Origin of the sequence: Thalassospira sp. GB04J01, from assembly GCF_000751115.1 — a bacterium.
GTDB classification, from domain to species: domain Bacteria; phylum Pseudomonadota; class Alphaproteobacteria; order Rhodospirillales; family Thalassospiraceae; genus Thalassospira; species Thalassospira lucentensis.
In genome coordinates this window covers 115,344-173,014 of the sequence record NZ_CCDX020000013.1, presented here as the reverse complement: position 1 = coordinate 173,014, position 57,671 = coordinate 115,344, and the positions used below count along the sequence as shown (strand labels likewise).

Genomic DNA, 57,671 nt, shown 5'->3' with positions numbered 1-57,671 from the left:
GCAGGATCGTCATCAGAATGCTCGGATCAAGCATCTGAACCAGAACCGTGCCCAAGGCCGATCCGGCAAAGGTCAGTACAATCGCCAGCACCATGTCGCGCGGGTCAACATGGCCTTTGCGAATGAAGCTAATCGATGCGGAAAAACTACCAAAGCTTCCTTGTAGTTTGTTCGTCGCAAGCGCCTGTGCGGGCGATATCCCCGCCCAAAGCAGGGCCGGGATGGTAATCAACCCGCCACCACCGGCAATCGAATCGACAAATCCCGCAAGGGCGGCGACGGCAAACAGGATCAAGAGAAGGTCGAAACCAAATTCCATCGTTTGAAATTCCATATGGTGGGGCGGCGGTCAGGAGAGCCTGACGGACATTATGTTAAAGTCAGTGTGAATAATCCGCGCCATCATAAGAGCTTTGGCACCGGCGTCTATTGTAAGAATGACGCGCGTTCTGGTGTGAGGGTCTTGATGTTGCAAAACCACACGCTGACGCAGCTTGCCAATCATTGGACCGGCATCTAGATATGGTATCCGCTTTGTTAAAGATTGAGGACGCAGATGCCCGAATTGCCAGAGGTCGAAACAGTTACCCGTGGCCTGACCCCCGTGATGGAAGGCCACGTGATTGACCATGTGGTGCAACGTCGGCCCAATCTGCGGTTCCCCTTCCCGGAAAACTTCGTTGACCGGATGGCCGGGCGCAAGGTGGATCAGCTGACCCGTCGGGCGAAATATATTCTGGGCTATCTTGATGACGGACAGGTTTTGCTGATCCATCTGGGCATGTCTGGGCGCATGACGATCCATGATGACCGGAATGTTGCAGTGCCAGCACCTGAAAAACACGATCATGTTGATTTTGTTATGCAAGGTGGTGCGGTCGTACGCTTTACCGACCCGCGGCGCTTTGGGGTGATTACCCTGATTGCCGCTGATGAGGTGACCAGTCATAAAATGCTGGCGGGCATTGGGCCTGAACCGCTTGGTAATGCCTTTAATGCCGCAGTGCTGGCGGCCGGGATCGCCAAACGCGCTAGCCCAATCAAAACCGTGTTGCTGGATCAGAAGCTGGTGGCGGGGCTTGGCAATATATATGTCTGCGAAGCCTTGTTCCGTTCGGGCATTGCGCCGAACCGTCTGGCAAAGGACCTCAAACCTGCTGAAATCGACCGTCTGTACCGCGAAATCAGACTTGTGCTTGAGGATGCTATTCTTGCGGGCGGATCAAGCCTGAAAGATCATCGTCAGGCCAATGGCGAGCTTGGCTATTTTCAGCATAATTTCCGGGTTTATGGCCGCGAAGGCGATGGTTGCAACGCGCCGGAATGTGACAGCACCATCGAACGCATGGTGCAGGCCGGGCGTTCAACATTCTTCTGCCCGACCTGTCAGCGATAACATCCTGTCAGACGGCACATCGTTCTCCCTCTTGCGTACCCCGCCCAAATATATCGGATGGGGGGTGCTGGTTTCTTTGCTGGTTCACCTGAAATATACCCATCCACACAGACGTCCGGTTGCGATCTGCCGTTAAAATCGGTAAAACAGTATCAAAATATGGTTTCAAGCGAATCGGCCCCGAAAAATGCGGGCCTTGATTGCGATAAAAGGATCTTAAGGCATGACATACGAAAACATCATCGCGGAGAAAAAGGGCAATGTCGGGCTGATCACCCTCAACCGTCCCAAGGCGCTGAATGCGCTGTGTGCGGCACTGATCGATGATCTTGGGGTTGCACTTGATGATTTCGAATCCGATGACAACATCCGTGCCATTGTCATTACCGGATCGGACCGGGCCTTTGCGGCCGGTGCTGACATCAAGGAAATGGCTGATTACGACTATATGGATGTCTATAAAAACGACTTCATCACCAAAGGCTGGACCCGTGTCGCAAGCTGTCGCAAGCCGACCATTGCGGCCGTTGCCGGATTCGCACTCGGTGGTGGCTGCGAAATGGCCATGATGTGCGACATCATGCTGGCGGCCGATACCGCAAAGTTCGGTCAGCCGGAAATCACCATTGGCACCATTCCCGGTGCAGGTGGAACTCAGCGTCTGACACGGGCGGTTGGCAAAGCCAAGGCCATGGAAATGTGCCTGACCGGGCGGATGATGGATGCCGAGGAAGCCGAGCGTGCCGGATTGGTGGCGCGAATCGTTCCGGCCGACTCGCTGATGGATGAAGCCATGCAACTGGCCGAAAAAATCGCCTCCTTCTCGGGGCCGGTATCGATGAAGGTCAAGGAATCGGTCAACAAGGCCTATGAAATGACCCTTGCCGAAGGCCTGATGTTTGAACGGCGTGAGTTCCATTCGACCTTCGCGCTTGAAGATCGCGCAGAAGGCATGAAAGCCTTTGTGGAAAAGAGAAAAGCTGATTTCAAGCACCGTTGATTGTGCCGGGATCGTTATAAGTTGACCCCTGATTCTACGGCTGCATATCTGTATTGCAGCCCCAAAGACTCCTAAGCCGCAGAAAATGAGGCGCTAGGATGGTATCGGGGGTTGACGAGGGGGGCGCCCGGCGCTATAAGCCGCGCTCCGAATTACGTAACATTTGTTTGAAGAGACAGGTTCGCAATGGCTCACCATAAATCGGCCAAGAAGCGCATTCGCCGCAACGCCGCCCGTGCTATCGTTAACGGTGCACGTATCGGCCGTATTCGTACCTACGTTAAGAAGGTCGAAGCTGCGCTGAACGTTGGCGACAAAGATGCTGCTCTGGCTGCGATGCAAATCGCTGAGCCGGAAATGGCGCGTGGCGCACAGCTTGGCGTTCTGCATAAGAACACCGCTGCTCGCAAGGTTTCGCGTCTGACTGCACGCATTAAAGCGCTTTAATTTATCCCTTACGGGATGGCGAGTCGAAGGCCGCACCTCTGGTGCGGCCTTTTCGCTGCCCGGATTTCGGTGAATCACCTTTTGTTCCATGATTCCGCTTGCGCAAAAAACCGCAGGAATCAAGGACCGTTTTGGTCCCGAAATCCTTTTAACGTTCTGTTAAAGATCGCCTTGCCTGATGTGGGTCGCATCAGTACAGTGTTGCGACTTCGCAGGCCGCGCAAAGCGGTCCGTGACGAAGAACCAAAAAACAAAAGGCGCGAGTACGCTTCCAGGATAGTGCGGAAGACCAGCGTGTTGATCACAAACGTGATGAACGCGGTGCAGTACTGTTTTGTCTTTTGCAGTCTTGTTGGTGTTGAAATTGGGATAGCGGGGAAAGGTTCTAACAGTGCAGCACGCCGCAAGGGGAACGCAATCAGCTCTCGGACAGACCAGTGGGGGGATGTCGGGTGAGCAGCAGGCAGCACCAGACGATCATGCGGTAGCAACATGGCAAGTCATTCGTGAAAAGCTGCGCGCCGAATTTGGCGCAACGGCGTATCGCTATTGGCTTGAGCCTGTTGCCCTGATCGGTGTTGAAGCCGGTGTGGCCCGGTTGGGCGCGCCGACCCGTGCCATGCGTGACTGGGTGACACAGCACTATCTGGACCGTATTCAGGCTTTCTGGCACGCCGAAGACCCCAACGTTCATTTCATCGAAATCAACATCGTCTCGGGTGCTAATGCCGGGGCTGCGGGTGCGCGTCGCACATCTGATGCGACTGAAACCCGTCCCGCACAAAATACGTCTTATCGCGACTCGCAAAATTCCCGGGCCAGCAGTGCGGCCAATACCGCGCAGCAGCCCGCCCATTCGCAAAAGTCAAATGGCCGCACGGCAATTGCCAGCATGTCAGATGATGGCATTTCAGCAGCCCTTGATCCGCGCTACACCTTTGATAATTTCGTCATCGGCAAGCCAAATGAGTTTGCCTACGCCGCGGCGCGCCGCTTGGCCGAGGCCGAGTCTGTGCCGTTCAACCCGCTGTTTTTGTATGGTGGGGTTGGTCTTGGTAAAACCCACCTGATGCATGCGATTGCCTGGCATATCCGCCGGACACAGCCGCACCGCACGGTGATCTACCTGTCGGCTGAAAAGTTCATGTATCGCTTTATCCGCGCGTTGCGTGACAAAAACACCGTTGATTTCAAAGACCAGTTCCGCTCGGTTGATGTTCTGATGGTCGATGACGTTCAGTTCATCTCGGGCAAGGATTCGACCCAGGAGGAATTCTTCCACACCTTCAATGCGCTGGTTGATCAAGGGCGTCAGATCATTGTGTCTGCCGACAAGTCACCATCTGATCTTGAAGATATCGAAGAGCGCCTGCGCTCGCGTCTTGGATCGGGACTTGTGGCCGATATCCATGCCACCACTTATGAGCTGCGTCTGGGCATTCTCGAATCCAAGGCGGAACGTCAGGCGGTTGAGCTGCCCCAGCGCGTCATGGAATTCCTGGCCCATAAAATTACGGCCAACGTCCGTGAGCTTGAAGGCGCACTTAACCGCGTGATTGCCCATTCCCAGCTTGTCGGTCGTGAGATCAGCCTTGAGATGGTTCAGGATATCCTCCATGACGTCCTGCGCGCGTCCGAGCGCCGGGTTTCCATTGAGGAAATCCAGAAGCGCGTCGCCGAACAGTTCAACATCAAGGTGTCGGATATGCATTCGGCCCGCCGTGCCCGTGCGGTTGCACGTCCACGTCAGGTGGCAATGTATCTGTCCAAGCAGCTGACAACCCATTCTCTGCCTGAAATCGGGCGCAAGTTTGGTGGGCGCGATCACACCACCGTCATGCATGCGGTGCGCAAGATCGAAGAACTGCACACCACTGATCCGTCATTGTCAGAAGACATCGATCTTTTGCGGCGGATGCTCGAAGGGTGATCGCTGTTTGATGTTTTTCATCAAGGCCGCCAAAACAGGCGGCCTTTTTGCTGGGTTTTATGCAATGAATCCAATGGGTTTTCCGGCCTGAAATATATGCGAAAAACCGGGAGTCGCACGGTATGCGCTGGTTTGCGCGTTTTGGGTGTTTTTTGGGGTGTCGACTCCTTTTATTTGCTTGGGTTTAGGCCGTAAAAATCCTTCGATTTCCCGACATGCATGTTATAATGCCCCTTCCTCACCCGTAAGGGTGGGGGTCAGGTGAGAAAACCTATTAAAAATCAAGTTGTTAAACCAATACTGACAGACGGATAGGACGGGCATGAAGCTGACCATCGAACGCGCGGCTCTGTTGAAATCGCTGACCCATGTTCAAAGTGTGGTCGAACGCCGCAACACCATTCCGATTCTGTCCAATATTTTGCTGCGGGCAGAGAACGACCAGCTTTCCCTGACCGCCACGGATATGGACCTTGAGGTCGTTGAAACAACGACCGCGGAAGTTGCCGAAGCTGGCGCGACGACCACGCCCGCACATACCCTGTATGAAATCGTCCGCAAGCTGCCGGAAGGCTCGCAAGTGCAAATCTCGCTTGAGCCGGGTGCAGGTCGTTTGACCCTGTCGGCCGGTCGGTCGAAGTTTAATCTCGCCGTGCTGCCGGTTGATGACTTCCCGGTCATGTCGGGCGGCGATCTGCCGGTCAGCTTTGGTCTGGCTGCTGCGGAACTGCGCGGCCTGATTGATCGTGCCGAATTTGCGATCTCGACCGAAGAAACCCGCTATTACCTCAACGGGATTTATTTCCACGCCACCGATGCCGAAGGGACGAAAATCCTGCGCGCGGTTGCGACCGATGGTCACCGTCTGGCGCGTGTCGAGGCACCGCTTCCTGATGGGGCGGAAAACATGCCCGGTGTCATCGTTCCACGCAAAACCATTGGGGAATTACGTAAACTGATTGATGAAACCGGCGAGGCAGTTGATATCGCCATGTCTGATACCAAAATCCGTTTTGGTTTCGGTAAGGCGATTTTGACCTCCAAGCTGATCGATGGGACCTTCCCCGATTACGAGCGCGTCATTCCATCGGGCAATGACAAAACGCTTGATATCGAGTGCAAAGGCTTTGCCGATGCGGTTGACCGTGTTTCGGCGATTTCGATTGAAAAATCGCGCGCGGTTAAAGTTGTCCTTTCGGGCACGACCCTGACCCTTTCGGCGTCTAGCCCGGAACATGGGACTGCGTCCGAGGAACTTGAAATCAATTATGACGCCGAGGACATCGAAATCGGCTTTAACTCGCGCTATTTGCTCGACATCGCAAAACAGGTCAAGGGCGATACGCTCAATCTTTTGATGTCGGACGGATCGTCGCCGACCATCCTTCGCGATACCGATGACCTTTCGGCATTGTATGTTCTTATGCCGATGCGTGTTTGACGGTAAGCGCATAACACAGTGGCTGTTCTTGCCAATAACCTCATGCCAAGAGACGGTGCGTCGATGACAAACCGTCTCGCAGTTTCCCGCATTCAGCTGAGTGAATTTCGCTGTTACGAAAGCTTGCGGCTGTCGTTAAACAGCACACCGGTTGTTTTGACGGGACCAAATGGGGCGGGCAAGACCAACTTGCTTGAGGCGGTATCGCTGTTGTCGCCAGGCGGCGGTTTACGCCGTGCCAAACTGGGTGAAATTGCGCGGAACTTTCCCGCGAACCCGGACGGCGAAACCCGCGCTTGGGCCGTGTCGGCCGATCTGGAAACGCCAGATGGCGCCTTTCAGGTCGGAAGTGGCCTTGACCCGGCAGCCCTTGCACAGGGACGCGAACGTCGGGCGGTCCGCATTGATGGTGAAACAAAACGCGGTCAGGCATCCTTGGGTCGGGTCTGTGCCGCCGTGTGGTTAACGCCGCAAATGGATCGTTTGTTTCTGGACGGACCATCGGCACGGCGGCGGTTTCTGGATCGACTGGTCTATGGCCTTGATCCGGAACATAGCAGCCGGGTTGCCGCCTACGAGCATAGCCTGCGCAGTCGCGCAAAACTGCTTAAGGAAGGCAAGGGCGACGATAAATGGCTGGCCTCGATCGAAGACTCGATGGTGCGCCACGGGATCGCCGTTGCCGTCGCCAGAGCCGACCTTCTGGCGCGCTTAAGCCGGGCGGGGACCATGGCGGTCGGACCGTTTCCTGCGGCGCGCATGGCGCTGGCGGGGGATCTTGAAAACTGGCTGGAAAATCTTCCGGCGGTTGAGGTCGAAGATAAAATGCGGGCGGCATTGCGTGACGGACGGTCACGTGATGGAGCCTATGGCGGGGCGATTGTTGGCCCGCAACGCAGTGATCTTTTGGTGTGGCACGATGCAAAGGGCCAGTCGGCAGATCAATGTTCCACCGGGGAACAAAAAGCGTTGTTGTTGGCAATCATCATGGCCAATACCCGCCTGCAGACAAAAGCACGCGGCGCTGGCCCGCTGCTGTTACTTGACGAGGTGGTTGCGCATCTGGATGCAGAACGCCGCAAACACCTGTTTGATGAAATCGTGGCGCTTGGCGTCCAAGCCTGGATGACAGGTACGGACCGGGCGCTGTTTGAAGGTTTGGACGGTCGTGCGCAATTTTTCCGCGTGGAAGATGCCACACTGACCCTAGAAACCACTCCGTGAATGCCGAGGTTGTTGACGCTATGACCAACGAAACAGAAGCCCCGAATACTGCCGAAGTCGTGCAGGAGTACGGTGCAGAATCGATCAAGGTTCTCAAAGGCCTTGAAGCGGTGCGTAAACGCCCGGGCATGTATATCGGTGACACCGATGACGGAACCGGTTTGCATCACATGATCTATGAAGTCGTCGATAACGCGATTGACGAAGCCTTGGGCGGGTATTGTGATACCGTCTGGGTGCAGCTCAATGGTGACGGTTCGGCGACCATCCGCGATAACGGTCGTGGTATCCCGACCGACATGCATAAAGAAGAAGGCGTGTCTGCGGCCGAGGTCATCATGACCCAGCTTCACGCCGGCGGTAAGTTTGACCAGAATTCCTATAAGGTTTCCGGTGGTTTGCACGGGGTGGGCGTTTCAGTTGTGAACGCGCTCTCGACCCTTTTGAAATTGCGCGTCTGGCGCAATGGCAAAGAACACTACATGGAATTTTCCGGTGGCGATGCGATCAAGCCGCTCGAAATTGTCGGCGACGCGCCGCTGACCGAAGATGGCACACCGCTGACCGGGACCGAGGTGACCTTCTATCCGGACGGTGAAATCTTCACCATGACGGAATTTGATCTGCCGACCCTTGAGCACCGTTTGCGGGAACTGGCCTTCCTGAATTCCGGTGTGATCCTGACGCTTCGTGATGAACGCAGCGGTGAACCGGTTGAGCAAAAACTGCATTACGAAGGTGGTATTCGGGCCTTTGTCGAATATCTTGATCGCAACAAAGCCCGTCAGATCGAAGAAGCCATCGTCATTGTCGGTGAAAAAGACGGCATCACCGTCGAAGTGGCGTTGCAGTGGAACGACAGCTATCACGAAACCACGCTGTGCTTTACCAACAACATTCCGCAGCGTGACGGTGGGGCGCATATGGCCGGTTTCCGCGCTGCATTGACCCGTCAGATCAATTCCTATGCGCAGGAAAGTGGCATTGCCAAAAAGGAAAAGGTCAATCTGTCGGGCGATGATGCGCGTGAAGGCCTGTCCTGCGTGATTTCGGTCAAGGTTCCTGATCCGAAATTCTCTTCCCAGACCAAAGACAAACTGGTGTCATCCGAAGTCCGTCCGGTTGTTGAAAACATCGTCAATGACAAGCTGGCACAGTGGCTTGAAGAACACCCGCAGGATGCGCGCAAGATCGTCGGCAAGGTGGTTGAGGCCGCATCTGCCCGTGAAGCCGCACGTAAGGCGCGTGAGCTGACGCGGCGTAAGGGTGCGCTCGATATTTCGTCACTGCCGGGCAAACTTGCCGATTGTCAGGAACGCGATGCGTCCAAAGCCGAACTGTTCATCGTGGAGGGTGATTCCGCAGGTGGATCGGCCAAACAGGGCCGTGAACGTGGCTTCCAGGCGATCTTGCCGCTGCGTGGTAAAATCCTTAACGTTGAACGTGCGCGTTTCGACAAAATGCTTTCAAGTCAGGAAATCGGCACCCTGATTACCGCGATGGGGACCGGGATCGGGCGCGACGATTTCAACATTGAAAAAGCCCGCTATCACAAAATCATCATCATGACCGATGCTGACGTCGATGGCGCGCACATCAGAACCCTGCTTTTGACCTTCTTCTATCGTCAAATGCCTGAACTGATCGAACGTGGCTATCTCTATATCGCACAGCCACCACTTTATCGCGCCAAGCGCGGTAATTCGGTCCAGTACCTTAAGGGCGACCGGGAAATGGAACAGTACTTGACCGCACAGGGCACCGAAGAAGCAGTTCTGACCCTGACCGGTGGTGTACAGGTAGCTGGTCCTGATCTGGTGCGGGTGGTCGAGCTGGCGCGTAAAGCCAAGTCGCTGCTTGAACCGCTGTCGCTCAAATTGCCGATTTCGGTTCTGGAGCAGGCAACACTTGCAGGCGCACTCAACCCGGCCTTGCTTGATGACGATGCCAAGCGCCTTGAAGCCGCAGAAACGCTGGCCACGCATCTTGATAGCCTCGAAGAAGATTACGACCGTGGCTGGCACGGCGAAGCCCCGCAGGACGAAATCGTTCTGTGGCGGATGCTGCGCGGTGTTGAGCAGCGCCACGTGATTGATGGCAATATTCTACGTTCCGTCGAAGCCCGCGCGCTTGCCGGTATTCTGGGCGAATTGCGCGAACTCTTTGAAAAGGGTGCCGAATTCGTTGCCAAGGACAAAAGCTGGAAAATCAACGGTCCGGTAGATTTGGTCAACGCGGTGATGGAATTTGGCCGTCGCGGCATTTCTGTACAGCGCTATAAAGGTCTGGGGGAAATGAACCCCGATCAGCTTTGGGAAACCACGCTGGACCCGAATGTCCGTTCGCTGCTGCAGGTCAAAGTCAATCACGCCGATGAGGCCGAAGAAGTCTTCTCGACCCTGATGGGTGACGTGGTTGAACCGCGCCGTGACTTCATTCAGTCCAACGCGCTTAAGGTCGCAAACCTCGACGTGTGACGTCACACGAAGAACAAAATCCAAAAAGGCCGAAGACTTTTGTCTTCGGCCTTTTTGGTAGCTAACCCAATTGCTTGGGATAGAGAGCTTAGTAGCATTAGACGATCCCGCCTCCGCTTCCTTTGCTTGCCGGGCGTTGTTTGCCGACAGCATCGCGATAGCCTGCCTTGCGAAAGGCAACAATCGGATCAATTGCGCCACCGGCTTTCTGGCGCGCCATGGCAAGGATCGGCGAGACGTCGGTGTTGTAGGCTGACTTCAATGTTCGATTGGCCATCATGACATCATTCTCGTCCTGATACCCTGCCAATGCAGAATGGTCGACCAGCAATGCCTGTACATAAGCACGCTGAACTTCTATCGCGCTGGAAATCAGACTTTCAATCGGATCGGTCACATTGTGCGATTGATCAAGCATATAGGCCGGATCAAACTTTTCCGGGGCACGGCGTTCAGCATCGACCAGTTCGTTAAAGACGAGGAAAAGCTGATAGGGATTGATGGATCCGCTATCAAGATCATCATCGCCATACTTGCTGTCATTGAAATGGAACCCGCCCAGCTTTCCAAACTGGAACAGGCGCGCGACAATCATTTCAATATTCACATTTGGTGCATGATGGCCGAGATCAACAAGGCAGGATGCTTTGGGACCCAGTTCGGCCGCCGCCAGATAGTTGCTGCCCCAATCCTGAATCACGGTTGAATAGAAGGCTGGCTCAAAGATTTTGTGTTCAATGAACAGTTTCCAGTCATCGGGCACCCCGGCATATACCGATTTCATTGCACTAAGGTATCGTTCAAAACTACGGGTGAAGCTTTGCTGACCGGGGAAGTTCGTGCCATCTCCGATCCAGACCGTAAGCGCCTTTGACCCAAGCTTCTGGCCGATTTTAATGCATTCAAGATTATGGGCAACTGCTTGTTCGCGTACGGCGGCATCACTATGGCTAAGACTGCCGAACTTATAGGATTGGCTCTGGTCGTCCTGATCCTGAAACGTATTGGAATTCATCGCATCAAAACCAAGCCCGTATCCCGATGCCGTTTCACGCAGCTCTGAAAGATCGTCGACCTTGTCCCACGGGATATGGAGTGACACGGTCGGGGTTGCCCGACCCAGTTGCTGAATAACGGCACAGTCGGCCAGCTTTTCATAGATATTGCGCGGTTCACCCATCCCCGGAAAACGCGCAAAACGCGTCCCTCCGGTGCCGACACCCCAAGATGGAATGGCCACCGCGAAATCCATGGCGTCCTTGGTCAACGCATCAATATCGATCCCGCGTCGTGAAAGCTGCGCACCAAGCGCGTTATAATCGCTTTTGAGTGCAGAAATTTCGGCATCATTTTGATCGGCAATCAGGTCGGCCGATATCGGTGCTTTTACGGACATTTTACTCCCTCCCGGACTGCTTTATTTTTCAGCCCTGTATTTGTTTAACGCGTGAATGATGGTGCATGACCAGCATCAACGTTAACTACATTGCCCGTCGATTTTGCCGCATTGTCCGATGCAAGGAAATAGATCGCCTCGGCAATGTCTTCGGGCAGAACATTCAGCTTCAGCATACTGCGCTGACGGTAATGTTCTTCAAGCTGATCGGGCGCCATGTCATAGGCTTTCGCCCGCTGTTCACGCCATTCACCCGTCCAGATTTTCGACCCGCGAAGAACCGCATCCGGATTAACCACATTCACGCGAATCCCAAACGGCGCACCTTCCAGAGCAATACAGCGCGCCAACTGGATTTCTGATGCCTTTGCCGTGCAGTAGGCCGATGCACCGGGCGAAGCCACAAGGCCGTTCTTTGATGCGACAAACACCATGCTGGCCGGACGTTTTTGCAATTTCATGATCTTGAAGGCTTCGCGCGCCACAAGGAAATATCCGGTCGACAAAATGTCCATATTGCGCTGCCAGACTTCAAGACTGGTTTCGTCAATCGGGGCAGCCGACGAAATACCCGCGTTGGACACCAGAATATCAATCCCGCCAAACTCGGTGCAGCTGTCATGCATCAGTTTGATGACCGATTCTTCGCTGGTGACATTGACCGGAAGACCCCGCACCTGATCCTTGCCAAACACCGACTGCAGATCACCAATTGCCGCGTCCAACCCGTCTGCATCAATATCACAGGCAACGACACAGGCACCTTCTTGCAACAAACGACCACAAGTCGCCTTACCAATGCCACCGGCACCACCGGTGACAACCGCCACACGGCCTGCAAGGCTTTTGGGTTTGGGCATGCGTTGCAATTTGGCTTCTTCAAGCCGCCAGTATTCGATATCAAACGCTTCCTGCTCATCAAGCCCCATATAGGTGCTGACTGTATCGGAACCGCGCATCACATTGATCGCATTGACGTAAAATTCACCGGCGATCCGTGCGGTGGCCTTATCCTTGGCAAAGGACAGCATGCCAACGCCCGGGATCAGGTAAATCACCGGGTTCGGGTCACGCATCGCCGGGCTATTATCGTGCTTGCAGCGGTCATAATAGGATTTGTAATCTTCGCGATAGGCACTAAACGCATCCCCCAATCCTTCGATCACAGCATCAAGATCTGGCTTTGTAGGATCAAGACCAATGATGATCGGGCGGATTTTCGTGCGCAGGAAATGATCCGGGCAGGATGTCCCAAGACTTGCGAGTGCTTCGAGTTTATTGGAATTAACAAATTCCAATACTGCGTCGCTGTCGTTAAAATGCCCGATTTTACGTTCGCCCGCATCAATGAAACTGCGAATACGCGGCATCAGGGTTGATGCAATCGAACGGCGCGTTTGCGTATCAAGGCTTTGATGGCGGACCCCGCCAAAGATTTCCGCACCACGTGTTTTCGTATCGAACCAGGCAATCGCCTTGTTAATGATTTCAACCGTCGTGTTGTAGCTTTCTTTGGCACTGTCGCCCCAGGTAAACAGACCGTGGCTTTCAAGAACGACCCCTTTGCTATTGGGGTTGTCGTTGAAATATTGCTCTAACATAAGACCAAGCTCATAGCCCGGTCGTTTCCATGGCAACCAGCCAATGTCATCGCCAAAGATTTCCTGCGTCAACGCGCGACTATCCTTGGAGGCGGCAATGGCAATCACGGCATCAGGGTGCATATGATCAACATGCGGTTTGTTGATATAGGCATGAAGCGGGGTATCAATGCTGGCCGCACGCGGATTAAGATTAAACGTACAATGGGGCAGATAAGCCACCATTTCGTCTTCGAACTCTTCACCGCGATAGAGGCCTTTGAGCGCGCGCAGCTTATCCATATAAAGGGTCGAAAACCCGTCGAGCTTCATGCTGCCGACGTCACCACCTGATCCCTTGACCCAAAGAACTTCTACTTCTTCGCCGCCCAGTGGGTCTTTTTGCCAGACCTTGGCTGACGTGTTCCCGCCACCAAAATTCGTGATACGCAGATCCGAACCCAGCAGGTTAGAACGATAAAGCAGTTTTTCCGGCTCGCTTAGACCCGCCGCGTGTTTCGCGTCCCATTTGTTCGGAAGAAGAGTATCAGAAGGAACAGATGACATGATCCTATAACCTATCACTTGGACGTTACACATGGCGGTCTGCTAGAAATGCGATTGCCGCCTCCCATTTTTTCCAAGCAAGTAAACCGGTTTTCAATCACAGTCAATCATAAACAATCATTTTCTTTCAATACTGCAGCGCAATATGATCAATTATGACATTTTATGTTTGACAATGATCGAAATTGAGCGAATATCAGGCAAACGGAGAGCACACATGCACGAACGTGAACGACATAGATTGATTTTGCGCGCAGTCGGGGAACGCCCGGTTGTCACGGTCGCCCAGCTTGTCGATATGCTGGACGTTTCCGAAGCGACCATTCGCCGCGACATTGGCGCCCTTGATGATGACGGCAAACTGCGCCGCATCCGAGGCGGGGCCGAGGCGATCAATCCTGTCAAAAGCCAACATCTGCTTGGGCGTCCGTTCTTTGTCACCAAGACACTGAATGTTGCGCAAAAATCGGCCATTGCCGCAAAGGCGGTTGAGCTGTGCGAAGAAGGTGACTCCATCATCATTCACGGTGGGTCAACCACCTATCAGATGGCGCCGATGCTGAAATCCACAAAGATGCAGGTTCTGACCAACTCGTTTCCGCTGGCCGACTTTTTAATGAAGCACAGCGAAAACAGCGTGGTCGTGCCGGGCGGGACGATTTACCGCGAACAGAACATTATCCTCAGCCCATTTGAAAGCGATGTGATCCACAATTTTTATGCCTCTAAGGCATTTGTCGGCGCACAGGGCATCAATGCGATGGGGCTGATGGAAAGCGACCCCATGATCATCCAGTCCGAGCAGCGCCTGATTGCGCAGGCCGAAAAACTGGTGGTCATGATCGACAGTTCGAAATTTACCCAGCGCAGCAACATGTTCCTGTGCCGCCTGGATAACATCGATACCTTGATCACCGATGACGGCATTCGTGACGAGGACCGCGCCATGATCGAACGCGCGGGCATCAATCTTGTCGTCGTCGAACCAAGGCAGGAAGAGGACCACAACACGGCAAGCGCATAACAGAGGGGACACAAAGAGCCCCCGCACCTGCCAAAAATAAAACCAAAATCAATCATGGAGGAAACGTTATGAAGTTCAAAAAGTCTCTGATGGCTGCGGCCATTTTTGCCATGGGAATGGCATCTGTATCTGCACAGGCCGCCGACCCGGTTCGGGTTGGTCTTGTCGTCAAATCACTTGGCAATGGTTTCTTTGAAGCGGCCCGTGATGGCGCAATGGAAGCCGCCAAAGAAATCGGCAATGCCGAGGTCATCTATACCGGCCCGACATCCACGACTGCCGAAGGCCAGATTGAAAGCATCAACTCACTGATGGCCCAGCGCGTCGATGCGATTGCCGTTTCGGCAAACGACCCGGACGCACTGGCACCGATCCTTAAACGTGCAATGGATCGCGGCATCAAGGTAATTTCATGGGACAGTGGCGTTGCCGATGATGCACGCATTGTTCACCTGAACCCGTCAAGCAACCCGCTGATTGGTGCGATGTGTATTAAACTTGCTGCTGATGTTGCCGGGGACGCTGGGGGCGAAATGGCAATCCTGTCTGCGACGCCAACCTCGACCAACCAGAACATCTGGATCGACGAGATGAAGAAAGTGCTGCCGGATTACAGCCAGCTTAAACTCGTTGACACCGTCTATGGTGATGACCTTGCCGATAAATCCTATCGCGAAACCGTCGCGTTGCTGAAGAAATACCCGGATCTCAAAGTCATTGTTGCACCAACCTCTGTTGGCATTGTTGCCGCCGCACAGGCAGTTGAAGATCAGGGTAAAGTCGGTGACGTCTTTGTCACCGGTCTTGGTCTTCCGTCCGAACTTGCCGGTCATGTTGATGCCGGTTCGGTCAAAAGCTTTGCCATCTGGAACCCGATTGATCTGGGATATTCGGCAATGATGATTGCCTATCAATTGACCCAGAATGACGAACACATGTCGATCAAAGCTGGTCGCATGGGGGCCATCTCATTCGACAAGGATGGCAATGGTGCGATGTCCGATCCGTTCGTTTACGACGCATCGAACGTGCACAAGTTCGCCGACATTTTCTAGGACGAACCACGGAACTGGCGGAAATACTTTTCTCCCTGAAGATGTTTCCGCCGCCCTTTTTTCCTTTATCGCATTTTTCAGGCACACAGGGTTTCTGCCCTGCACCTGAAACAGAATTTCCTGTCTCTGAGTTAAAGGCTTGAGAAGCATGAACAGGCCTGTTCTTGAACTGCGCAATATTTCCAAGACATTTCCCGGTGTAAAAGCGCTCGACAGTGTTGAACTGCAACTTTATCCCGGTCAGGTCACCGCCCTGATTGGCGAGAATGGCGCGGGAAAATCAACATTGGTCAAAGTGCTGACCGGCATTTATGCGCCCGATGGTGGCGAAATTCTGATTGATGATGCGCCTGTGACAATGCAGGCCGCGACCGATGCCAAACGCCACGGCATCTCGGCCATTCATCAGGAAGCCGTCATGTTTGATGAACTGACGGTGACCGAAAACATCTTCATCAACAATCAGAACCGCAACATTTTCGGTCTTCTTGACTGGAAGCTGATGCGTAAACGCGCCAAAACGCTTCTGGAATATCTTGATGTCAATGTAGACCCGAACATCCCGTTGCGCGAACTGAGCGTTGCGCACAAGCATCTGGTGTCTTTTGCCGCGGCCCTTTCGGTCAGTTCCAGCATCGTCATCATGGATGAGCCAACCGCATCCCTGTCCCATCATGAAATTCAGGAACTTTATCGTCTGGTGCGCCGCCTGCGCGACGAAGGCAAGGCCATCCTGTTCATCAGCCACAAGTTCGACGAGATTTTCGAAATTTGTGATCGCTATACCGTTTTCCGCGACGGCCAGTTTGTCGGATCGGGTGGCATCGCCGATGTCACACAGGACGATCTGGTCGCCATGATGGTCGGCCGCACCGTCAGTCAGATCTACCCGAAAGAGCAGACCACGATTGGCGACACTGTCATGTCCGTCAAAGGCCTGTCGCACCCGACCGAGTTTGCCGATATTGATTTCGACCTGCGCAAGGGCGAAATCCTTGGCTTTTATGGTCTTGTCGGTGCCGGACGCAGCGAAGTCATGCAGGCCTTGTTTGGCCTGACTCCGACATCCTCGGGCAGCATGGAGCTTAATGGCAAACCATTCAAACCACGGACACCGGGCGATGCTGTTGATCAGGGACTTGTCTATGTCCCTGAAGATCGCCAGCATCAAGGGGCCATTCTGACCCTTCCGATTTTTCAGAACATCACCCTGCCCCAGCTTGGCGGCTTGTCCCGGTCAGGATTTATTGACATGGCCCGGGAATATGACGTTGCCCGTGAATATGCCACACGTCTGCAACTCAAAGCATCGAGCCTCAGCGAGAATGTCGAAAACCTGTCGGGCGGCAATCAGCAAAAAGTCGTCATCGGCAAGTGGCTCGCGACCAATCCAAATGTGATAATTGTCGATGAACCGACAAAGGGGATCGATATCGGCTCCAAGGCGGCCGTTCACAAATTCATGGGCGAACTGGTCGCGCAGGGGTTGTCGGTCATCATGGTGTCATCCGAATTGCCCGAAGTGATGGGCATGGCGGATCGGGTCATCGTTATGCACGAAGGCCGCATTGCTGCACGCTTTGAACGTGATGACATGACCGCCGAGGCCATCGTTACCGCCGCGACAGGAGCCTGAATATGAAAAACACGTCTCTTCTCGGCAAAATGATTTCGCATCGCGAATGGCTGCTTGGCGCCATCATCGTCTTGATGCTGATGGGTGTCGGCTATACCGCGCCGTTCTTTGTTACCCCAAGCAATCTGGCCGAAGCATTTGATGACACATCAATCCTGATCATGCTGGCCTGCGCGCAGATGCTGGTGATCCTGACGCGCTGCATTGATTTGTCGGTTGCCTCCAATATTGCCCTTACCGGCATGTGCGTCGCGCTTTTTAACGTCGCTTATCCCGACAGTCCCGCACTCGTCACCCTGATCCTGTCGATTGGTATCGGGGTTGTGCTGGGTGCCTTTAACGGGATTCTGGTCTGGCTGGTGGGTATTCCATCAATTGTCGTGACTTTGGGCACCATGAGTGTTTATCGCGGATTTGTCTTTTTGATCAGCGGCGGCGAATGGGTCAATGCCCATGAAATGACGCCACAATTTCTGGCCCTGCCACGCGCGACATTTCTTGATCTGACGGTGCTGTCATGGATTGCGATTGCCGTCACCTTGGCGCTGTTTGTCTTTACCCGTTTTACCAAGACCGGCTTGTCGATCTTTGCCGTTGGCGGCAATCCAAAGGCCGCTGTCTATAGCGGGATTAATGTTGGCAAATACCAGTTCATCACATTCTGTATTTCCGGTGCCGTAGCTGGCATGTGCGGCTATCTTTGGGTATCGCGCTATGCCGTTGCCTATGTCGAAGTCGCCGTTGCCTTTGAACTTCAGGTGGTCGCGGCTTGTGTCATTGGCGGCATCAGCATCGCCGGGGGCATTGGTACGATCTGGGGCGCAGCCCTTGGGGCGATCTTCCTTGGCCTGATTAAGAATGCGCTGCCGGTGATTGGCATTTCACCGTTTTGGCAGTTGGCGATTTCCGGTCTTGTTATCGTTCTGGCCGTGATCATTAATTCGCGCAGTGAAAAACGTGGTGGGCGCCGAATCTTGCGGGAGGCCCACCAATGATGAACGAAAAAGCATTGAAACATCCCATGACCAAGGACATCAAGGATCTCCCCGACAATCTGGATGGTGACTGGCGCAATAAACTGATGCGTTGGGAAACCCTGTTGATGGTGTTTGTCGCGATTGCGTTTTTCACCAATACGCAAATCTCGCCCTATTTCCTTGATCCATGGAGCCTGTCGGACGCGACGTTCAACTTCACCGAAAAGGCGATCATTGCCCTGCCGATGGCATTGTTGATCATTGCGCGCGACATTGATCTTTCGGTGGCATCGACCATCGCACTGGCATCGGTTGCCATGGGGTTTGCCAATACAATGGGGGCAGGTCCGATTGAGCTTGCCCTGATCGGCATGGCGGTTGGAACCGTAGCCGGTTTTATCAATGGCTGGATCATTACCAGGTTCGATATTCCGGCAATCGTGGTGACCATCGGCACTATGAGCCTCTATCGCGGTATTGCCTATATCGTGCTTGGCGATGATGTCTATCGCAGCTACCCGTCTGACTTTGCCTTTTTTGGGCAGGGCTATGTCTGGGGTGTGCTGTCATTTGAATTTCTGTTGTTCCTCTGTCTGGCGGTTGTGTTTGGCATTTTGCTGCACAAAACCACCTTTGGCCGGCGCGTCTATGCGATTGGCAACAATCCGACCGCGGCGCTGTTTTCGGGCATAAATGTCAAACGCCATCGATTGTTTCTGTTTACGCTTGTCGGGCTTTTTGCCGGTATTGCCGCAGTGCTTTTGACATCGCGCATCGGCTCAACCCGCCCGTCGATTGCAATGGGCTGGGAACTTGAAGTCATCACCATGGTTGTTCTGGGCGGGGTGAATATCCTTGGCGGTGCAGGCAGCATTGTGGGCGTGTTTATCGCGGTCTTCCTGATGGGGCTTGTCACCTTTGGCATGGGCTTGATGAATGTACCGGGCATCGTCATGTCGATCTTTACCGGTTGCCTTCTGATCCTTGTGATCGGCACACCGATCATCTGGCGACGCTTTTTGAATGCGCGCAAAATGCGATCAAATTCCGGGGAATAGTGTCATGGAGAAAATCGCCTTCAAGATGATGCTCAATCCCGGTGAGGCCAGCGAATATAAAAAGCGCCACGATGAAATCTGGCCCGCATTATCGGTTCTTCTGAAAGATGCCGGAATATCGGATTACAGCATCTTTCTTGATGAAGAAACCAACATCCTGTTTGCCGTCTTGCGTCGGACAGCAGACCATAAGATGGACGCACTGCCCAACCATGAAATCATGCAACGCTGGTGGGATTTCATGGGCGATATCATGGCGACAAACGACGATGGCAGCCCGGTCGTTGTTCGCTTGAACGAAATGTTCCATCTGCCATGACCGATACCCGCGCCATTGCCGTCATAGATATCGGCAAAACCAACGCAAAACTTGTGGTGTGGGATGCTCGGACCAGTGCCATCCTGTTTGAGGCCAGTCGCGCCAATCACTCAATTGATGGCCCGCCTTATTGCCATCTTGATGTCGATGGTCTTTGGGATTTCTATATCTCAGCGCTGAAAGATGCGGCACGTGAGGCCCTGATCGGGCGGATCGTTGTGACCACCCATGGTGCAACGGTTGCGGTCCTTGCCGGGGACGAGCTTGCCCTGCCGGTGGTGGACTATGAAAATACCTATGCCCCGGAAATCGATCACGCCTATGGCGCCGAGCGGGATGACTTCGCGGACAGCCAAAGTCCCTGTCTGCCTGCCGGTTTGAATTTCGGGCGACAGATCTTTGCGCTTGAACAAGCCTTCCCCGAAGAAATGGCGCGCGCAACCGACTTTCTGCCCTATCCGCAATATTGGGCTTGGCGGCTGTCGGGGATGAAGGCCTCTGAGGTCACATCGCTTGGCTGTCATTCAGACCTGTGGCGCCCGCATCAAGCGGATTGGAGCGACCTTGCCAAGACCTGTGGCTGGGCAGGAAAGTTTGCGCCGATGCGCAAGGCGCGTGATGTTTTGGGTGAAATCTTGCCGGAAATCGCTGCCAAGACCGGTCTTCCAACCGACTGCAAAATCCATTGCGGTATCCATGATAGTAATGCGTCGCTGGTGCCCTTGATTGCCAAGGTCGAACAACCGTTTTCGCTTGTATCATCGGGTACCTGGACAATCTGTTTTTCCGTCGGTGCGCACGCGCGACCGGACCTTGATGAACATCGCGATACCTTGTGCAATGTCGATCTCAACGGCAATGCCGTACCCAGTGCACGGTTCATGGGCGGACGGGAATATGCGTTTCTCGCGGATGGTCATACAGATAATCCGGATTTCACCGACATCAAACGTTTGATGGCATCAGACTGTCTGGCTGTGCCGTCATTTGCCGAAGCAGGCGGACCTTTTGGCCATCTTGTCGGTCATGTGATCAACAAGGCCGAACTGCGAACCGCGCGCGACAAGGCTGCTCTCGCGACAATGTACTGCGCGTTGATGGTGGATTACGACCTTGAAATGATTGGCAGTGACGGGCCGGTGATTGTCGAGGGGCCATTCGCGACCAACACGACCTTCTGTCAATTGCTCGCCAGCCTCCGCCCGGACCAGCAGGTTTTTGCCTCAACTGACAGCTCCGGAACCAGCTATGGTGCAGCACTTTTGACAGGTCGGATGCAAATGCATCAATCACGCGGTTCGACGCGAATAGATCGGATCGAGGATAGTGGAATTTTGGCTTACAAGAATTTGTGGCGAAACAAGCTGACAATGAGCACTGAAAGTTGAGATGTTTCGTTGTGGACGTTTAACCGCTCTGCAACAAGTCAAGCGCTTGAAACATGACACATAAATCTGGAAATTTTCCTATCCCGGCATAAAGGAACTTGGAAGTAACCATTTGATTTTTCGATATAATTGTTGGAACTATTTATTTTCCAGATAATTGTGTCAAATCAGTCGAACTATATATGTCACAGACTTCGAAAAAGGCTGTTTTTTGCAAACGGTGTTTCCAGATTTATGCGTCAATTCACACCGACTGTGAATTGACGCATAAAATTAAAAAGCCGGAGATGATCGTTCATCCTCTCCGGCTTTTTTTTTGGTATCTCACGATCAATAGTGTCACTCCGTCTGAGGGACCAGGTAACGAGACCCCGTGTACTAAGGTCGCGGTTTTATCGCCTTGAAACCTCTGCGAATCATGCTCCGACCAGCCTCCAGCGTGCGCTGTTATAATTATGTGACAACAGGTTCTCCCCTTTTTCGCACGGCTTGGGAATGATATTCGTTATTGCTGCCCTATCGACTGGAGAAATGCGGCAATGAAGGAAAACCTGACGCCGACGATCCGTAACTGCGCACGCGCGGTGATCGTTCGCGATGGCGCCATTCTTCTGCTGTGCAAACAAAGCCCGTTTTACGGCACGCGCTATGCGTTGCCCGGTGGTGCACAGGAAGAGTATGAAACACTGCAATCAGCCCTGATCCGCGAATGTCAGGAAGAAATCGGTACCACGGTTACGGTTGGCGATCTGATACATGTCGCGGATTTCTTCAAGCCGCGCAGCACGGACCCGGAAACAAAACGACATACGGTTGAGTTTCTGTTCACGTGCGTGGTGCCCGACGATTACGCGCCAACCAATGGGCCGGCACCGGATAAAAACCAAAAGGACGTCTTCTGGCTGCCGCTGGATGAATTGGAAACGGCACCTCTTTCTCCTGAGGGGCTGCGCGGGGTGCTAAGTGCATCGGTGCGACAACACCCGTTTTATCTCGGACTGATCACATGACGTCTGCCTTATCCGCGCCGGTACGCGACAACTTTCGTTTTCTATGGATTGAGGCCAGCGCGCAAGTTGCGGAACTCCGCGATGCATTGGAGCAGGGATCGCTGGACTTGGCGCGCAAGGTCGTCGACCGCAGCGGCTATGTCGACAATCTGAAGATGCGTGTTCGCGACGGCTGTATCTCGGCCATCATGCAGACGCCAAAATCAAGCCCGGATGCGTTGATGCTGCGTGCCGTAGAGTCCATCGCGATTGATTTGGGGCGGCTGACACGGCTGTGTCGCGATTGTGTCGCGCAATACGAAACGCTCGAACATGTTCAGCGTCGAAAGCGCCGCCACCACGCAGCTCTTCTGGCATATGTCGAACAGGGCCTTCAACTGATCGAACAGGCAACGGACGACGCTGACACCTCAACAGCGGTCAAGGCCATCAAGGTCAAGAACAAGATCGATGAAGAGTACAAACAGCTTATTCGCGCCTGTAATGCGGATCTGACAAAACGCAAAGACCCGACGGTGGTGATTGCATCGATCTTCATGGCGCAGCGCATCGAAGAGATGGGCACGATTATTCAGGATATGGGTGATGCGATCATATCGGCCAACATGGGTCAGCAATTAACCGCAGATCGCTATCGGTCCCTTTCGGCGACGGTCAAGCGCCTGCGCGGTAACAGAAAGGCCGGCGACATCACAATCGAACCCCTTGCCCAGACACGCTCGGGGAGTGCTATTTCCGGCGTCGCCGATGTGGGGGCGGACGATGACAGCTATATCGCCGTGTTCAAGGATGGCAAACGCCGAAAGCTTAAGGAAGAACGTCAAAAGGTTGATCGGTGGAATGCGATATATCCCGGTCTGGCGCCAAAGATTTTGTCCTTTCACAAAAAACAGGATCAAGCTGCCCTGCTGATCGAACATTTGCCGGGACTGACATTCGAAAAAATCTTGTTGCAGGAAGACCCGGCACTGCTGGACGAGGCCCTTAAGGAATTAAAAAAAACGCTTCGTGCGGTTTGGCGTAAAACCCACGCCAAAAAACCGGTGACCGCTCAGTATATGACCCAACTGACAAAGCGGATGGAGGCGGTTTGCGACATTCATGCCGAGTTCAAAGACGATGGGTGTACGATCGCGGGTCACTCCGTTCTGTCGTTTGACACCCTGATCAAGGCGTGCGCAGCACGTGAAGCCAAACTTAAAAATCCTTACACGGTGCATATCCACGGCGATTTTAACTTCGACAACATCATTTACGATGCCCAAACCCGTTCCATACGGTTTATCGATCTGCACCGTTCGACGGATATGGATTTTTTGCAGGATGTTTCCGTTTTCATGGTATCGGGTTATCGGCTTCAGGCACTTGATGCTGAACGCCGCCGAAGAGTTCATTACGTTATTGCCGACTTCTATGAATTCGCCTGTCGTTTCGCGCTCAAGGCCGGCGATGATACGTTTCAGCTTCGTCTCGCACTTGGGCTGGCGCGTTCTTTTGCCACATCGACACGGTTCATTCTCGATCAAACATTGGCCCGCAGCATGATGGCCCGCGCCCGGTTCCTGCTAGAGCGTGTGGCAGCATCCGACCCAGACAAACCCCAAGATTTCACCGCTCCGATCAAGGACCTGTTCATTGACTTATAAGAAAATCGCCGTTGTCGGCATTCCTGGAAAATGGTCGACCGAGGCCCTCGCCGATGCGCTGGAAGAAAAAACCGATTTTCGTCTTGTCGTCGATATGGCCGATGTGACCGCCGATCTTGCGACCGGGACATTGACGGCAAAAGGCGTTGATCTGACCAATCTTGATGGTTTGGTGGTCAAAAAAATCACGGAAGTCTACAGCCCGAACTCGCTTGACCGTCTTGAGCTGTTGCGTCTCGCCGAAGCGGCCGGCGTGCGTGTGTTCAGCCCGGCGGTCAACATGTTACGTTTGATAGATCGGCTGGCCTGTACGGTTACCTTGCGTAACGGCGGCATTCCGATGCCCGAAACCCAAGTGACCGAAAACGTCGATGTTGCCGTTAAGGCTGTAAAAACATTCGGTGCGGCCGTGTTTAAGCCGCTGTATTCGACCAAGGCACGCGGGATGACGGTCATAGACTCCACGCAACCCGACGCAGAAATATTGGATGCGATCACCGCGTTCAAGGCGGAAAACCCGATGATGTACATCCAGCGGAAATTGTCGCTGCCCGGGCAGGATCTTGGTCTGGTCTTCCTTGGTGGCACCTATTACGGTGCCTATGCACGGGTCGCAAAAAACGATGCCTGGAATACGACAATCAACAGTGGTGGAAACTATGCGCCGTTTGAATGCGATCCGGACGTGGTCGAAATGGCCCGCCGCGCACAGGCCCTGTTTAACATGGACTTTACAACGGTTGATGTGGCGCTGACGGATCAAGGCCCGATTGTTTTCGAGGTTTCCGCCTTCGGTGGTTTTCGTGGCGCAAAAGAAGGCATCGGGATCGATGCGGCAGCCCTTTACGCCGACTACATTCTGGATGCTTTGTCATGATCAATCCGGGTACGCCAATGATGTCCAAAGATATCGCAGCACAGATGGCGGGTGGCTTGACCCTTCAGCCGGGCGGGCTCGTGCTTGGGCTTCCGGACATGACGATCCGGGTCCGATCAAACTCCACAGCCCTTCTCGAAAAACTGCGGGCTTATTTTAAACATATCGTGATCGAAGACGGTGACGCGACCGTGGAAATTCAAGCGTTCGAATGCGCCCCCCCGGACCTCGCGCTCGACTATGTTGATTGGCCGCGCGAGGTCGGCAAGATGGGGCGTAAAGACGCGCTGATCGACCTTTCCGATGGCCGTATCGTCAAAAAGGTGCGCACCGGCATGATGTTCCTGCAAAGCGTTGATCACAGGATCGCTGCCGGGCCTTGTCTGGAAAACGACAATCAGGTGATCAATTTTATCAACGCGCAATACATGAACATGCTGCAACAAAACGGATGGGCTATTTGTCATGCCGCCGGTTTGGTTCGCAACGGTTTGGCACTTGGGCTGGCGGGATTTTCCGGTGGTGGCAAGTCGACGTTGATGTTGCATATGCTTAACGAAGACGGCACGGCGTTTCTGAGCAATGACCGTCTGTTTGCCCGGCGCACCGATAAAGGTGTCTTTGCTGCGGGCATTCCAAAATTACCACGCATAAATCCCGGAACGGCCCTGAACAACCCGTGTCTGGGTAGCATTGTCACGCCTGAGCGCCGCGATGAACTGGCGTCATTGCCCGCATCGGAACTTTGGGACATCGAAGAAAAGTACGACGTCGATATTGATCAAATCTATGGCCCCGATCGCATTGTCGCGCGTGCGCCGTTATGTGGGTTTCTTGTTCTCAATTGGTCGCACACCGCCGATGCCCTGACCCAGATAAACGAAGTCAATCTGGGTCAGCGACGCGATCTTCTTGCCGCAGTCATGAAATCATCCGGCCCGTTTTACCAACTGGCCGATGGTTCCATGTATGCCAAGAGTTCAGTCTTGGATGAAGAATCCTACCTGTCGACCTTCCAGGGCGTACCTTTTTATGAAGTTACAGGCCGCGTCGACTTTGATCAGATCGCCCGACACTGTCTGAACAGGTTTTTTGACAAAGGCGCGCAAACATGACCCGTGAATTGCTGATATTGCGCCACGGCAAGGCAAAAACCCCGATCGGCATTGCGGACCGTGACCGCCCGCTTAAAACCACGGGAAAACGCCAGGCGCAACGCGTGGGCGCGTGGCTGCAGGACCATGCATTGCGACCCGATGTAACGGTTTCCTCGTCGGCGGAACGTGCCTATGTTACGGCGCAAAAAATGCTTAAGGCCGGTGGTACGCACGCCCATGATATCGCGGTGGATGACCGGATTTATAATGCCTCTGTGGCCGCCCTTCTTAATGTACTCGGCACTTTTCCAAGCGCCCCGAACCGCGTAATGATCGTTGGGCATAATCCGGGGTTAGAAGGACTTGTGCATCATCTCGCTTCATTGTCCTTGCCCGGCACAGATGATGGACGACTGCTCAAAACCGGTACCCTCATTCATCTCTCCATGCCCGACGACTGGCGGCAATTGGACCGTGATTGCGCGAAAATCGTTGATTACGTTCGGCCCGATAGCTTGCCGGTGGGGTTTCCTTACCAAACCCCAAACGGTCGGGAATGGCGCGACCGCCCGGCCTATTATTATACCCAGTCTGCGGTGATCCCGTATCGCAAAACGGGGCGGGGGATCGAAATTCTTGTGATCACAGCCAGCAGTAAAAACCATTGGGTCGTGCCCAAGGGAATACATGAACCGGGACTAAGCGCGCAAGATTCTGCCGCCCAAGAAGCGCAAGAGGAAGCTGGCGTGCAAGGGCGTGTGCACGCGACCGCAATCGGCAGCTATGCCTACGAAAAATGGGGCGCGACATGTAACGTCAGCGTCTATCCGATGGAAGTAACCGACGAACTCGACCCCGACATATGGGAAGAAAATCACCGGCAGCGCCGCTGGGTTGCGCCCGATGTGGCCGCGCAGCAGATAAAGGAAGATGCGCTAAAAACGATCATTCTCGACTTTGCGGCGTCACTTGCCAAGGAGACCCCATAGTCATGGCCCGACGTTTTGCCGCACTCATTCGCCACGGCGATTATCATCAACGAACGGGTGCACCCAGCGCACATCAGCCGTTTGCCTTAACAGAACGCGGTGCAGGCCAAGCACGCGCGGCTGCTAAAACCCTGACCGACATGGCAACGGCACTTGGTGCTGATATTCACCCAGAGATCGACAGTTCACAGATGCTGCGCGCATGGGCTACCGCCGACATTATGGGTGCGACCCTGCAGGGTGATTTTTCAGTAAGCTGTCATGATGCGCTGGCGGAACGCAGCGTCGGTGCGGCGGCAAACCTGCGCATTGAGGAAATCGACGAGATTATCGCGGCGGATCCAAGGTGTGATCCACTGCCCAAAAACTGGAAATCTGACAGCCATTTTTGCCTTCCTTTTCAAGGGGCCGAATCGTTGATGCAATCTGGGCAACGGGTGGCTGCCCATCTTACCGAACGCCTGGACAGTCTTCCCATGCGCGACACCACCATCAAGGCATTCGTCGGCCATGGGGCCGCATTTCGCCACGCCGCATATCATTTGGGTGTGCTGGCCTTTGACGATATCGCGCGTCTGAGTATGTATCACGCGCGCCCGGTGGTACTCGAATGTGCGGCCGACGACACATGGCACCATGTTGTGGGCGACTGGAAAGTCCGCGGCAATGCGGAACCGGTATTGGATTGAACCGATGACAGAACCGACCAAACCCCAAAATCCGCAGATCGACGTCGCGCTGCCGCAATACAAAGGCCCGTGGCCGTCGTGGTTGTACCCTGAACTTCCCCGTGAAGCCCGCGACTGGACCTTTGGCGGTGATAAATCGTTCGGCGAAGAAAATGGTGATCGCAAGTTGCTGCTGGGTGAGCTTGACCGGCTGACGAAGCGCAAGTTGTGGGTCTGGCCAAAGCGCCCGGTTCTGTTTTTCTCTGATTTACATGCGGATCGAAAGGCGTTTGTCGCGTCATTGGTCGCATCGGGCGGGGTGCGTCGTACCGGGCCAGGCGTGATGAATTTCCGCCTGACCAAACTTGGTCGACAGGCCACATTCATCATCGGGGGGGACTGTTTCGACAAGGGCCCGCACAACCTGAAACTTCTGCGTGCGGTACGGCGTTTGATTGAGCTTGATGCGCGGGTGCGTATTCTGGCCGGAAACCACGATGTGCGGAATCTCCTTGGCATGCGGGCCGTTGGGGCGGACATCGATCATCGCAACGATCACTTTTTCCTGCGTCTTGGTCCCAAGGTGGTGCCGTTGCTGACCGAGATCCGGGATAGTTACATGACCGGCCGAAATGCGCTTGCCGGTATCCCCAACGAGGCGGAGTGCCGCCGCTGTCTTCTGCCCGCCCCGGACTGGTTTGACGCCTTCCCCAAAATTGCCGCCGATCACCTTCCGGCCAAGCAGATCGAGGTGGAACTCAAAAGGATCCGCAACAAGCTCAGCAGCTTTGAACCGGCGTGCCGTGCGGCTGGACTTTCCATGCGCCACGTTTATGGGGCAGTGATGAAGTGGCGTGAATTGTTTCTGGAGCCTGACGGTGAATTCAACTGGTTTTTCAAGCGGATGCGGCTTGGGTATCACGTCGGCTCCTTCATGTTCATCCATGCCGGTTTCGACGACGAGATGGCAGACCTTCTGCGTGCGGACGGGGTAAAGGCGCTTAACCGGCACTTTCGCGATGCGATGTTCGGGGAACCGTTCGATCTGTATTACGGGTCAATCGCCAATACCATCCGGACAAAATACCGTTCAATCGATAACCGACTAAGCCCAAAAGGTGTGGAGAAACTGCACGATAGCGGCATTCACGCCATCATACATGGCCATCGCAATTTGCTTGATGGGCAACGCATCATGCTGCGTCGCGGCCTGATCAACTTTGAATGCGATTCGACCATCGACCAGCACTCGCGGCATAAAGAGGGGCTGACCGGTTCCGGGGCCGCCGTTACGGTGGTGCATCCGGACGGCTATATTCTGGGGATTAGCACGGATTTTCCGTATGCCAAGGCCTTCGAGCCGAAACGCACCCTTACCGCACTTAGCTCTGCGCTCACGTCCGAAGACAAAAGCGGGAAACCGAACCGATGAAAAAGATAAAGAAACAGTTCAGCCACGATTCTCTGCAGGATGCAAATTCGATCAAGGCGATACTGAAAGCCATCACGACCGGACTGGGCAAAGGAAAAGTCGTGCTGAGCGACGACAGGGACGAGATCATCCTCGAACCCGAAGGGCTATTGAACTTAAGAGTATCTGCGTCGCAGGATGAGGATCGAAGCAGTCTGACGCTGCGCGTCAGCTGGCATGCCGATCGGGACGCATCGAAAGACCGGAAACTGGTTGTCGGTGAAAAAAATAATTGAACAGCCTTGTTGCGCTGCTGCTGGAAAATCTGCAACAGCGTAACAAGTTCATTCTGTTTGAATGCCGGGCCGGATTATTGTGCCGATGAGCGGGAGGCGTTGGCTGATCAAAGCCGTGCTTCGAAGATCATGTTAAACGGCGTTTCCGCGACGCGGCGGAAGTGTGTGAAACCTGCCTTGCGAAACACATCGGCCAATCTTGCTTCTCCGGCCTGTGCGCCAAGCACCATCTGCCCGCCTTCCGAGATTGCATGCGCACAGCAAATCAATGTCGATGCCGAGTAATATAGTTGCCCGACTGGCGACAGATTATCTGCGATATGGTCGTTCGCAAAAGGCTCGACCAACATTACCGTTCCACCCGGAGCAAGTACCGCCGCCGCATGTTGAGCAGCGGCAACCGGATCACCAAAATCGTGCAAGACATCGAAAAAGCAGATCAGACCGTACTGCCGATCCGGATAATCGATGGACCGGGTGATCGAAAAGTCAGCGCGATCCGATACGTCTTGTTTCGCAGCATTTTGGCGGGCCGCATTGATCGAGCTTGCGTGGGTGTCATAGCCGTGAAAACGTGAATTTGGATAGGCTTCAGCCATTAACAGTGTTGAATGGCCATGACCGCACCCGATATCGGCAACTTCTATGCCCTCTTCAAGCCGTGTAACAACGCCATCAAGTGCCGGTAGCCAGTCGGGGACAAGACTGGCGCGGTAGCCGTTGCGGTAAAACGCGGCAATGCCACAGGACATGCGCAGGTCATGTTCTCCCCATGCAACGCCCTTGCCTGTGCGGAAGGCATTCAACGTCAATTCTTCATCGAACCACATCGAAGCCGGCACATTCCAAGCATGAGGCATATAAACCGGGCTTTCTTCATCCGCAAGGACCATGGCCTGTTCAGGCGAGAGCTCGTATGTGTCACTTTTATCGTGATAGATAATGTAACCGCTTGCGGCTTGTGCATTTAGCCATTCCCGAACGTATCGTTCGGCGCAATTTGATCGTTTTGCCGTTTCACGGGCGCTGAGCGGTCCTGCGCCGGAAAGCGCCTGATAAATGCCAAGTTTTGCGCCAAGGCTGACCATAACCCCGGTATATCCCGCAGCAAGGTCGCCGATCACCCGTGAAATGAATGCGTCAAGCTTGGGCGGATCAATCGCTTGCCGTGCCGAATTTTCCATGTCTTTAATTCTCCAGGTTTTTGATGCCGGGACGGTCCCGGCGCTGGATGAGACTTCGCATGATCGTAATCTTAACAGCAGAGCCGATCTGTCCAGATTCGGGCCATTCATGACAAGTTGTGTTCATTGAGCGAACTTTGACGTGGCAATGCGTGACATTGCAGGAGCAAGCCAGTGCCATTACCAGTGCAGGATGAGAAACGCCCACCCGGTGGCTGGCAATTGCATGTCAGCATCGTTGCATTGCCAGAATGCGTTATATCGACCCTAAGTGGCGTCTTTGACGTGATGAATGCGTTCACGATGATTGCATGGGCGGACAATCAAACAGCACCATTTCAAGTCGAGATCGTTGGCCTTCGCGAAGGGCCGCTTGAGCTTGCCAGCGGCCTGCCGATTAGCGTTCAGCGTGGAATCGACACGCTCGAGATGACGGATATTGTGATTGTTCCGTCCGTTCTTATCGGTGCCGGTGGCTGGCAAAAAGGATGTCATCGGGAACTTGTCGCGTGGATATCGCAGATGCATCGTCGCGGTGCCGTTTTATGTTCGGCCTGTTCGGGCTTGTTTTTGCTTGCGGAAACAGGGGCATTCGACGGCAAGGATGCGACAGTGCATTATCTTTATGCGCGCGCGTTCGAAAATGCCTTTCCCAAGGTGTCCGTTGATCCTGCGCGTGTGCTCGTCGTATCGGGGCGCTATGAGGATTTGATCAGTTCTGGCGCGTCCATGACTTGGCATGATCTGGTTTTGTATCTGATCAGCAGATTTGTCGGTGCAACGGCGGCACAATCAATCGCACGTATGTTTGCACTCCAATGGCATCAGGACGGACTTGCACCCTATATCGTGTTCGAAGGCCGGAAAGATCACAGTGATTTTGCGATACGCAAAGCACAGGAGTGGGTGGAAACCCATTTTCAGGTTGCCAACCCTGTCGAGGAGATGGTTCGGCATTCTTCGCTGACAGAGCGGACTTTTAAACGGCGCTTTGTCGCGGCGACCAATGTAACACCCCTTGCATATGTCCAACGGTTGCGGGTTGAGGACGCCAAAAGACGTCTTGAACGGACAACCGCATCAATAGACGAAATCAGCTGGCAAGTTGGATATGAGGAACCTGCTTTTTTCCGAAGGCTTTTCAAGCGGACGACCGGAATATCGCCCGGGGCCTACCGGCGCCGTTTCAGCATTCCTGACTTTGCCCGGGATAGACGAAAAGTGACGAAGTAGCCTGTCTTGAGATAAAGTCCCGTGCGGCTCAAACAGACCAACATTATCAAGCCTGATAATCGTTGCTGTATTCGTGGTCTGTCATCTTTGGGTCAGCCAAGTGCGCAGTTCTTTTTCCGCCGCAGCCAAGCCTTCGCGGTTGATGATTTTTCTGGCAATCGCGCTGGAGACGGCACGCGCGCGTTTGTTGAGCACAATGTCCTGATGGTTTTGATCAAGGGCCTCGACATCAAGTTTGCTGTAAAGCGACAGCAACCGGTTCTGAACGGTGCGTAGCGACAATTTTCGCCGTGTCGCAATGGCCTTGTCGGGAAGGCCGAGTGCGATATCAAGCAGGATGATATATTCAAACTCGGTCAGGGTATTGCGTGACCGCATCTGTTGGTTCTGTATCTGGTGCACTTCGCGGTCAACAACGATTTGTCCCTCAATCAGGACGGAGCGCAAGGCGAGATGCATTCTTTCCTGTGACGCCGTTTTCAGCACATACCCATAAGCGGCTTGATTGGGAACAATCTGGGCAATGCCGCGTAAATAGGCCTCGTCCGAGTAGTTCGACCAAAAAAGAATACGGGTGTCCGGCCGTCGGGCCCAGATGGTTCTGGCGGCATCAATGCCGTTATGTTCCTTCATGCGCAAATCCATCACGATGGCCGTCGTTCCGGACTGCTGTGCAAGGACTTCGGCTTCTTTACCATCCCGCGCAATCAGGATTTCGTTGAGTTCCGGCAGGGCATTTTCGACAATTTCCTTTAGGAAATCGGCATGCATCTTGTCGTCTTCAACCAGCAAAATCTTCATGTTCGGCCCTTTCGGCTTCTTGTGCTGTTTGAGGCAGCTTTACGGTTATTCGCGTCCCATCTTCGGTACTGTGTTCAAACTTTGCACCTATAAGGTGCGCGCGGGTTTTCATATGGGCGAAACCACTGCCGGGTTTTCCCGTACGGGTCTGGAATTGGCCATTGTCGCAAATCTCGATTTTCAAATCTCCGCGCGGATCCTGACACGATGCAACAACCGAAATATGCGTTGCTCCTGAATGGAGTACGGCATTATTGATGGCTTCCTGACATATCCGGAAAATGGCAATTCGGGTGGTTTCGGGTAATGCGTCGACCTTTCCGCCTGTCTGGTCTTCGACGTCAAACTGTGGCGTGCAGTCGCGGCTGACGGCCCGCTCCATATGGGTCAGTACCGCATGCTGAAAGCCAAAAAGTTCAAGGATTGTCGGGATCGATGTGTCGATGATGTCGCGCAAGTCCTGGATCATGTTCTGTATCTGCTGCTGCAGGCGATGATGCTGCACAGTTGTCAGACCCGGGCGGATATCGCGTGCTATGCGCGTCAAATCGGCCAGTGTCTGATCATGCAGATCCATCCCGATCCGTTGACGTTCAGCTTCGAGCGCATCGGTTAAGCTCAGCGCCCCAAGCCTTAACCCTTCCTCGCGCGCCAAAATTCGGGCCCGAAATACCGCTTCTGTGTTGGCTTTTTCATTGGCCCGCAACGCATAAAAATAAGGTGCCAGCATATCGGCCAGAATGCGGACCTGCTCGACATGACGTTCGTCATAGAAGTTTTCTTTTTTCGACGAACAATTAAGCGATCCGACAACTTCGCCCAGAACCTTCATCGCGACATTGACCCGGCTGCGAAATTCGTGATGCAGGATGGGGGCACTTTCCGCACCGGGGAAAACATACCGCGGATCATTAAGAGCATTGCCCGTCAAAAGGTGATCGGTTTTTCCCAAAAGAATATCACGCACCGGCGACTGCCTTACCAACGTTCTGGAGGTGCTCCAGGTTGTTTGAAGGCCGACTTCATAGGACGTGTTCCACGTCTTGTCGGTATCCGTTAAGCAGATATCCAGATGATCAAATTCAATAATCTTGTCGATTTCGGCTTTCACGGACCCTAACGCGGTGTGGATATTTAGATTGCCTGCAAGAAGATTGGAAATGCGCAGATAATGGGCAAGATCCGACATGAATATTTCCTCCGTCAATCATCATATTGCGATAGGGCAGGACTGTCTTGCGGGAACCCGCAATATAGGGGGGTGGTCCCGCAGCATTGGTGCGGTGAGTGCTCTTTACGGTTTAAATGCAATAACCCAAAATCGCCTTTCTAATGATAAAACAAATCAAATGTCGTTCAAAACGGCTCGTTCAAGTCACGACGTGGCGCAGTCACGTCAGGGAGGAAAAATGAAACTCAAGTCAATGCTTCTCGGCGCAGTTGCCGGGACCTTTGTGTTGGTGTCTGGTCAAGCAATGGCCGACACTTCTGAAAAAAAGATAGCTCTTTCAAATAACTACGCCGGTAACTCTTGGCGTCAAGCCATGCTGGAAAGCTGGGGAAAGGTTGCCTACATGGCAATCGAAGAGGGCCACGTTGCCGCGGCTGATGCCTTCACCACATCGGAAAATCAGGCGACTGAACAGGCAGCCCAGATTCAGAACATGATTTTGCAGGGGTATGACGCAATTGTTGTAAACGCTGCATCGCCAACCGCAATCAATGGTGCGGTCAAAGAGGCCTGTGATGCGGGTATTACGGTTGTGTCCTTTGACGGCATCGTGACCGAACCATGTGCATGGCGTATTGCGGTCGACTTCAAACAAATGGGTCGCGATCAGGTCAAGTATCTCGCAGAACGCTACCCGGAAGGCGGCAATCTTCTTGAAATCCGTGGGCTTGCCGGGGTGTTTGTTGATGATGAAATCAGTGCTGGTATTCACGAAGAAGTTGCCAACACCGACTTCAAGATTGTTGGGTCCGTGCATGGTGACTGGGCACAGGATGTCGCGCAGAAGGCCGTTGCCGGTATTCTTCCCAGCCTTCCGGAAATCAAGGCTGTCGTAACGCAGGGTGGCGACGGATACGGTGCGGCTCAGGCGTTTGCCGCAGCAGACCGTCCGACCCCGACCATCGTTATGGGCAACCGTCGCGATGAACTGGACTGGTGGAAAGAACAGAAAGATGAAAATGGGTATGAAACCACATCTCTTTCCATTGCGCCGGGTGTCAGTACGCTGGCGTTCTGGGTTGCTCAGCAGGTTCTTGATGGCAACGAAGTCCCCAAAGACCTGACCGTGCCATTCCTGCGCGTCGATCAGGACACGCTCGAAGAGATTCTTGCTGAAACGCCGGTTGGCTCGGTTGCCAATGTGGAATACTCGCTCGATGACGCGAAAAGCCTGATTGAATCGGCGAAGTAAGGCGATAGGATTATGGTGGAAAACCAGAAAATGATCGGCACCCAAAAGGTGCCGATCATTACTCTTGCCGATGTCGGGGTATCCTTTGGCGCAGTCAAGGCCCTCAACGATGTTGAATTGACCATCCTGCCGGGCGAATGCGTTGGGGTGGTCGGCCATAACGGTGCGGGTAAATCGACACTGGTAAACGTCATTAATGGCCGTTTATCGTCAACGCGCGGCGACGTCAGTTATGACGGCGAGCAAAGTGCGGCAGATTTTCGCAATGCCCTGCTGGCCAGAAATGCCGGAATACGCAGTGTGTTTCAGGAACTCTCGCTCTGTCCAAACCTCACCGTTCTGGAGAACTATCGCATTCCCTACCGCAACATGCCGAGGCGAGCTTGGCGGCGAAATGCTGCGTCTGCCGTACGGGCATCGCTGGATGCGGTTTTTCCGGGAAACGCGATTGATCCGTATAGCGTGGTTGACGACTTGCCGATTGCCGACCGCCAGATGGTGGAAATTGCCATTGCATTTTCGAGGCGCGATATCGACGCGCGGCTGGTGATCCTTGATGAGCCGACATCGTCCCTTGATGGCGCGATTGCCGATCAGTTACTTGCCTATATCAAGAAGTTCTGTGCTGACGGCGGTGCCATCATTTTTATCTCCCACATGATGGGTGAAATCTTTGATGTCGCCAGCCGCATTGTTGTGATGAAAGACGGTTTCATCATCCAAGACAACGCAGCGCGGCATTTTACCCGCGATGGCCTTGTCGATGCGATGGGCCATGTCGTGCCAGACACAGCAGAAGTTACCGGAGCCAAAAAACGACAGGAATTCGGACCGGAAGTTTTGCGCATGGAAAACGGTCTGAATGCACGTCAGGGCGAAGTTGTTGGACTGGCCGGACTGGCCGGTCATGGACAGGCAGAAGCTTTGGCGCAGTGTTTCTTGGCCCGCACATCGGACTGGTCTGCGTCACGTGATCCCGCCGTCGTCTTTGTTGCTGGCGACAGAAGCCGCGACGGTGTCATGCCCTTGTGGTCCATCATGCGAAACCTGAGTTTGCAAACGTTGGTTGAGTTCAGTCGAACGTTCCTTGTCGACCGCAAAGCGGAACGGAAAGTTGCCGACGAATGGCACCGTAAGATCGGCATAAAAACAGATGATCTTGAAAATCCGATTTTGTCCCTGTCTGGCGGTAATCAGCAAAAAGTACTGTTTTCCAGGGCGTTGGCTTCATCGGCCCCGATTGTCGTCATGGATGACCCAATGCGTGGTGTTGATGTTGGTACCAAGAAGGAAGTTTACCGCATGATTCGTGCCGAAGCTGAAAAGGGACGGACCTTCCTGTGGTATTCGACCGAGACCGACGAAATTCTCGAATGTGATCGCGTTTTTGTTTTTCGTGACAGCGAAATTGCCGCCGAACTGCAAGGCGATCAAATCACAGAAGAAAACATGCTGCGCGCATCGTTTGAAATGCAGGAGGCTGGTCAATGAGCCGCGATCATTTGCGCATCCTATTACCGGTCTTGTCGCTGGCAATTCTGTTGGCAGCCGTTTTCTATATGCAGCCACGCGCCATGAGCTATTTCGGGCTTAATCTTCTGTTTAATCTCGCTGTTCCGGTTGTTTTGGCAACGATTGCCCAAATGATGATCCTGATGGTCAATGACATTGATTTGTCCATCGGCACGTTTGTCAGTTTCTGCGCCTGTATCACGGCGACCTTCGTACAAACCGACCCCGTGGTCGGCTACGCGATCCTGTTTGGCGCGATCCTTGTCTATGCCGCGATGGGCGCCATCATCTATGCGCGCGGCTTGCCCGCAATCGTTGTGACACTTGGCATGTCGTTTTTCTGGTCGGGCATGGCCGTCCTTGTTCTGCCGTCCCCGGGGGGATCGGCACCTGATTGGTTGCGCGCACTCATGACGGCAAAGACGCCATTCCTGCCTGTGGCAATCATTGCGCCGATCGTGATTGCGGCGATCATGCATTACTTCGTCAAACGTTCAGCACTGGGTGTTTTATTGCGCGGCGTTGGCGGAAATGAACAGGCGATTGAACGGTCCGGCTGGTCGGTTATGGGGCTTAAGGCATTTGCTTACGGCGTGGCGGCACTTTTCTGTGTGTTGTCGGGCATGGCGCTTGTCGGCCTTGCGACATCGGCGGACGCCAATATTGCATTGCGTTACACGCTGCTATCGATTGCCGGTGTGATTTTGGGCGGTGGTGAATTCACCGGCGGGCGGGTATCGCCTGTTGGGGCGGTTATCGGTGCCCTTACCCTTACATTGGCGGCCAGTTTCCTGTCGTTCTTGCATCTTTCGCCCGATTGGCAAATCGGTGCGCAGGGGGCAATCCTGATCATCGTTTTGGCTGTGCGTCTTGTCTTTACCCGACGGGAGGCACTGATATGAGCATGTTGAACAAAACCGGCGAGACACAGCATCAAAAGCGCGGTGCGCGTTACCTGCTGGGTATGGTGTCGCGAAAGGCCTGGATCTGGGCCTATATCGCGGCAGGGGCGACCTATATTGCAACGCTGATGGTTGTTTCAAGCAGCGGCGGGGCGGGCGCCTTGCTTTATGCCGCATTCACCTTTGCTTCCTTTGCCGTCATTGTTGGCATTGGGCAAATGTTTGTTGTGACACTTGGGCCGGGCAATGTGGATCTTTCGATCCCGGCAAGCATGACCCTTGCTGCGACATTATCGTTGAAATTCATGGCGACAGATGGGGCGCTTGTTGTTCCGGGCCTTGCGATTGCAATCGGGGTTGGTCTGGGATGCGGGCTGTTTAACTTTTCCCTGATCATGTTGCTGCGTATTCCGCCGATCATTGCAACATTGTCGTCGTCCTTCCTGTTCCAGTCACTGGCGATCTGGTCAAACCGCGGTTTGCGGATCAAACCGCCAGAAGTTCTTGCCGATTTTTCAACCGGTGGGACGTTTGGCATTCCCAATGCTGCATGGGTTGCGTTGCTGGTGTCTGTTCTGGCCTGGTGCGTTCTGGAAAAGGCGATTGCAGGGCGGTGGATATTGGCAACCGGACAAAACAAACGTGCAGCACGCCTTGGCGGTGTGCCGGTTAATGCCGTGCGTTTCGGGGTCTATGTGAGTTGTGCCGTTCTGGCGGGTGTGGCCGGGTTCATGCTGGCCAGTTTCTCTGGCGGGGCGAACCTGAACATGGGAACGGAATATATGCTGATGTCGATTGCCGTGGTTGTCATTGGCGGGTCGTCGATTGCCGGGGGGAATTCAAATGTTCCGGGCATCTGGGCGGCAGCATTGTTCATGTTTTTGATTGTGTCGATGCTCAATTCCTATGGGCTTGGTGCCGGGGTCCGCTTGATGCTGACCGGGTTGATTATTGTGTCTGTGGTCGTACTGGCCAGTAAGCGGGGGCGTCGGGTATGAATGGGCCATATGAAATTATCGATCGGCGTTTTTGTGATCTTATTCTGGCAAATGTCGCGTTGCGCCGGATTTCGACCGGGCACCTCTGGACCGAAGGACCTGTGTGGTTCGCAGCACATCAGTGCCTGTTGTTTTCCGACATTCCCAATCAGAAAATTTATCGCTGGATGTGTGACGGTAGCGTCAATGTTTTCCGCGACAATTCAAACTTTGCCAACGGCAATACCCAGGATCGGCAAGGGCGTCTGATCACCTGCCAGCATGGGACGCGATCCGTCACCCGGACCGAACATAATGGTAAAATCACCACGCTGGTAGATCAGTTTGACGGTAAGCCGCTCAACGCACCAAATGACGTGGTGGTCAAATCTGATGGATCGATTTGGTTTACTGATCCGACATACGGCATTCTCTCTGATTACGAGGGCCATAAATCCACGCCCGAACAAAGCCATCGCAACGTTTTCCGTCTTGACCCTGAAACGGGCGAACTATGGCAGGCCACAACGGAGTTTACCCAGCCAAACGGCCTGGCGTTTTCGCAAGATGAGAAGCTGCTTTACGTTGCGGAATCAGGATCAAGTCACGATGACAGCGTGCCGTCGGTCATCCGTGTTTACGATGTCGATGCCAATAACATGCTTGAAAATGGTCGTGTTTTTACAACGATTGATAAGGGTATACCGGACGGGTTTCGGGTCGATTGTCATGGAAATGTTTGGTCCTCCGCAGCAGATGGCGTGCACTGCTTTGATGCGGGCGGTGAACTGCTTGGTAAGATTTTGGTTCCTGAAACCGTATCCAATCTGAGCTTTGGTGGCCCACGTGGCAACGAGTTGCTGATTACCGCAACAACAAGTGTTTATGCCATTCACGTCAACAGTGCGGCCGCGACCCCATGAGATGTTTGTTTCTTGCGCAAAAACCCGGCGATCCAAATTCCCGAACCGGGTTGAAGTCGCGCAGGAATGAAATACGAACATCTTAGAGAAGAGTGCCTGACCTCCCTCGGGCACTCTTCGCTTTCTCCAGATGTAAATGCATCCATATTTATCATTTATTTCAAATGATTAACGGAACGTAGCGTGAAAATCAGTGGAACGCGGAATTGCCATTCGTGAACGGGCATACTGATACGATCCGGGCGGGGTTACGGGTTGCCGTCGCGTAAAGTTCCATAAGAAATAAAGGAGAGATCATATGCGTAATAAACCGGTTATCGGCTTTATCGGCCTTGGTCTTATGGGGCATGGCATGGCCAAAAACATCCTCGAGGGCGGCTATGAATTGTGGGTGCGCGGGCGTTCCAACCGCGCCCCCATCGAACACCTTGTGTCGATGGGCGCGAAAGAGGCAATCAACCCGAAACAGTTGGCCGAAGTGTGTGACATCATCCATATCTGCCTTTCAAACGCGCCCCAGATTGAAGTGATCATGCGGTCACAATACGGTATTCTGGCGGGTGCGAAACCGGGCCTGATCGTTGTCGATACCTCGACCTCGGATCCTGATATGACCAAACGGCTCGCCGCCCAATTGCGTGCAAAGGGCGGCCATTTTGTCGATGCCCCGATGGCGGGCACACCCGCTAAGGCCGAAGCCGGTCAATTGAGCACGATGCTTGGCTGTGACAGGGATGTTCTGCCACATATCCGGCCTGTCATCGCATGCTGGGCAGAAACCATCACGCGCATCGGCGAGACTGGCGAAGGTCACAAGATGAAACTTTTGATGAATTTCATCAACCTGTCCTATGCCGACCTCTTTTCCGAAGCGACCTCCCTTGGTGCCAAGGTCGGAATCGCACCGGAAAAACTGCGAGAAGCCATTTCATCAAGCCACATCGGGCAACAGGTTCTTTGACACTTTCCGGCTGGCGCGGAATAGCACGCAAACTGCATTGATCTGATCAAGCGCGTGCAGCAAAGACCACCACTTTGTGAGTGGCTTCAAGGTTCAATTCATTCTCTCGTCAGCAATGCGCCATGTGTCTGAATTACTCTTGCCGACAAGGCTTGCCCATGTCGGATGGCATCTGCGGTCTCTTTGCCGTCAAACCGTGCGGCCAAGAATGCGGCGTTGAACGAATCACCCGCCCCGGTGGCATCAACGACGTTTGAAACCGGCGGGGTCTCAAGACATGCCGTATGGCCATCCTTTAGAAAAGTGCACGGCTCCTTACCATTCTTGACCACGACCTCGGCGACGCCAAGATCACGGTAGCGCATGACTGTTTCTTCCGGGTTACGATCTTCAAACAGTGCCGCCTCGTCATCGAAGCTGGGAAGGATCACGTCTGTGATCGCCGCAACTTCAGACAGTGCCTTTTTACATGCTTGCTGATCTTCCCAAAGTGCCGATCGGATATTGGGATCAAATGCAATCTGGGTTTGTGTCGGCTGTTGTCGGAGGACATCAATCAATGCCGCGCGCCGGTCCTCGCTTAGAATTGCAAGCGTAATGCCTGACAAATAGATGACATCAGCATCGCGAAATGCTGCCGTGAGCATCGAGATATCGTCAACCATCTTTCGCGCCGCAGAATTCTCGCGCCAATAGGTAAAAACCCGGTCGCCGTTTTCCTGATCAATCAGATACAGACCCGGACGTTCCCTCGGCAGGCGCTGGATGGCACTAACGTCAATCCGCGCATCGGAAATGAACTTTGAAATCTGGTCTGAATATCGATCCACGCCAAGGGCGGTGGCATAACGGACCTGCCAGTCGCGATCATTCGTCGCGTTACGGAAATGCCAAGCTGTATTAAGTGTATCGCCCGCGATGCCCATTTTCCAATGACCATCGGTACCGCCCGACATCTCAATCATGCACTCGCCAACGGCGACAAATCGCTTCAGTGTCATATGGCAAGCTCACGCTTGATTGCCACATCCGCACCATCTGACATCAATAGGGACAGTCGCGCGATCACAGCACTGCGCCATACCCCATCGTCTTGCAACTGTTGGGGCATCCATCCCGGCAAATGCGCCAGTTTTTCATAAATGACTGCCGGGTCCTGATGATCGCCCAAGGCACTGATAATTTCATCGGCACGCGGATCATTGAGCTGTTGGGCAATCTCGTTGATTTTGTCCGCGTTAATGCGGTGGTGCATGACGGCCAACCACGCGGCAAAACAAAGCGCGAATGTGCCCAGCCGGGTGCTTCCCGGTGGCAGATCACAGGCGGGCGCAAAAATCCGCTGCGGAAGTTTTTCTGTACCGTCCATCGCGATCTGGTTGGTTTCATGGGCAATTTCGCGATTGGCGAACCGTGCCACCAGATCCGCACCGTAATCGGAAAAATCAATCCCGGCCAAGGGTGGCATCGTCGCCGCCGCATTTTCCATATGCAGCGTCACAAGACGCGAAAAGGCATCGCTTGCCATCGCGTCGCGCACATATCGGTATCCACCCAGTTGCCCCATATAGGCGATGAGCGAATGACTGCCATTAAGCATGCGAAGCTTCATGCGCTCATAGGGCTCAACATCGGCAACAAGGATCGCACCGCCTTCTTCCCATGCCGGTCTGCCATCGGAAAAGGCGTCTTCAATCACCCATTGAGAGAACGGCTCGGTTTCAATTGCCGCAGGATCATCAAGGCCCGTCAAATGCTTGGCATCAGAACGGGTCGCCGCTGTTGCCGCCGGGGTAATCCGGTCGACCATGGTCTCGGGAAAAGAAACATTGTCCGTGATCCAGATCGCGAGATCGGGATCAAGATGCTTGGCAAAATCAATCACACCCGCACGCAGCAAACGACCGTTTGATGGAAGGTTATCGCATGACACAACTGTATAGGCCCGCACACCAGCGTCCTTGCGACGCTTTAGTCCGGCAACAAGCAAGCCAAGAAGTCCGCAAGGCGTGTCAGGGTTGGCAAGATCATGTTTCACCGCAGGATGTTCGGTCTGAACCGTCCCCGATACGCGATCAATGCCATAAGCCTTCTCGGTTACCGTGATGGTCACGATCCGAATTGCCGGGTCGGCAAGCGCACCTAAAACCGGTGCGATATCCCGTGCGGCGGCAATTGCATGCGATATGCTGGTAATTTTACGGGCTTTGGGGCCGTCCGGGTGGCGTTCGATCAATGTAAAGGTACCGTTCTGCGCATTTAAGGCATCAACAATATCCGTACTGCGCAAACTGACACCGATAATGCCCCAGTTGCCCCCTTTGGCGGCCATTGCTGCATCGGTGTAAACCGCCTGATGGGCGCGATGAAATGCGCCAATACCGATATGCACGATACCGGCCTTGGTGGCATCGGCGGCATCGGCGGCATCGGCGGGATTGGGGTGTAAAGTCACATCAGAAGGATCAGAGGTGTTCATTTTTTAACCCCCAAGCCGATCAAATCGTGCCGACAATGCCGTCATGACACCACGCAGTTCGGCCAACCCCTTAAGGCGTCCAATCGCCGGATATCCCGGTTGCCCCTTGCGATTCAGATCATCAAGGATGTCCTGACCATGATCTGGGCGTATGGGAATGTTCCAGTCGGGTCGTCCGGCGGATTTGCGCAACGCTTCCTCGCGCAGGATCTGCTCAATCAGCGAAACCATATCGGTATCGCCATCCAGATGTTCGGCTTCATAGAAGCTGCACGGCAGATTCTGGCCTTCGCGTTTGGTGTTCCGCAAATGAATGAAATGTACGCGCGACCCCCAGCGTTTCATCATACCGGGCAAATCATTGCCCGGATGCACACCAAGTGATCCCGAACAAAGCGTGATGCCATTTTCGGGAATATCCACGGCCTGCATGACAAAGGCATAATCGGCCTCGGTTGACATGACCCGGGGCAGCCCTAAAAGCCCAAAGGGCGGGTCATCAGGATGGCAGCACATGCGAATGCCGACCTCACGTGCAACAGGAACAACTTCTTCAAGAAATGCGACCAGATTTGCACGAAGCGTATCGGCATCGATATCGGCATAGGTCTGAAGCAACGCGCGCAGATCATCAAGCGTCAGGTTTTCCACGGACCCCGGCAGGCCAAAGGCAACAGTGCGTTCCAGTTCAGCGCGCCGGTCTTCGGACATTGCATTAAACCGGGTTTTTGCCTCGGCAATGATTTCGGCAGGATAGTCATTTTCCGCACCCGCACGGCCAAGAATGCACAGGTCAAATGCGACAAAATCAACCAGATCGAATCGCATGCAGGTCGCCCCGTTTGACAGGCGCCAGTTCAGATGAGTACGTGTCCAGTCAAGGATGGGCATAAAGTTATAACAAACAATACTGATCCCGGAATCCGCCAGATTACGCAAACTTTGCTTATAGGCGTCAATATGGTCTCGCCATGGGCCGACCTGACGTTTGATCGATTCTGATACCGGAAGACTTTCAACAACATCCCAGGTTAGGCCAGACGCAGAACCGTCTTTCATGGTCGCAATTTCTGAATGACGCTTGGCAATTTCGTCCGGAGTCCAGACCACGTCACTGGGGATGTGATGAAGGGCGGATACCACGCCGTGCGCCCCCGCCTGACAAATATCGTCAATGCTGACCAAATCGTGCGGGCCGAACCATCTCCAGGTTTGTTTCATGTGCTTCTCTCTGTGTTGGCGTGGTGTCTGCAATAGCTACTATAACTGCTTGGATGATATCACGGCATAATTTTGTTGACTAGTATGGTAGTATGCATCATGAATCAGAAAGGCAAGGAGAGTTTGATGGGCGACCCCAAAGAAAACGACTGGGAAGTAACGAACGATCAGGCCGTCGGGCCGCAGATCCACCGCATTATCCGTGAACGGATTGTTTGTGCGGATTTGTTGCCCGGTGTGCGCCTGTCCGAAGCCGAACTGGCAAAACATTACAATGTTAGCCGCCAGCCCATCCGCGAAGCGTTCATCAAACTTTCTGACGAAGGTCTTTTAGAGGTTCGCCCGCAACGCGGCACGTATGTCAGAAAAATCTCTGTCGCAGCTGTTCTTGACGCCCGCTTTGTCCGTGAGGCGGTCGAAGCCGATATCGCGCGCTTCGTCGCCCAAGAGCCGAACGACGTATTTTTGGGGCATCTTGAAAATCTGATCCGCGATCAGCGCAAAGCGATGAAAGGCGATGCGCGTGCTTTCTTGAAACTTGATCACGACTTCCATCGCAGCCTCGCAGAAGCAGCGGGAAAAACCTACGCTTGGAAGGTTGTTGAGGATGTCCGTGCCCAACTCGACCGCGTGCGTTACCTGAGCTACTTCCAGTTTCCGATGGAAGAAATCATTGATCAGCACGTCCAAATTGTTTCGGCCATCACATCGCGTGATCCCGAACAAGCCAGTGCAGCCATGCGTGAACACCTTCGTGAAATCTTGCATACGCTGCCTGATATTGCGCGCTCCAGAACGGAGCTCTTCGACGACGCCGACACGATTGCGTCGTCACCCTAAGGCATCACCAAACAGGGAGGAACAGATGCTTACAATACAAACAACCAAAAAACTGATACTCGCCGGCGCCGCTGCCATCATTATGAGCAACTCTGCAATCGCAGCAGAGATGACGCTCAAGCTTGGCCACTTGGCCAACGAACAGAACGCCTGGCACAAGGCCGCGGTAAAATTTGGCGAGGATCTCTCAACCCTCACCGATGGCCGTATTGAAGTTCAGGTCTTCCCGAATGAAACGCTTGGCAAGGAAATTGACCTGATCAACGGCATGCAGCTTGGTGCCGTCGACATGACAATTACCGGTGAAAGCCTTCAGAACTGGGCGCCAAAGGCAGCACTTCTTGCTGTGCCTTACGCTTATAAAACGCTTGAAGACATGGATGCTGTTGCCAGCGGTGAAATCGGTGATCAAATTGAACAGCAGATCATCGAAAAGGCCCGCATCCGTCCAATCGCCTATTTTGCCCGTGGTCCTCGTAACCTGACATCCAACCGCGCGATCAAGTCTCCTGATGATTTGGATGGCCTGAAAATGCGCGTTCCAAACGTTCCGCTGTTCGTTGATGTTTGGAAGTCGCTGGGGGCACAGCCAACACCAATGGCGTTCTCCGAGGTCTTCACCTCCTTGCAGGCTGGTACCATCGACGCACAGGAAAACCCATTGGCGCTGATTGAATCGGCAAGCTTCGATGAAGTCCAGAAATTCGTGAACAAGACCGAGCATGTCCGTTCGTGGATTTACCTGACCATCTCGGAAATCACCTGGGGTAAATTGTCGGATGCCGACAAGGACGCCGTCATGGAAGCCGCAAAACGCGCACAAGCCTACGAGCGTGATCTGTTTGCTGCCGACGAGGAACGTCTGACAGAAGAACTGCAGTCCAAGGGCATGACCTTTGTCGAAATTGACAAAGAAGCCTTTGCTTCGAAGGCCAAAGACGCTGTTTTGGCAAATGTCTCCGACGAAATCCGTCCGATTGTCGAAGATCTTTTCGCAAACTGAGTATTGCCGGTTCGGCCGCGTGATTGCGGCCGAACCTTTTCCGACGGGGAAGTAACGTGCTTTCAGCCAGATTATACGCGTTCATCATTGCACTTTGCCGGGTTGGAACAGGGGCCGCTTTCGGCCTTCTGATCTTTACTGTTCTGACACAGGTATTCTCGCGAACCTTTTTGCCCAGCTCTCCTGTCTGGACAGAAGAACTCACCCGTTATGCGCTTCTGTTTCTTGCCGCCTTCGGGGTTGGGCTGTCGTTTCGTAATGGTGATCTGGTAAACGTCGACATCGTTTGCGATTTGCTGCCGTTGCCGATCCAGCGTTGGTTGATGTTTGTTTCCGCAGCACTCACCGCGGGATTCTGTTTGGTCTTGCTGTTTCCGGCATGGATGTTCGTTTCGATTGGTGTCCTCCAGACCTCGCCGGCACTTGGGATTCGGATGGATTTCATTCACGCCGTTGTGTTCATTTTACTTGCCGTTCTCGGACTTTTCGCGGTTCTGCGCATGATCCGGATCATCGCCGGCGTTTCTGATGGAAAAGCCGAAGATACGACAAAGGACTTCCCATGAGCCTTGCAATTCTATTTGGCGTTTTTGCCCTCGGCCTTGTCATTGGCCTTCCCGTTGCCGTGACACTGGGTCTGTCTTCGTTGTGCTATCTTCTGCTTGAAGGCATCCCGCTTGTCGTCATCCCGCAAAAGCTGTTTGCCGGCATGGACGTGTTTGTCCTGCTGTGTATTCCGGGCTTTATCCTTGCCGGAAATCTGATGAATGGCGGGGGTATCACACCGCGCATTGTGCGTTTCGCCAATGCCATGGTCGGCTGGATGCGTGGCGGCCTTGGCCTGACCAACGTAACCGGGTCGATGCTGTTTGGCGGCATTTCCGGAACGGCGGTTGCGGATGCGGCATCGATTGGCGGCATGATGATCCCGGGTATGATCCGTGCGGGATACACCCCGGCATTTTCCGCGGCAGTGACTGCGGCCTCGTCAACAGTCGGGCCGATCATTCCGCCCAGCATGCCGATGATCATTGTCGGGGCCTTGTCGGGCATTTCTGTTGGCAAGATGTTTATTGCCGGTGCCATTCCGGGCATTCTGATGGGGCTTGCAATGATGGTGACCTGCTACATCATTGCCGTAAGACGCAATTTCCCCCACCAACCCTGGCAGGGCTTTGGCGAGCTTGCCCGTTCCTTTACCGGTGCCTTCTGGGCGCTTGCGATGACGGGCCTGATCATTGGCGGGTTGCTGAGCGGTATTGTCACCCCGACCGAAACGGCTGTGATTGCCAGCCTCTATGCCCTGATCGTTGGCTGTTTTGTGTATCGTGAACTGCCTTTGCGTAAAGTACCGAAAATTGTCATCGACAGTGCGGTGACTGCGGCGGCCATTCTCGCACTTGTCGGGCTGGCAAATGTCTTTGGCTGGATATTGGTGTCGGAACGCATTCCGCAGATGATTTCAGATGCGGTCTTGTCTGTGACCGATAACAAATATGCCGTGATCCTGCTGATCAATCTGGTTTTGCTGATTGTTGGCATGTTCATGGAAACGATTGCCGCCTTGATCATCCTGTTCGTGCCGCTTCTGACCCTTGCGACCAATGTTGGCGTCGATCCGATTCACTTCGCGGTGTTTGCTGTTCTGAACCTGATGATTGGTCTGACAACGCCGCCGGTGGGCATTTGCATGTTCATCTGCGCGAACATCGCCAAGGCGCCGGTCACCACCGTGATCCGGGCACTTGCACCGTTCCTGTTAACCAATATCACGATCCTGTTTCTTGTTTCCTATATTCCGGCGCTGTCAACCTGGCTGCCGTCCTTGATGGAGTAACCAATGCAAACACGTGTTTGCCGTTTGTATGGCCAAGATGATCTTCGTATCGATACCGAAGCCACCCTTGATCCGATCAAGGATGAAGTGCTTGTCCGTGTTGGGGCTGGTGGCGTGTGCGGCTCGGACATGCATTACTACTTCGAAGGCGGGATCGGCCAGATCCGGGTGCGCGAACCGATCATCCTTGGCCATGAAGCCGCCGGAACAATTGTCGCACTTGGTCCGGATGTCAGCGGACTGTCTGTTGGGCAAAAGGTTGCCATCAATCCAAGTCACCCGTGCGGCACATGCCGTTATTGCCAGCAGAACTTGCAACAGCATTGCCTGAACATGAAGTTCTTCGGGTCCGCCATGCCCATGCCCCATATTCAGGGGGCGTTTCGCGATTTGGTCAATGTGGGCCAAGGCCAATGTTTTGCCATTGGCGATCAAACCGATATCGGCCGGGCTGCCTGTGCGGAACCCCTTGCGGTCTGTCTGCATGCGGTCGCCCGTGCCGGTGATCTTTCGGGTAAAAAGGTCCTGATTACCGGGGCGGGACCGATTGGCAGTCTTTGTGCCGCGGCGGCTAAGCTTGCCGGGGCAGCTGAAATTGTCGTGACCGACTTGCAAGACTTTGCCTTGGATGTGGCGCGGAAAATGGGGGCAACCCGGACAATCAATATTGCCAAGGCCGCTGACGAACTCACACCCTACGAAGCCGAAAAGGGGCAGTTTGACGTGTGTCTGGAATGTTCTGCTGCGCCTGCAGCATTGCGCACAGCCATCAGCACCCTGCGCCCGCAGGGTATTCTTGTCCAGGTCGGTGTTGCCGGTGAAATGCCCGTACCGTTCAATCCCCTGGTTGCCAAGGAAATCACGATTACCGGGACCTTCCGTTTCAGCACCGAATTCGCCGAGGCTGTTGGCATGATTGATCGTGGTGAAATCGATGTCGCGCCGATCATCACCCAGACCTTCCCGCTTGAAACCGCCAAAGAGGCCTTTGAAGTTGCGCGGGATCGCAGCAAATCGGTAAAGGTTCAATTGGCATTTGCCAGCTGATGCGGCGGTGTTGTCGGCAACAATATCTCTGCCCGCGCGTGGCTTGAATTTTCCAGCGCTGCGTTGAAAATGAACTGCATAAAATCAAAACGGGCCTGCATGTGCGGGCCCGTTTTTTTATGCATGATCAACGTTGATGGCTTAACCGACCACGTTGAAATCCGGACCATAGGGGTACCCGGTGATATTGTCGTTTCCATCCTCGGTGATGACAAGAATGTCATGCTCGCGGTAGCCACCGGCACCGGGTTGCCCGTCAGCAATGGTCAGCATCGGTTCCATGCTGATCACCATGCCGGGTTCGAGCACCGTGTCGATATCCTCGCGCAGCTCAAGCCCGGCTTCGCGGCCATAATAATGCGACAGAACGCCAAAGCTGTGCCCATAGCCAAAGGTGCGGTATTGCAAAAGGTCGCGTTCCGCGAAAAAGGCGTTGATCTTTTCCGTCACCGCCGCACAGGACGCACCGGGTTTAAGCAACGACATGCCATATTCATGCGCCCCGACATTGGCCTGCCAGATTTTCAGGCTGGCTTCATCGACCTCACCGACGAACAGGGTTCGCTCAAGGGCGGTGTAATAACCCGAAATCATCGGAAATGTATTCAGCGACAGGATATCGCCACGCTGTAATTTGCGCGCCGTGACGGGATTGTGCGCGCCATCGGTATTGATGCCCGACTGGAACCACACCCACGTATCGCGATATTCCGCATCGGGGAACCGTTTGGCGATTTCACGTTCCATTGCATCGCGCCCGGCCATGGCCACATCAATCTCGCGCGCACCTTCCTTGATGGTATCGCGAATGGCATAACCCCCCACATCGGCAACCTGTGCCCCGCTTCGGATCAGGGCGATTTCGGCGGGTGATTTATGCATGCGCTGACGCATGGTATCGGCGGTGATGTCCCGGCTGCTGGCGGGGTTAAGGAACTCATCAAGCAACGCCTTTTGCACAAGGCTAAGATGATCGCCTTCAAAGCCAATGACCTTGCCAACCCCGGTAACAGACCGAACCGCGCGCCAGTAATTATGTCGCTGCCAGTCGGTATAGGTAATGTTATCCCCATGGCACCGGCGCCACGGTTGGGCTGCATCAATGCCCGCACTGATCGTGACAGTGTCGGTTGGTGTGACGACCAACGCATAAGGCCGTCCAAAGGCGCAATACAAAAAGCCCGAATAATAGGCGATGTTATGCATCGAGGTGAAAACGCAGGCGTCAACACCGCACGCGGCCATGATGGTGCGCAATTTGGACAGACGCGCCTCATATTCCGACGCCGCAAACGGCAGAATGCGGTCACCTTGATGGAAACGGTAAAATTCTGGACGATCCATTCGCAAAATCTCCTTATCGGCGCTGCCTCAAAGGGGATGAGACCTCCCCCTGTCTTGACAACGACAAAGCAAGATCCCGGCGTTCAGGATGTGTGTGTGTGATGTCGGGCGCGCATTTTGCACTGGCGACGCCATCGCCTGCCCTGCTGATCTTATCGGGGATTGGATGTCAATGTGGCAAGAGAAATCCGCAAGATCACAACGCAACAGCAGTCCTTCGGGGGGCGGGTGGCAGGAATCCATACGTTTGTATGGTTAATTGTCACCGTTAAAGTATTTTCTTAACAGCTTGTCGCTTTACTGTTGGGGAACAATATAAAATACGGGCAATTTACGGAATTTTGGCGTGGCCGAGGAAGACGAAGACCATACAGGCGGTGGGCAATCAGCAGCCAATTCCGCAATGCAGAAAATAGCCGAGCGCGAAATGCGGATTATACGGCGGCGCATGCGGCGTCGGCGGATGATCACAATCGGCTTTTGCCTGACGCTGGTCGTGGGATCGCTGTTTGGCATTATGTATTCCATTCAGTCCAACCTCGATCTCAGCCGCAACATGATCCGCAGCCCGCAAGTCCGTATTCTGGGCTATGACGGGGCGTTGCTGGAAACCGTCGAAGGGCGGTATAGTCAGGATGTCTCGCTGACAACCATCCCCGAACGGGTGCAAAACGTCTTTGTCGCGGCAACCGATCCGAACTTCTTTAATCATATGGGCGTTTCGGGCCGTGATTTCGCCCGGATCTTTAGCGGTGATCCAGGATCGGGGTCGACCATCACGATGAAGGTTGCGCGAACCTTCTTTAAGACCAAAGCCAACAATGCGGGACGCCATTTTCAGGAATTCCTCGTCGCACTTTGGCTGGAAATGAAATTCAGCAAAAAGACCATCCTGCGCAGCTACCTTGAACGCAGTTATATCGGACGGGGCATTTTTGGCATTACCGCGGCATCACGCCTTTGGTACGGCGGCCCGGCGGAGCGCATAACCCTGCATCAGGCCGCGGTTCTGGCCGCCGCCATGAGCGATCCTGTTAAATTCGATCCGCTTTTGCATTCCAGTGAAACCGCCGCGGAAGCCAACGATATTCTGGCAAAACTGGGTCAGTACAAATTTATCGAGAAGGATCGGGTTTCCGCCCTGACATTGCTTGAGCCAAAGCTCGATGTTCAATACGAAGAACATGTTGTCTCGGGCTATCTGGTCGACATGGTTCTCGAAGAAGTCGCCGATATTGTCGGCTACAGCAGCCGCGATATCGATGTTGTCACCAGCATTGACCTTAAGGTGCAAAAGCTTGCCCAGGATGTCGTGCGCGAGGTTTCCGAGATTCGCATCAAACCCAAGGGTGCCAATCAAACCGCCCTTATTTCCATCAGCCCGGATGGGCGTATTCGCGCGATCATCGGTGGGGCGAATTACAGCCCGTTTCAGCGCAACCGGGCAACCGACGTGCGGCATTTGCCCGGCCGGATGATTAAAATCGCCACCTATTACTATGCGCTAAACCAAAACAGCGATCCGGCCCAATGGGTCCGGGACAATCGCATGGCGGTTGCCGGATGGCGGCCGATCAATCCGGATCACGAATATATGGGGCAGATTTCACTGCGCGAAGCCTTCGTCCGGGATGTCAATACCGTGCCAACAACCCTTGCCGATCATTACGGCTTGCTTGATGTGCGCGATTACATCCATGCGATTGGTGTCAAAAGTCCGCTTTCAACAGATATTCGAACCGTGGTCGGTCTTGATCCGGTAACGATGGGCGAAATTGCCGCCATTCACACATTGCCGCAAAATTCCGGCAAACCGGCACAAATGACGGTGATCAACCGCGTGTCTTATGGCGGGACTGACGAAGCCGTGTTGTATCAGCGCGAAGATCTGGTTCAGGAAAAAAGACTAACCGATGAGGCCATTCAGGGCTCATATGTGCTTTACGCCAGTGTGACCGATCCGCAAGTACGGCTGGACCGGCCGTTTGCCGGGTATGGCACGGTCGCGGGTGGGGGGTCGGATGCGTGGTATGTCGGGTTTACATCTGATCTGACCACGGTGGTCTGGGCCGGCAATGACGATAACAGTAGAATGGCCGTGCGCGGGGATGTAGAGCTTGCGTCTTTGTGGCGGTTATTTATGCTTGATGCGCATGATGGACTGGCCATCCGTTCAATGATCCGTGCATCATCGCAGCGACGTCGGGAAAACGACGGGGTGAACGATCTGTGGAAGCGCGACCTGAACGGCAATAATTGATAAAACCGTCGCAAAGCGGGGAGACGGGGGACTCCCTCCTCGGTTGGGGCATAACACTATAAAAAACGCCGGTTAACGCGGCGACTTCGTCTGTCTGGCCGTTGGGACATATGTCTCGATGATGTCCACGAGACAGGTCGAGTTGCCGTGCGCCCGTATCTGACCAAAAGGTGCATTTGTGGCCCAAAGAGAATTTAAAAGACGGCAAAGCGTCCGCAAGGGCGCGGCCGCCAAAGGATCCAAAACGAAAAAACGCGTCAGCAGTGCTGGAAAGCGCAAAGGCAGTTTATTTTCGCGCATGGGCGATTTGATCCCCGGGCCAGAGGCCATTGCACGTTTCATCGTCCTTGGCAGCATCTGGGTCATGGTGCTTGGCGGTGGTGTCGTGGCCTATTACGGATACGGGCTGCCCGACAAAGTCAGTTTTGATGTCGCCAGCGAACGCAAACCATCGATCCGGATCATCAGTATCGATGGTGCAACACTTGCCACCTATGGCAACCGGTATGGCAATCCGGTCGAAGTACGTGATTTGCCCGATTATGTCGGTCAGGCGTTCGTTTCCATCGAAGACCGCCGGTTTTATGATCATTTTGGCATCGACATCATCGGTATTTTGCGCGCAACCTGGGCCAACCTGACAGCAGGCCGGATTACCGAAGGCGGCAGCACAATTACCCAGCAGCTTGCCAAAAACCTGTTTCTGTCCCCCGAACGCAGTTTTGGCCGCAAGATCGAAGAAGTCCTTCTGGCGCTCTGGCTTGAATTCAAATTCGACAAACAGCAAATCCTGTCGTTGTATCTTAACCGGATCTATTTCGGATCAGGCGTGTACGGGATTGATGCGGCCGCGCGCCACTACTTTGGCACCGATCCACGGCGTTTGAACCTCTATGAAGCTGCTGTTCTGGCCGGATTGCCAAAGGCACCAAGTCGCTATAATCCGATGGTTGATCCGGTTCAGGCGGCGGAGCGCGCCAATCTTGTTCTTGATGCCTTGGTGTCGACCGGGGCGCTGAACAAGGCGCGTGCAGACCGGGCCAAACAAACCCGTGTGCGCACCGCGCGTAAGGCGAATACAGGACCGGGTGTGCGCTATTTCTCCGACTGGGTTCTTGATCGTGTGCGCGATTATGTCGGCTATGTCGATCAGGATCTTCAGGTCCACACCACGCTTGATTCCCGTCTTCAGGAAGTTGCCGAATTCAACCTTGAACGTGCGCTTACAAGTCCCGGTGCGGTGCAAAAACACGTCGGTCAGGCCGCCCTTCTGGCAATGACCCCTGATGGGGCGGTGCGTGCGCTTGTTGGCGGACGGGACTATTTCGAAAGTCAGTATAACCGTGTGACGCAAGCCCGCCGTCAACCCGGATCGGTGTTCAAGCTGTTTACCTATCTGGCTGGGCTCGACAACGGTTTGGGCTCGAACGACTGGATGCGCGATATCGAAATTTCGATCAATGGCTGGGAACCGCGGAACTTTGATCGCAAACACCACGGCACCATGTCCATTCGCGATGCGCTTGCGACCTCAAACAACTCGATTGCCGTGCAGCTTGCCATGGAAGTCGGCTTGGACAAGGTCATCCAGAAGGCACGCGATATGGGCGTGTCCTCAACCTTAAACAGAGAACCGAGCCTTGCCCTTGGCACCAGCGAAGTTTCGATGCTGGAACTTACCGGGGCCTATGCCATCGTCGCCAATGGCGGTTTTTCGGTGTTCCCGCACGCCGTCAGCAAGATCACCGGACGCAGCGGCGAGGTCTTATATCAACGCACCGATGATTTCCCGTCGCGCCTGATGAACCCGCTGCATGCCGGTGAAATGAACAACATGCTGGCTTCTGTCATTGCCAAGGGCACGGGCCGCAACGCAATTATTGACCGGCCCGCTGCCGGGAAAACCGGCACGACATCGGATTATCGCGATGCGTGGTTCATCGGATATACCGCGGAATTGGTGGCCGGGGTCTGGATGGGCAATGATGATGGCAGTCCGATGGATGAAGTCACCGGCGGTGATCTCCCGGCCAAGCTCTGGCACGATTTCATGCTGCATGCCCATCAGAATTTGCCGGTCCGATCGCTTGGCAAGGCCGCCTTGGCCCGGTCGAAAAAAATGGGCGAAGATGACAGCTGGCGCGATTTCACCGCCGGCTACAGCTCGGGCAATGAAAAGCAGTAACTGCTTATTTTGGGATGTAAAAAAGGGGGCAGCCCCCTTTTTTGCTTTGATCAGAACGCCCTGACCAAATCCGTGCTACCAATGAGCGATCATCAAAGATGTATTGATCAAGTGGCCAAGATGATCCGCTGGCACTTGGCGCAACCATGACGGGTGCTAACGCCCAAAAGCATAGGAATTTTTCGGTTTAAAAATAAGTCTTCCTCCTTTTGTCGGCATTAAATTTAACGTCTTGGACAAAGGCTGCACAACGATGACTGTAACCGTACCTAAGCCCCGACCGACAAAGCTAAAGCGACGTCTTTCCTTGATATTGGTCGTGCTCTACGGCTTGGGTGTCACCATTGGCGCCGGTATCTATGTCTTGATTGGCGAGACCGCCTCTCAGGCAGGCATTTATGCACCAATGGCCTTTGGCTTGTCCGCCATCGTAATGGCCTTTTCTGCGGCGACGTTCTCTGAATTTGTTGGTCGTTTGCCACTGAGTGCCGGTGAATCCGCCTACATCCAGTTTGGCTTTGGTTCGCGCATAATGGCGCTCATTGTTGGCTGCATCGTCATGTTGGCAGGGATCGTTTCATCGGCGACGATCAGTTTGGGCAGTGCGGGCTATCTTGGGGCATTGCTGAGCCCTGTTTTGGAAGTCGATCGCGGCTGGCTGGTCCTTTTGATTTTGCTGTTTGTTGCCCTGATCGCCTGTATTGGCATCCTCGAATCTGTGGTGTTCGCCGCGGTCTTTACCGTGATCGAGATCGGCGGCCTGATTGCGATTATCGCAGGCGGGTTTTTAACCCAGCCCGACCTGATCAGCCAATTGCCAAGCGTCGTGCCAGATACTCTGGATGGCGAGGTTTGGGCAACCGTCCTAAGTGCCAGTCTTCTTGCCTTCTTCGCATTCATTGGCTTTGAAGACATGGTTAATATCGCAGAAGAAGTGCGTGAACCCGAACGCACGATGCCGCGTGCCATTTTCATAACGCTGGTGATTGCGACATCACTGTACTTTCTGGTCGCCGCAATCGCGGTCCTAAGTGTTCCTCTTGACGAATTGGCGACATCGGGTGCCCCGCTTGGCGTGGTGTTTGGCGCCGTAACCAATTTACCGCCAGCGGTGGTCAGCGCCATCGCGATCATCGCAACCTTCAACGGCATCGTTATTCAGGTGATCATGGCAAGCCGTGTTCTCTACGGCATGGGCGACCAGGGAACCATTCCCGGTCGGATCGGGCGGATTTTGGCCTATGTGCCAGAACGAACAGGAACCCCCATTATCGCCACTGCCCTGGTCGCGGTGATCATCGCGATCCTGGCGCTGAACTTCGATATCTCCGGGCTGGCAACCCTGACCTCGCAATTGATTTTGGCCGTATTCGTGATCGTTAATCTGGCATTGGTGCGCGTCAAATGGCGCGAACGCAAAGGAAGCATCGAACCCGTTGGCACGCATATCTTTCAGGTGCCAATCATGGTTCCAATGCTTGGCGCTGTATTAAGCCTCTGCCTGCTGATTTTTGGTCAGTAGGCTCTCGAGACGACCGCTCAAAAGCATTGAAGATTTTGACGTCCAAAAATAGATCTGTCCCCTTTTCCGATCAGGTGACCGGCGGCGGTCTTCCGGCAGCCCTCCATGAGAAAAAAGGGGACAGTTTTATTTTTCTTCTTTGCGCGCGGGCACAAAAAAAGACCGGCATCGTTTTCACGAGCCGGTCCAAGTTTGGTTTGCTTGCGGCTGCATCCTGTGGGGGGAGTGGATGCAGCCAGGGAGTTCTCACCTGTCGGGCGCTTGAGGTTCAGGGGGTTTTCGGTGTGAAAAGCTCCCTTATGTTTCGCGGCCAGATGGCGCTGAGGGTGACGCAGCGCCGCGGTGAGATATCAGGCCGCGACGGCCTGATCTGTGAGCGCTTCGAGGAAATCCAGACATTCCTCGATTTGCGAAATCTCGATAAATTCATTGGGTTTATGGGCCTGCTTGATGCTGCCCGGACCGCAAATGATCGATGGGATGTTGCCCTGCTTTTCAAACACACCGCCTTCTGAGCCGTAAGACACCTTGCCCGAAATATCGGGGATGATGTTGCTGACCAGCTCAAAGCCCGGTGCATCGGTGCAATCACCCATCCCCGGGTAGGAAAAGATCTTTTCCCACGCAAATCCGGTTTCCGGTTCCTTGGCCTTCATTTCGACGTCCAGCGTTTCCATGATGGCTTGCTGGATGTCGGCAATCACCGCTTCGGCGTCATGTTCGGGCAGGTGGCGGATTTCAAAAGTGAATTCGCAATGATCGGGCGTCACATTGGTGGCTGTGCCGCCACCAATTGTGGTGGTCAGCATGGTGCTGTGCGGGACGGTAAAATCATCGTCAAACGGACCGTTTTCTTCAAAATCACGGGCTTTTTCCGCGATCATGCTAATTGCGCGGCTGGCATATTCGATGGCATTGACATGGTTGGGCGCAAACGAGCTGTGTCCGGCTGTCCCGGTCACGGTCACGCGCATGGAATATTTGCCCTTTTGACCATTGATCACCTTCATGTCGGTCGGCTCACCAATCACGGCAATACGCGGCGGGGTCTCCATGGCGGCCAAATGATCGACCATTGATCCAACCCCGATGCAGCCGACTTCCTCGTCATAGGACAGGCAGAGATGGATCGGGATCGCAAGATCGCGTTTGACCAGTTCGGGGATCATCGCCAGCGCACAGGCCGAAAAACCCTTCATGTCGGCCGATCCGCGACCAAACAGTTTGCCGTCACGCTCGGTCAGTTCAAACGCCGGGCTGATCCAGCTGTTTTCCAACGCGGGCACCACATCGGTATGCCCCGAAAGGGCAATGCCCGGAACGCCTTTCGGCCCGATGGTGGCAAGCAGGTTGGCCTTTTCACCGGTTTCATCATGAAACAGGGTACTTTCGATGCCATATTGCGCCAGATAGTCGCGGACAAAATGGATCAGACCGAGATTCGAGTTTTTGCTGGTGGTGTCAAACGCCACCAACTTGCCAAGCAGATCAATGGCATGATGGAGGCGGGACATATTGGGTTTGCTCATTTTATGTTTCTCGTTTCTCGGATCAGGAAGCCGACTGCGCCGATGCGCGACGGTCACGCCATTTCTTCCATTCGCGACGAATGGTCAAAGTGACAAACAGAATGGTCAGGATGAAGAAGCCCCATGAAATCCAGGACTGGAAGAAGACACCAAGGTCACCGCGCGAAATCGCAAGCGACCGGCGCATATTGTCTTCAAACATCGGGCCAAGGATAAAGGCGATCAGGAACGGGGCGGCCGGGATGTTCAGCAACATCATGGCAAAGCCGACAACGCCCATCACCAGCAGAACCGTGACGTCAAACGGGCTGGCCCCGATGGAATAGATGCCATAAACGCACAGGATCAAAATGCACGGCAGCAACAGGGTCTGCGGAATGCGCGAAATTTTGGTAAAGGCACCTGCCGTCAGCTTGCCTGCGATAAACAGGAACAGCGAACTAAACAGCATGCCGATAAACAGCGAATAAACCTCGCCAAGGTTGTTCTGGAACAACAGTGGTCCCGGGGTCAGGCCGTGGATCATGAACGCACCCAGCATCACACCCGTGATCACATCTCCAGGCACACCAAGGGCCA

49 protein-coding genes (2 of these 49 cut by a window edge) are annotated in these 57,671 nt (G+C 54.0%); 37 read left to right on the top strand and 12 right to left on the bottom strand.

Annotation, left to right across the window (positions count from 1 at the left end):
- A protein-coding gene (locus AMM48_RS14620; protein ID WP_102784627.1) for a TSUP family transporter crosses the window boundary here: on the bottom strand, positions 1 to 319 show its start. Its footprint begins 485 nt before the window's first position; the window shows 319 of its 804 coding nt (coding positions 1-319); the start codon lies at positions 317 to 319; its stop codon lies beyond the left edge, outside the window.
- 237 nt (positions 320 to 556) lie between these two features.
- On the opposite strand from AMM48_RS14620, the gene mutM reads away from it, so the two are divergent.
- From mutM to gyrB, 7 genes are all read left to right on the top strand, one after another.
- Positions 557 to 1,396 (top strand): bifunctional DNA-formamidopyrimidine glycosylase/DNA-(apurinic or apyrimidinic site) lyase, encoded by an 840-nt coding sequence (mutM, locus tag AMM48_RS14615; RefSeq protein ID WP_102784626.1) that lies wholly within the window; start codon positions 557 to 559, stop codon positions 1,394 to 1,396.
- A 223-nt stretch (positions 1,397 to 1,619) separates the two neighbouring features.
- A complete protein-coding gene (locus AMM48_RS14610; RefSeq protein WP_102784625.1) occupies positions 1,620 to 2,396 on the top strand; it encodes an enoyl-CoA hydratase in 777 nt (258 codons plus the stop codon).
- Positions 2,397 to 2,582: 186 nt separating this feature from the next.
- On the top strand, positions 2,583 to 2,843 hold the full coding sequence (rpsT, locus tag AMM48_RS14605) for a 30S ribosomal protein S20 (RefSeq protein WP_101301188.1): 261 nt from the start codon (positions 2,583 to 2,585) through the stop codon (positions 2,841 to 2,843).
- 445 nt (positions 2,844 to 3,288) lie between these two features.
- Positions 3,289 to 4,773, top strand: a complete 1,485-nt coding sequence (gene dnaA / locus AMM48_RS14600; protein WP_102784624.1) for a chromosomal replication initiator protein DnaA — start codon at positions 3,289 to 3,291, stop codon at positions 4,771 to 4,773.
- 322 nt (positions 4,774 to 5,095) lie between these two features.
- Entirely contained in the window at positions 5,096 to 6,214 is a 1,119-nt protein-coding gene (dnaN, locus tag AMM48_RS14595) for a DNA polymerase III subunit beta (RefSeq protein WP_101301184.1), read from the top strand.
- A gap of 63 nt (positions 6,215 to 6,277) precedes the next feature.
- A complete protein-coding gene (gene recF, locus AMM48_RS14590) occupies positions 6,278 to 7,438 on the top strand; it encodes a DNA replication/repair protein RecF (RefSeq protein WP_102784623.1) in 1,161 nt (386 codons plus the stop codon).
- A gap of 20 nt (positions 7,439 to 7,458) precedes the next feature.
- Positions 7,459 to 9,915 carry a DNA topoisomerase (ATP-hydrolyzing) subunit B gene (gene gyrB, locus AMM48_RS14585; RefSeq protein WP_102784656.1) on the top strand — a complete coding sequence of 819 codons (2,457 nt, stop codon included), beginning with the start codon at positions 7,459 to 7,461 and terminating at the stop codon, positions 9,913 to 9,915.
- A gap of 97 nt (positions 9,916 to 10,012) precedes the next feature.
- Here gyrB and rhaI read toward each other — a convergent pair whose 3' ends face one another.
- Both rhaI and AMM48_RS14575 read right to left on the bottom strand, forming a co-directional pair.
- Positions 10,013 to 11,311: an L-rhamnose catabolism isomerase gene (gene rhaI / locus AMM48_RS14580; RefSeq protein WP_102784622.1), complete on the bottom strand. Its 1,299-nt coding sequence runs from the start codon at positions 11,309 to 11,311 to the stop codon at positions 10,013 to 10,015.
- A gap of 44 nt (positions 11,312 to 11,355) precedes the next feature.
- Positions 11,356 to 13,458, bottom strand: coding sequence for a bifunctional rhamnulose-1-phosphate aldolase/short-chain dehydrogenase (locus tag AMM48_RS14575; RefSeq protein WP_102784621.1), 2,103 nt, complete (start codon positions 13,456 to 13,458; stop codon positions 11,356 to 11,358).
- Between the two features lie 217 nt (positions 13,459 to 13,675).
- Here AMM48_RS14575 and AMM48_RS14570 point away from each other — a divergent pair, with 217 nt between their 5' ends.
- The 15 genes from AMM48_RS14570 (at position 13,676) to AMM48_RS14500 (ending at position 28,909) form a co-directional block, all read left to right on the top strand.
- Positions 13,676 to 14,482: a DeoR/GlpR family DNA-binding transcription regulator gene (locus AMM48_RS14570; RefSeq protein WP_022733979.1), complete on the top strand. Its 807-nt coding sequence runs from the start codon at positions 13,676 to 13,678 to the stop codon at positions 14,480 to 14,482.
- Positions 14,483 to 14,550: 68 nt separating this feature from the next.
- Positions 14,551 to 15,537 carry a rhamnose ABC transporter substrate-binding protein gene (gene rhaS / locus AMM48_RS14565; RefSeq protein ID WP_102784620.1) on the top strand — a complete coding sequence of 329 codons (987 nt, stop codon included), beginning with the start codon at positions 14,551 to 14,553 and terminating at the stop codon, positions 15,535 to 15,537.
- Positions 15,538 to 15,685: 148 nt separating this feature from the next.
- A complete protein-coding gene (locus AMM48_RS14560; RefSeq protein ID WP_102784619.1) occupies positions 15,686 to 17,173 on the top strand; it encodes a sugar ABC transporter ATP-binding protein in 1,488 nt (495 codons plus the stop codon).
- A 2-nt stretch (positions 17,174 to 17,175) separates the two neighbouring features.
- Positions 17,176 to 18,168, top strand: a complete 993-nt coding sequence (locus AMM48_RS14555) for an ABC transporter permease (RefSeq protein WP_102784618.1) — start codon at positions 17,176 to 17,178, stop codon at positions 18,166 to 18,168.
- Positions 18,165 to 19,208: an ABC transporter permease gene (locus AMM48_RS14550; protein ID WP_244271242.1), complete on the top strand. Its 1,044-nt coding sequence runs from the start codon at positions 18,165 to 18,167 to the stop codon at positions 19,206 to 19,208. The genes AMM48_RS14555 and AMM48_RS14550 overlap by 4 nt, the downstream gene beginning before the upstream one ends.
- 4 nt (positions 19,209 to 19,212) lie before the next feature.
- Entirely contained in the window at positions 19,213 to 19,527 is a 315-nt protein-coding gene (rhaM, locus tag AMM48_RS14545) for an L-rhamnose mutarotase (RefSeq protein WP_102784617.1), read from the top strand.
- On the top strand, positions 19,524 to 20,915 hold the full coding sequence (locus AMM48_RS14540; RefSeq protein WP_102784616.1) for an FGGY family carbohydrate kinase: 1,392 nt from the start codon (positions 19,524 to 19,526) through the stop codon (positions 20,913 to 20,915). Before rhaM ends, AMM48_RS14540 begins: the two co-directional genes overlap by 4 nt.
- A gap of 539 nt (positions 20,916 to 21,454) precedes the next feature.
- Complete coding sequence (locus AMM48_RS14535; protein WP_102784615.1) at positions 21,455 to 21,925, top strand: NUDIX domain-containing protein; 471 nt, start codon at positions 21,455 to 21,457, stop codon at positions 21,923 to 21,925.
- Positions 21,922 to 23,571: a PhoU domain-containing protein gene (locus AMM48_RS14530; RefSeq protein ID WP_102784614.1), complete on the top strand. Its 1,650-nt coding sequence runs from the start codon at positions 21,922 to 21,924 to the stop codon at positions 23,569 to 23,571. The genes AMM48_RS14535 and AMM48_RS14530 overlap by 4 nt, the downstream gene beginning before the upstream one ends.
- The gene (locus tag AMM48_RS14525; RefSeq protein ID WP_102784613.1) at positions 23,561 to 24,448 is read left to right on the top strand and encodes a GAK system ATP-grasp enzyme; all 888 of its coding nucleotides are present in this window, start codon (positions 23,561 to 23,563) and stop codon (positions 24,446 to 24,448) included. The genes AMM48_RS14530 and AMM48_RS14525 overlap by 11 nt, the downstream gene beginning before the upstream one ends.
- Entirely contained in the window at positions 24,445 to 25,563 is a 1,119-nt protein-coding gene (locus AMM48_RS14520; protein ID WP_102784612.1) for an HprK-related kinase B, read from the top strand. Before AMM48_RS14525 ends, AMM48_RS14520 begins: the two co-directional genes overlap by 4 nt.
- Complete coding sequence (locus tag AMM48_RS14515; protein ID WP_102784611.1) at positions 25,560 to 26,534, top strand: histidine phosphatase family protein; 975 nt, start codon at positions 25,560 to 25,562, stop codon at positions 26,532 to 26,534. The genes AMM48_RS14520 and AMM48_RS14515 overlap by 4 nt, the downstream gene beginning before the upstream one ends.
- Positions 26,535 to 26,536: 2 nt before the next feature.
- A complete protein-coding gene (locus tag AMM48_RS14510; RefSeq protein ID WP_102784610.1) occupies positions 26,537 to 27,223 on the top strand; it encodes a histidine phosphatase family protein in 687 nt (228 codons plus the stop codon).
- Positions 27,224 to 27,227: 4 nt separating this feature from the next.
- Positions 27,228 to 28,634: a metallophosphoesterase gene (locus tag AMM48_RS14505; protein WP_158246473.1), complete on the top strand. Its 1,407-nt coding sequence runs from the start codon at positions 27,228 to 27,230 to the stop codon at positions 28,632 to 28,634.
- Positions 28,631 to 28,909 carry an amphi-Trp domain-containing protein gene (locus tag AMM48_RS14500; protein WP_102784608.1) on the top strand — a complete coding sequence of 93 codons (279 nt, stop codon included), beginning with the start codon at positions 28,631 to 28,633 and terminating at the stop codon, positions 28,907 to 28,909. The genes AMM48_RS14505 and AMM48_RS14500 overlap by 4 nt, the downstream gene beginning before the upstream one ends.
- A 107-nt stretch (positions 28,910 to 29,016) precedes the next feature.
- Here AMM48_RS14500 and AMM48_RS14495 read toward each other — a convergent pair whose 3' ends face one another.
- Positions 29,017 to 30,093: a class I SAM-dependent methyltransferase gene (locus AMM48_RS14495; protein ID WP_102784607.1), complete on the bottom strand. Its 1,077-nt coding sequence runs from the start codon at positions 30,091 to 30,093 to the stop codon at positions 29,017 to 29,019.
- Positions 30,094 to 30,267: 174 nt separating this feature from the next.
- On the opposite strand from AMM48_RS14495, the gene AMM48_RS14490 reads away from it, so the two are divergent.
- Positions 30,268 to 31,326 carry a helix-turn-helix domain-containing protein gene (locus AMM48_RS14490; RefSeq protein ID WP_198413542.1) on the top strand — a complete coding sequence of 353 codons (1,059 nt, stop codon included), beginning with the start codon at positions 30,268 to 30,270 and terminating at the stop codon, positions 31,324 to 31,326.
- 81 nt (positions 31,327 to 31,407) lie between these two features.
- Here AMM48_RS14490 and AMM48_RS14485 read toward each other — a convergent pair whose 3' ends face one another.
- Entirely contained in the window at positions 31,408 to 32,127 is a 720-nt protein-coding gene (locus tag AMM48_RS14485; protein WP_102784606.1) for a response regulator transcription factor, read from the bottom strand.
- Entirely contained in the window at positions 32,108 to 33,316 is a 1,209-nt protein-coding gene (locus AMM48_RS14480) for an ATP-binding protein (RefSeq protein WP_101301178.1), read from the bottom strand. Before AMM48_RS14480 ends, AMM48_RS14485 begins: the two co-directional genes overlap by 20 nt.
- 220 nt (positions 33,317 to 33,536) lie before the next feature.
- Between AMM48_RS14480 and AMM48_RS14475 the strand changes: the two genes are divergently transcribed.
- From AMM48_RS14475 to AMM48_RS14450, 6 genes are all read left to right on the top strand, one after another.
- Positions 33,537 to 34,550, top strand: coding sequence for an ABC transporter substrate-binding protein (locus AMM48_RS14475; RefSeq protein ID WP_102784605.1), 1,014 nt, complete (start codon positions 33,537 to 33,539; stop codon positions 34,548 to 34,550).
- A gap of 30 nt (positions 34,551 to 34,580) precedes the next feature.
- Positions 34,581 to 36,041, top strand: coding sequence for a sugar ABC transporter ATP-binding protein (locus tag AMM48_RS14470; protein WP_102784653.1), 1,461 nt, complete (start codon positions 34,581 to 34,583; stop codon positions 36,039 to 36,041).
- Positions 36,038 to 36,964 carry an ABC transporter permease gene (locus AMM48_RS14465; RefSeq protein ID WP_022733961.1) on the top strand — a complete coding sequence of 309 codons (927 nt, stop codon included), beginning with the start codon at positions 36,038 to 36,040 and terminating at the stop codon, positions 36,962 to 36,964. Before AMM48_RS14470 ends, AMM48_RS14465 begins: the two co-directional genes overlap by 4 nt.
- Complete coding sequence (locus AMM48_RS14460; RefSeq protein ID WP_198413541.1) at positions 36,961 to 37,962, top strand: ABC transporter permease; 1,002 nt, start codon at positions 36,961 to 36,963, stop codon at positions 37,960 to 37,962. Before AMM48_RS14465 ends, AMM48_RS14460 begins: the two co-directional genes overlap by 4 nt.
- The gene (locus AMM48_RS14455; RefSeq protein ID WP_102784604.1) at positions 37,959 to 38,864 is read left to right on the top strand and encodes an SMP-30/gluconolactonase/LRE family protein; all 906 of its coding nucleotides are present in this window, start codon (positions 37,959 to 37,961) and stop codon (positions 38,862 to 38,864) included. The genes AMM48_RS14460 and AMM48_RS14455 overlap by 4 nt, the downstream gene beginning before the upstream one ends.
- 298 nt (positions 38,865 to 39,162) lie before the next feature.
- Entirely contained in the window at positions 39,163 to 39,825 is a 663-nt protein-coding gene (locus tag AMM48_RS14450; RefSeq protein WP_198413540.1) for an NAD(P)-dependent oxidoreductase, read from the top strand.
- A gap of 98 nt (positions 39,826 to 39,923) precedes the next feature.
- On the opposite strand, the gene AMM48_RS14445 is transcribed toward AMM48_RS14450, so the two are convergent.
- From AMM48_RS14445 to uxuA, 3 genes are read right to left on the bottom strand one after another with little or no spacing between them, the layout of a single operon-like run.
- Positions 39,924 to 40,826 (bottom strand): sugar kinase, encoded by a 903-nt coding sequence (locus tag AMM48_RS14445; protein WP_102784603.1) that lies wholly within the window; start codon positions 40,824 to 40,826, stop codon positions 39,924 to 39,926.
- Positions 40,823 to 42,304, bottom strand: a complete 1,482-nt coding sequence (locus AMM48_RS14440; RefSeq protein ID WP_102784602.1) for a mannitol dehydrogenase family protein — start codon at positions 42,302 to 42,304, stop codon at positions 40,823 to 40,825. Before AMM48_RS14440 ends, AMM48_RS14445 begins: the two co-directional genes overlap by 4 nt.
- Positions 42,305 to 42,307: 3 nt before the next feature.
- Complete coding sequence (gene uxuA / locus AMM48_RS14435) at positions 42,308 to 43,525, bottom strand: mannonate dehydratase (protein WP_102784601.1); 1,218 nt, start codon at positions 43,523 to 43,525, stop codon at positions 42,308 to 42,310.
- Between the two features lie 126 nt (positions 43,526 to 43,651).
- Here uxuA and AMM48_RS14430 point away from each other — a divergent pair, with 126 nt between their 5' ends.
- From AMM48_RS14430 to AMM48_RS14410, 5 genes are read left to right on the top strand one after another with little or no spacing between them, the layout of a single operon-like run.
- Positions 43,652 to 44,365, top strand: coding sequence for a GntR family transcriptional regulator (locus AMM48_RS14430; RefSeq protein ID WP_101301168.1), 714 nt, complete (start codon positions 43,652 to 43,654; stop codon positions 44,363 to 44,365).
- A 25-nt stretch (positions 44,366 to 44,390) separates the two neighbouring features.
- A complete protein-coding gene (locus tag AMM48_RS14425) occupies positions 44,391 to 45,368 on the top strand; it encodes a TRAP transporter substrate-binding protein (RefSeq protein WP_102784600.1) in 978 nt (325 codons plus the stop codon).
- 56 nt (positions 45,369 to 45,424) lie between these two features.
- Complete coding sequence (locus tag AMM48_RS14420; RefSeq protein WP_102784599.1) at positions 45,425 to 45,934, top strand: TRAP transporter small permease; 510 nt, start codon at positions 45,425 to 45,427, stop codon at positions 45,932 to 45,934.
- Positions 45,931 to 47,205, top strand: a complete 1,275-nt coding sequence (locus tag AMM48_RS14415; protein WP_101301164.1) for a TRAP transporter large permease — start codon at positions 45,931 to 45,933, stop codon at positions 47,203 to 47,205. Before AMM48_RS14420 ends, AMM48_RS14415 begins: the two co-directional genes overlap by 4 nt.
- Before the next feature lie 3 nt (positions 47,206 to 47,208).
- Positions 47,209 to 48,252, top strand: coding sequence for an L-idonate 5-dehydrogenase (locus AMM48_RS14410; protein ID WP_102784598.1), 1,044 nt, complete (start codon positions 47,209 to 47,211; stop codon positions 48,250 to 48,252).
- A 141-nt stretch (positions 48,253 to 48,393) separates the two neighbouring features.
- Here AMM48_RS14410 and AMM48_RS14400 read toward each other — a convergent pair whose 3' ends face one another.
- Positions 48,394 to 49,596, bottom strand: a complete 1,203-nt coding sequence (locus AMM48_RS14400) for a M24 family metallopeptidase (protein ID WP_102784596.1) — start codon at positions 49,594 to 49,596, stop codon at positions 48,394 to 48,396.
- 346 nt (positions 49,597 to 49,942) lie between these two features.
- On the opposite strand from AMM48_RS14400, the gene AMM48_RS14395 reads away from it, so the two are divergent.
- From AMM48_RS14395 to AMM48_RS14385, 3 genes are all read left to right on the top strand, one after another.
- On the top strand, positions 49,943 to 51,856 hold the full coding sequence (locus AMM48_RS14395) for a transglycosylase domain-containing protein (RefSeq protein ID WP_102784595.1): 1,914 nt from the start codon (positions 49,943 to 49,945) through the stop codon (positions 51,854 to 51,856).
- 298 nt (positions 51,857 to 52,154) lie between these two features.
- Positions 52,155 to 54,041 carry a PBP1A family penicillin-binding protein gene (locus AMM48_RS14390; protein WP_244271241.1) on the top strand — a complete coding sequence of 629 codons (1,887 nt, stop codon included), beginning with the start codon at positions 52,155 to 52,157 and terminating at the stop codon, positions 54,039 to 54,041.
- 319 nt (positions 54,042 to 54,360) lie between these two features.
- Positions 54,361 to 55,563 carry an amino acid permease gene (locus tag AMM48_RS14385; protein WP_198413539.1) on the top strand — a complete coding sequence of 401 codons (1,203 nt, stop codon included), beginning with the start codon at positions 54,361 to 54,363 and terminating at the stop codon, positions 55,561 to 55,563.
- Between the two features lie 350 nt (positions 55,564 to 55,913).
- Here the strand turns inward: AMM48_RS14385 and argE are convergent, their stop codons facing one another.
- A complete protein-coding gene (gene argE, locus AMM48_RS14380) occupies positions 55,914 to 57,092 on the bottom strand; it encodes an acetylornithine deacetylase (protein ID WP_102784592.1) in 1,179 nt (392 codons plus the stop codon).
- A gap of 22 nt (positions 57,093 to 57,114) precedes the next feature.
- A protein-coding gene (locus AMM48_RS14375; RefSeq protein ID WP_102784591.1) for a tripartite tricarboxylate transporter permease crosses the window boundary here: on the bottom strand, positions 57,115 to 57,671 show its 3' portion. Its footprint extends 943 nt past the window's final position; the window shows 557 of its 1,500 coding nt (coding positions 944-1,500); the start codon falls outside the window, past its right edge; its stop codon occupies positions 57,115 to 57,117.

What these genes read in the sequence shown, in the direction of transcription:
- mutM (WP_102784626.1), top strand. Translation starts at nt 557, where the DNA reads ATGCCCGAATTGCCAGAGGTCGAAACAGTTACCCGTGGCCTGACCCCC.
- AMM48_RS14610 (WP_102784625.1), top strand. Translation starts at nt 1,620, where the DNA reads ATGACATACGAAAACATCATCGCGGAGAAAAAGGGCAATGTCGGGCTG.
- rpsT (WP_101301188.1), top strand. Translation starts at nt 2,583, where the DNA reads ATGGCTCACCATAAATCGGCCAAGAAGCGCATTCGCCGCAACGCCGCC.
- dnaA (WP_102784624.1), top strand. Translation starts at nt 3,289, where the DNA reads ATGTCGGGTGAGCAGCAGGCAGCACCAGACGATCATGCGGTAGCAACA.
- dnaN (WP_101301184.1), top strand. Translation starts at nt 5,096, where the DNA reads ATGAAGCTGACCATCGAACGCGCGGCTCTGTTGAAATCGCTGACCCAT.
- recF (WP_102784623.1), top strand. Translation starts at nt 6,278, where the DNA reads ATGACAAACCGTCTCGCAGTTTCCCGCATTCAGCTGAGTGAATTTCGC.
- gyrB (WP_102784656.1), top strand. Translation starts at nt 7,459, where the DNA reads ATGACCAACGAAACAGAAGCCCCGAATACTGCCGAAGTCGTGCAGGAG.
- rhaI (WP_102784622.1), bottom strand. Translation starts at nt 11,311, where the DNA reads ATGTCCGTAAAAGCACCGATATCGGCCGACCTGATTGCCGATCAAAAT.
- AMM48_RS14575 (WP_102784621.1), bottom strand. Translation starts at nt 13,458, where the DNA reads ATGTCATCTGTTCCTTCTGATACTCTTCTTCCGAACAAATGGGACGCG.
- AMM48_RS14570 (WP_022733979.1), top strand. Translation starts at nt 13,676, where the DNA reads ATGCACGAACGTGAACGACATAGATTGATTTTGCGCGCAGTCGGGGAA.
- rhaS (WP_102784620.1), top strand. Translation starts at nt 14,551, where the DNA reads ATGAAGTTCAAAAAGTCTCTGATGGCTGCGGCCATTTTTGCCATGGGA.
- AMM48_RS14560 (WP_102784619.1), top strand. Translation starts at nt 15,686, where the DNA reads ATGAACAGGCCTGTTCTTGAACTGCGCAATATTTCCAAGACATTTCCC.
- AMM48_RS14555 (WP_102784618.1), top strand. Translation starts at nt 17,176, where the DNA reads ATGAAAAACACGTCTCTTCTCGGCAAAATGATTTCGCATCGCGAATGG.
- AMM48_RS14550 (WP_244271242.1), top strand. Translation starts at nt 18,165, where the DNA reads ATGATGAACGAAAAAGCATTGAAACATCCCATGACCAAGGACATCAAG.
- rhaM (WP_102784617.1), top strand. Translation starts at nt 19,213, where the DNA reads ATGGAGAAAATCGCCTTCAAGATGATGCTCAATCCCGGTGAGGCCAGC.
- AMM48_RS14540 (WP_102784616.1), top strand. Translation starts at nt 19,524, where the DNA reads ATGACCGATACCCGCGCCATTGCCGTCATAGATATCGGCAAAACCAAC.
- AMM48_RS14535 (WP_102784615.1), top strand. Translation starts at nt 21,455, where the DNA reads ATGAAGGAAAACCTGACGCCGACGATCCGTAACTGCGCACGCGCGGTG.
- AMM48_RS14530 (WP_102784614.1), top strand. Translation starts at nt 21,922, where the DNA reads ATGACGTCTGCCTTATCCGCGCCGGTACGCGACAACTTTCGTTTTCTA.
- AMM48_RS14520 (WP_102784612.1), top strand. Translation starts at nt 24,445, where the DNA reads ATGATCAATCCGGGTACGCCAATGATGTCCAAAGATATCGCAGCACAG.
- AMM48_RS14515 (WP_102784611.1), top strand. Translation starts at nt 25,560, where the DNA reads ATGACCCGTGAATTGCTGATATTGCGCCACGGCAAGGCAAAAACCCCG.
- AMM48_RS14510 (WP_102784610.1), top strand. Translation starts at nt 26,537, where the DNA reads ATGGCCCGACGTTTTGCCGCACTCATTCGCCACGGCGATTATCATCAA.
- AMM48_RS14505 (WP_158246473.1), top strand. Translation starts at nt 27,228, where the DNA reads ATGACAGAACCGACCAAACCCCAAAATCCGCAGATCGACGTCGCGCTG.
- AMM48_RS14500 (WP_102784608.1), top strand. Translation starts at nt 28,631, where the DNA reads ATGAAAAAGATAAAGAAACAGTTCAGCCACGATTCTCTGCAGGATGCA.
- AMM48_RS14495 (WP_102784607.1), bottom strand. Translation starts at nt 30,093, where the DNA reads ATGGAAAATTCGGCACGGCAAGCGATTGATCCGCCCAAGCTTGACGCA.
- AMM48_RS14485 (WP_102784606.1), bottom strand. Translation starts at nt 32,127, where the DNA reads ATGAAGATTTTGCTGGTTGAAGACGACAAGATGCATGCCGATTTCCTA.
- AMM48_RS14480 (WP_101301178.1), bottom strand. Translation starts at nt 33,316, where the DNA reads ATGTCGGATCTTGCCCATTATCTGCGCATTTCCAATCTTCTTGCAGGC.
- AMM48_RS14475 (WP_102784605.1), top strand. Translation starts at nt 33,537, where the DNA reads ATGAAACTCAAGTCAATGCTTCTCGGCGCAGTTGCCGGGACCTTTGTG.
- AMM48_RS14470 (WP_102784653.1), top strand. Translation starts at nt 34,581, where the DNA reads ATGATCGGCACCCAAAAGGTGCCGATCATTACTCTTGCCGATGTCGGG.
- AMM48_RS14465 (WP_022733961.1), top strand. Translation starts at nt 36,038, where the DNA reads ATGAGCCGCGATCATTTGCGCATCCTATTACCGGTCTTGTCGCTGGCA.
- AMM48_RS14460 (WP_198413541.1), top strand. Translation starts at nt 36,961, where the DNA reads ATGAGCATGTTGAACAAAACCGGCGAGACACAGCATCAAAAGCGCGGT.
- AMM48_RS14455 (WP_102784604.1), top strand. Translation starts at nt 37,959, where the DNA reads ATGAATGGGCCATATGAAATTATCGATCGGCGTTTTTGTGATCTTATT.
- AMM48_RS14450 (WP_198413540.1), top strand. Translation starts at nt 39,163, where the DNA reads ATGCGTAATAAACCGGTTATCGGCTTTATCGGCCTTGGTCTTATGGGG.
- AMM48_RS14445 (WP_102784603.1), bottom strand. Translation starts at nt 40,826, where the DNA reads ATGACACTGAAGCGATTTGTCGCCGTTGGCGAGTGCATGATTGAGATG.
- AMM48_RS14440 (WP_102784602.1), bottom strand. Translation starts at nt 42,304, where the DNA reads ATGAACACCTCTGATCCTTCTGATGTGACTTTACACCCCAATCCCGCC.
- uxuA (WP_102784601.1), bottom strand. Translation starts at nt 43,525, where the DNA reads ATGAAACAAACCTGGAGATGGTTCGGCCCGCACGATTTGGTCAGCATT.
- AMM48_RS14430 (WP_101301168.1), top strand. Translation starts at nt 43,652, where the DNA reads ATGGGCGACCCCAAAGAAAACGACTGGGAAGTAACGAACGATCAGGCC.
- AMM48_RS14425 (WP_102784600.1), top strand. Translation starts at nt 44,391, where the DNA reads ATGCTTACAATACAAACAACCAAAAAACTGATACTCGCCGGCGCCGCT.
- AMM48_RS14415 (WP_101301164.1), top strand. Translation starts at nt 45,931, where the DNA reads ATGAGCCTTGCAATTCTATTTGGCGTTTTTGCCCTCGGCCTTGTCATT.
- AMM48_RS14410 (WP_102784598.1), top strand. Translation starts at nt 47,209, where the DNA reads ATGCAAACACGTGTTTGCCGTTTGTATGGCCAAGATGATCTTCGTATC.
- AMM48_RS14400 (WP_102784596.1), bottom strand. Translation starts at nt 49,596, where the DNA reads ATGGATCGTCCAGAATTTTACCGTTTCCATCAAGGTGACCGCATTCTG.
- AMM48_RS14390 (WP_244271241.1), top strand. Translation starts at nt 52,155, where the DNA reads ATGGGCGATTTGATCCCCGGGCCAGAGGCCATTGCACGTTTCATCGTC.
- argE (WP_102784592.1), bottom strand. Translation starts at nt 57,092, where the DNA reads ATGAGCAAACCCAATATGTCCCGCCTCCATCATGCCATTGATCTGCTT.